General features: G+C 33.8%; 53 protein-coding genes (1 of these 53 running past the window's edge). 4 read left to right on the top strand and 49 right to left on the bottom strand.

All coding sequences use genetic code 11. The annotated features are described in order from the left end of the window. Positions 1–321, bottom strand: the 5' end (the start) of a protein-coding gene (alsR, locus tag Q9306_RS13970; protein WP_306199397.1) for an acetoin biosynthesis transcriptional regulator AlsR. Its footprint begins 576 nt before the window's first position; only the first 321 of its 897 coding nucleotides appear in the window; its start codon is at positions 319–321; the stop codon falls past the left edge of the window. Positions 322–662: 341 nt separating this feature from the next. Then, positions 663–1,064: an NUDIX hydrolase gene (locus Q9306_RS13965; protein ID WP_306199395.1), complete on the bottom strand. Its 402-nt coding sequence runs from the start codon at positions 1,062–1,064 to the stop codon at positions 663–665. Positions 1,065–1,202: 138 nt separating this feature from the next. On the opposite strand from Q9306_RS13965, the gene Q9306_RS13960 reads away from it, so the two are divergent. Continuing rightward, entirely contained in the window at positions 1,203–1,409 is a 207-nt protein-coding gene (locus Q9306_RS13960) for a DUF3903 domain-containing protein (RefSeq protein WP_306199393.1), read from the top strand. A 576-nt stretch (positions 1,410–1,985) separates the two neighbouring features. On the opposite strand, the gene Q9306_RS13955 is transcribed toward Q9306_RS13960, so the two are convergent. From Q9306_RS13955 to Q9306_RS13925, 7 genes are all read right to left on the bottom strand, one after another. Next, positions 1,986–3,749 carry an ABC transporter ATP-binding protein gene (locus tag Q9306_RS13955; RefSeq protein WP_306199391.1) on the bottom strand — a complete coding sequence of 588 codons (1,764 nt, stop codon included), beginning with the start codon at positions 3,747–3,749 and terminating at the stop codon, positions 1,986–1,988. Then, positions 3,749–5,500 carry an ABC transporter transmembrane domain-containing protein gene (locus Q9306_RS13950; protein ID WP_306199389.1) on the bottom strand — a complete coding sequence of 584 codons (1,752 nt, stop codon included), beginning with the start codon at positions 5,498–5,500 and terminating at the stop codon, positions 3,749–3,751. Before Q9306_RS13950 ends, Q9306_RS13955 begins: the two co-directional genes overlap by 1 nt. 126 nt (positions 5,501–5,626) lie before the next feature. After that, the gene (locus Q9306_RS13945; RefSeq protein ID WP_098309636.1) at positions 5,627–5,848 is read right to left on the bottom strand and encodes a YneF family protein; all 222 of its coding nucleotides are present in this window, start codon (positions 5,846–5,848) and stop codon (positions 5,627–5,629) included. 78 nt (positions 5,849–5,926) lie between these two features. Beyond that, the gene (sirA, locus tag Q9306_RS13940) at positions 5,927–6,367 is read right to left on the bottom strand and encodes a sporulation inhibitor of replication protein SirA (protein ID WP_306199386.1); all 441 of its coding nucleotides are present in this window, start codon (positions 6,365–6,367) and stop codon (positions 5,927–5,929) included. A 209-nt stretch (positions 6,368–6,576) separates the two neighbouring features. Further along, entirely contained in the window at positions 6,577–8,577 is a 2,001-nt protein-coding gene (gene tkt / locus Q9306_RS13935; RefSeq protein WP_306199384.1) for a transketolase, read from the bottom strand. A 284-nt stretch (positions 8,578–8,861) separates the two neighbouring features. Continuing rightward, positions 8,862–9,347, bottom strand: coding sequence for a coproporphyrinogen III oxidase (locus Q9306_RS13930; protein WP_306199382.1), 486 nt, complete (start codon positions 9,345–9,347; stop codon positions 8,862–8,864). A gap of 181 nt (positions 9,348–9,528) precedes the next feature. After that, positions 9,529–10,263, bottom strand: coding sequence for a MerR family transcriptional regulator (locus tag Q9306_RS13925; RefSeq protein WP_306199380.1), 735 nt, complete (start codon positions 10,261–10,263; stop codon positions 9,529–9,531). Positions 10,264–10,413: 150 nt separating this feature from the next. On the opposite strand from Q9306_RS13925, the gene Q9306_RS13920 reads away from it, so the two are divergent. Further along, entirely contained in the window at positions 10,414–12,027 is a 1,614-nt protein-coding gene (locus tag Q9306_RS13920; RefSeq protein ID WP_306199446.1) for a bifunctional metallophosphatase/5'-nucleotidase, read from the top strand. Between the two features lie 45 nt (positions 12,028–12,072). On the opposite strand, the gene Q9306_RS13915 is transcribed toward Q9306_RS13920, so the two are convergent. Both Q9306_RS13915 and Q9306_RS13910 read right to left on the bottom strand, forming a co-directional pair. Beyond that, positions 12,073–12,312 carry a DUF896 domain-containing protein gene (locus tag Q9306_RS13915; protein ID WP_306199378.1) on the bottom strand — a complete coding sequence of 80 codons (240 nt, stop codon included), beginning with the start codon at positions 12,310–12,312 and terminating at the stop codon, positions 12,073–12,075. A gap of 45 nt (positions 12,313–12,357) precedes the next feature. After that, on the bottom strand, positions 12,358–13,014 hold the full coding sequence (locus Q9306_RS13910) for a YneB family resolvase-like protein (RefSeq protein WP_306199376.1): 657 nt from the start codon (positions 13,012–13,014) through the stop codon (positions 12,358–12,360). Between the two features lie 142 nt (positions 13,015–13,156). Here Q9306_RS13910 and lexA point away from each other — a divergent pair, with 142 nt between their 5' ends. Beyond that, positions 13,157–13,777 carry a transcriptional repressor LexA gene (lexA, locus tag Q9306_RS13905; RefSeq protein ID WP_306199374.1) on the top strand — a complete coding sequence of 207 codons (621 nt, stop codon included), beginning with the start codon at positions 13,157–13,159 and terminating at the stop codon, positions 13,775–13,777. A 28-nt stretch (positions 13,778–13,805) separates the two neighbouring features. On the opposite strand, the gene Q9306_RS13900 is transcribed toward lexA, so the two are convergent. The 3 genes from Q9306_RS13900 to Q9306_RS13890 are packed head-to-tail and all read right to left on the bottom strand — an operon-like array spanning position 13,806 to position 15,490. Next, complete coding sequence (locus tag Q9306_RS13900) at positions 13,806–14,624, bottom strand: DUF4097 family beta strand repeat-containing protein (RefSeq protein WP_306199373.1); 819 nt, start codon at positions 14,622–14,624, stop codon at positions 13,806–13,808. A gap of 5 nt (positions 14,625–14,629) precedes the next feature. Next, positions 14,630–15,175, bottom strand: coding sequence for an HAAS signaling domain-containing protein (locus Q9306_RS13895; protein WP_306199371.1), 546 nt, complete (start codon positions 15,173–15,175; stop codon positions 14,630–14,632). A 3-nt stretch (positions 15,176–15,178) separates the two neighbouring features. Beyond that, positions 15,179–15,490: a PadR family transcriptional regulator gene (locus Q9306_RS13890; protein ID WP_306199369.1), complete on the bottom strand. Its 312-nt coding sequence runs from the start codon at positions 15,488–15,490 to the stop codon at positions 15,179–15,181. 223 nt (positions 15,491–15,713) lie between these two features. Between Q9306_RS13890 and Q9306_RS13885 the strand changes: the two genes are divergently transcribed. After that, positions 15,714–16,541 carry a peptidoglycan-N-acetylglucosamine deacetylase gene (locus Q9306_RS13885; RefSeq protein ID WP_306199443.1) on the top strand — a complete coding sequence of 276 codons (828 nt, stop codon included), beginning with the start codon at positions 15,714–15,716 and terminating at the stop codon, positions 16,539–16,541. Between the two features lie 77 nt (positions 16,542–16,618). Here the strand turns inward: Q9306_RS13885 and Q9306_RS13880 are convergent, their stop codons facing one another. The 35 genes from Q9306_RS13880 to Q9306_RS13715 all read right to left on the bottom strand — a co-directional run. Next, positions 16,619–18,421, bottom strand: a complete 1,803-nt coding sequence (locus tag Q9306_RS13880) for an ABC transporter ATP-binding protein (protein WP_306199367.1) — start codon at positions 18,419–18,421, stop codon at positions 16,619–16,621. A 13-nt stretch (positions 18,422–18,434) separates the two neighbouring features. Next, positions 18,435–19,622 (bottom strand): nucleotidyltransferase domain-containing protein, encoded by a 1,188-nt coding sequence (locus Q9306_RS13875; protein WP_306199365.1) that lies wholly within the window; start codon positions 19,620–19,622, stop codon positions 18,435–18,437. Positions 19,623–19,643: 21 nt separating this feature from the next. Then, a complete protein-coding gene (locus Q9306_RS13870) occupies positions 19,644–20,096 on the bottom strand; it encodes a lasso peptide biosynthesis B2 protein (RefSeq protein WP_306199363.1) in 453 nt (150 codons plus the stop codon). A 39-nt stretch (positions 20,097–20,135) separates the two neighbouring features. Further along, a complete protein-coding gene (locus Q9306_RS13865) occupies positions 20,136–20,441 on the bottom strand; it encodes a lasso peptide biosynthesis PqqD family chaperone (RefSeq protein WP_306199360.1) in 306 nt (101 codons plus the stop codon). Positions 20,442–20,444: 3 nt separating this feature from the next. Then, entirely contained in the window at positions 20,445–21,371 is a 927-nt protein-coding gene (locus Q9306_RS13860) for an HPr kinase/phosphorylase (protein ID WP_306199358.1), read from the bottom strand. 158 nt (positions 21,372–21,529) lie between these two features. Beyond that, positions 21,530–21,685: a paeninodin family lasso peptide gene (locus Q9306_RS13855; RefSeq protein WP_306199356.1), complete on the bottom strand. Its 156-nt coding sequence runs from the start codon at positions 21,683–21,685 to the stop codon at positions 21,530–21,532. A gap of 14 nt (positions 21,686–21,699) precedes the next feature. After that, positions 21,700–23,640, bottom strand: a complete 1,941-nt coding sequence (locus Q9306_RS13850; RefSeq protein ID WP_306199354.1) for a lasso peptide isopeptide bond-forming cyclase — start codon at positions 23,638–23,640, stop codon at positions 21,700–21,702. Positions 23,641–24,758: 1,118 nt separating this feature from the next. Beyond that, positions 24,759–25,100 (bottom strand): helix-turn-helix domain-containing protein, encoded by a 342-nt coding sequence (locus tag Q9306_RS13845; protein WP_306199352.1) that lies wholly within the window; start codon positions 25,098–25,100, stop codon positions 24,759–24,761. Between the two features lie 629 nt (positions 25,101–25,729). After that, entirely contained in the window at positions 25,730–26,881 is a 1,152-nt protein-coding gene (locus tag Q9306_RS13840) for a DegT/DnrJ/EryC1/StrS family aminotransferase (RefSeq protein WP_306199350.1), read from the bottom strand. 14 nt (positions 26,882–26,895) lie between these two features. Beyond that, complete coding sequence (locus Q9306_RS13835) at positions 26,896–27,528, bottom strand: acetyltransferase (protein WP_306199348.1); 633 nt, start codon at positions 27,526–27,528, stop codon at positions 26,896–26,898. A gap of 20 nt (positions 27,529–27,548) precedes the next feature. Continuing rightward, positions 27,549–28,139: a sugar transferase gene (locus tag Q9306_RS13830; protein ID WP_306199346.1), complete on the bottom strand. Its 591-nt coding sequence runs from the start codon at positions 28,137–28,139 to the stop codon at positions 27,549–27,551. 307 nt (positions 28,140–28,446) lie between these two features. Beyond that, complete coding sequence (locus Q9306_RS24800) at positions 28,447–28,602, bottom strand: YwzD family small protein (RefSeq protein ID WP_489670931.1); 156 nt, start codon at positions 28,600–28,602, stop codon at positions 28,447–28,449. Between the two features lie 113 nt (positions 28,603–28,715). Further along, the gene (gene galE / locus Q9306_RS13825; RefSeq protein WP_306199343.1) at positions 28,716–29,744 is read right to left on the bottom strand and encodes a UDP-glucose 4-epimerase GalE; all 1,029 of its coding nucleotides are present in this window, start codon (positions 29,742–29,744) and stop codon (positions 28,716–28,718) included. A gap of 129 nt (positions 29,745–29,873) precedes the next feature. Further along, on the bottom strand, positions 29,874–33,443 hold the full coding sequence (locus tag Q9306_RS13820) for a chitobiase/beta-hexosaminidase C-terminal domain-containing protein (protein ID WP_306199341.1): 3,570 nt from the start codon (positions 33,441–33,443) through the stop codon (positions 29,874–29,876). A gap of 92 nt (positions 33,444–33,535) precedes the next feature. Next, positions 33,536–35,083 (bottom strand): lipopolysaccharide biosynthesis protein, encoded by a 1,548-nt coding sequence (locus tag Q9306_RS13815; RefSeq protein WP_306199339.1) that lies wholly within the window; start codon positions 35,081–35,083, stop codon positions 33,536–33,538. A 217-nt stretch (positions 35,084–35,300) separates the two neighbouring features. Beyond that, on the bottom strand, positions 35,301–36,308 hold the full coding sequence (locus Q9306_RS13810) for a glycosyltransferase (RefSeq protein WP_306199441.1): 1,008 nt from the start codon (positions 36,306–36,308) through the stop codon (positions 35,301–35,303). 44 nt (positions 36,309–36,352) lie between these two features. Next, on the bottom strand, positions 36,353–37,279 hold the full coding sequence (locus tag Q9306_RS13805) for an SP_1767 family glycosyltransferase (RefSeq protein ID WP_306199337.1): 927 nt from the start codon (positions 37,277–37,279) through the stop codon (positions 36,353–36,355). Positions 37,280–37,676: 397 nt separating this feature from the next. Beyond that, positions 37,677–38,237 carry an acyltransferase gene (locus Q9306_RS13800; protein ID WP_306199335.1) on the bottom strand — a complete coding sequence of 187 codons (561 nt, stop codon included), beginning with the start codon at positions 38,235–38,237 and terminating at the stop codon, positions 37,677–37,679. A gap of 6 nt (positions 38,238–38,243) precedes the next feature. Beyond that, positions 38,244–39,431, bottom strand: a complete 1,188-nt coding sequence (locus Q9306_RS13795) for a glycoside hydrolase family 88 protein (RefSeq protein ID WP_306199331.1) — start codon at positions 39,429–39,431, stop codon at positions 38,244–38,246. A gap of 20 nt (positions 39,432–39,451) precedes the next feature. After that, complete coding sequence (locus tag Q9306_RS13790; RefSeq protein ID WP_306199328.1) at positions 39,452–40,633, bottom strand: glycosyltransferase; 1,182 nt, start codon at positions 40,631–40,633, stop codon at positions 39,452–39,454. 12 nt (positions 40,634–40,645) lie between these two features. Beyond that, positions 40,646–41,836 carry a glycosyltransferase gene (locus Q9306_RS13785; protein WP_306199326.1) on the bottom strand — a complete coding sequence of 397 codons (1,191 nt, stop codon included), beginning with the start codon at positions 41,834–41,836 and terminating at the stop codon, positions 40,646–40,648. A 13-nt stretch (positions 41,837–41,849) separates the two neighbouring features. Then, entirely contained in the window at positions 41,850–43,010 is a 1,161-nt protein-coding gene (locus tag Q9306_RS13780; protein WP_306199324.1) for a polysaccharide pyruvyl transferase family protein, read from the bottom strand. Between the two features lie 17 nt (positions 43,011–43,027). Next, positions 43,028–44,059 (bottom strand): glycosyltransferase, encoded by a 1,032-nt coding sequence (locus Q9306_RS13775; RefSeq protein WP_306199322.1) that lies wholly within the window; start codon positions 44,057–44,059, stop codon positions 43,028–43,030. 70 nt (positions 44,060–44,129) lie between these two features. Continuing rightward, positions 44,130–45,332, bottom strand: a complete 1,203-nt coding sequence (locus Q9306_RS13770) for a glycosyltransferase (protein ID WP_306199320.1) — start codon at positions 45,330–45,332, stop codon at positions 44,130–44,132. A 91-nt stretch (positions 45,333–45,423) separates the two neighbouring features. Continuing rightward, positions 45,424–46,032, bottom strand: coding sequence for an acyltransferase (locus tag Q9306_RS13765; protein WP_306199317.1), 609 nt, complete (start codon positions 46,030–46,032; stop codon positions 45,424–45,426). Beyond that, complete coding sequence (locus Q9306_RS13760; protein WP_306199315.1) at positions 46,025–46,792, bottom strand: glycosyltransferase family 32 protein; 768 nt, start codon at positions 46,790–46,792, stop codon at positions 46,025–46,027. Before Q9306_RS13760 ends, Q9306_RS13765 begins: the two co-directional genes overlap by 8 nt. Positions 46,793–46,865: 73 nt before the next feature. After that, a complete protein-coding gene (locus Q9306_RS13755; protein WP_306199314.1) occupies positions 46,866–47,936 on the bottom strand; it encodes an EpsG family protein in 1,071 nt (356 codons plus the stop codon). A 72-nt stretch (positions 47,937–48,008) separates the two neighbouring features. Continuing rightward, the gene (locus tag Q9306_RS13750; protein ID WP_306199312.1) at positions 48,009–48,911 is read right to left on the bottom strand and encodes a glycosyltransferase family 2 protein; all 903 of its coding nucleotides are present in this window, start codon (positions 48,909–48,911) and stop codon (positions 48,009–48,011) included. Between the two features lie 36 nt (positions 48,912–48,947). Next, the gene (locus tag Q9306_RS13745; protein ID WP_306199309.1) at positions 48,948–50,051 is read right to left on the bottom strand and encodes a glycosyltransferase family 1 protein; all 1,104 of its coding nucleotides are present in this window, start codon (positions 50,049–50,051) and stop codon (positions 48,948–48,950) included. Positions 50,052–50,062: 11 nt separating this feature from the next. Then, a complete protein-coding gene (locus Q9306_RS13740) occupies positions 50,063–51,130 on the bottom strand; it encodes a glycosyltransferase family 2 protein (protein WP_306199307.1) in 1,068 nt (355 codons plus the stop codon). Continuing rightward, positions 51,093–52,259, bottom strand: a complete 1,167-nt coding sequence (locus Q9306_RS13735; protein ID WP_306199305.1) for a glycosyltransferase family 4 protein — start codon at positions 52,257–52,259, stop codon at positions 51,093–51,095. Before Q9306_RS13735 ends, Q9306_RS13740 begins: the two co-directional genes overlap by 38 nt. Positions 52,260–52,316: 57 nt before the next feature. Then, a complete protein-coding gene (locus Q9306_RS13730) occupies positions 52,317–54,143 on the bottom strand; it encodes a polysaccharide biosynthesis protein (protein ID WP_306199303.1) in 1,827 nt (608 codons plus the stop codon). Positions 54,144–54,788: 645 nt separating this feature from the next. Continuing rightward, entirely contained in the window at positions 54,789–55,451 is a 663-nt protein-coding gene (locus tag Q9306_RS13725; protein ID WP_306199301.1) for a CpsD/CapB family tyrosine-protein kinase, read from the bottom strand. Next, entirely contained in the window at positions 55,400–56,140 is a 741-nt protein-coding gene (locus tag Q9306_RS13720; RefSeq protein WP_306199299.1) for a YveK family protein, read from the bottom strand. The genes Q9306_RS13725 and Q9306_RS13720 overlap by 52 nt, the downstream gene beginning before the upstream one ends. A gap of 1,441 nt (positions 56,141–57,581) precedes the next feature. Next, positions 57,582–57,671 (bottom strand): IS3 family transposase (locus Q9306_RS13715; protein ID WP_306198003.1); only part of this gene is annotated, 90 nt, incomplete at its 5' end.

The raw sequence follows: 57,671 nt of genomic DNA, 5'->3' as shown, positions 1-57,671 counted from the left end.
CGGCAAAATATCATACATCGCTGAACCAACAAACCCAATAGACAGCTCTCCAATTTCTCCTCTTTGCGCTCTCTGGGCAACTTCGACTGCCTTATCAATTTGTATAAAAGCTTTTTTCGCTTCTTTTAAAAACAATTCCCCTGCTTCTGTTAATTCTACTCTTCGTTTCGTTCTTGAAAATAATGTTACTCCCATCTCTTGTTCTAATTGTTGAATTTGTTGACTTAGCGGTGGCTGTGTCATCTGTAAACGAGCGGCTGCCCTACCAAAGTGAAGTTCTTCTGCTACAACAATAAAATATTGTAAATGCCGTAATTCCATATAGAACCCCCTTTTTTTATTAATATGTATAATAAATTAATAACATAAGAATTATATATTAGACAAATGTTTTTAATGAATTCCTACGGTAATATCCCTAAATATTTTTATTGATGGTATTAACAATTACAGTGGGTCTAATTATAAGTAAAAAAACGACATAACCCCAAGGACGAGAGCAACTGGCCGCGCATAGAAACGGTCAGAGCCTTTTCCTACTACATGCCAGATTTAAAACAAAAGAAAACGCATACAAAAAGCGTTTTCTCTTATTTCATTCGCTATTCAATTCGTTTATGTACATTTTCACATTTCTCGTCTCAATCATTTCCTAGTGAACACTAAATAGTCACACATCGATGCAACAACTCATAATCTTCCGGAAATGAGAGCGGAAGGTGTTGAAGTTCATCCAGTCGTTTCCACTCAATTTTATAAATTAATCCGTCTGGATCTTGAATTTTCCGTTCTCCCCCTACTATTTTCACAACATAATAGTGTACTTGCACAGGGACATTAAACGTAACACCTATTTTTTCATGTACCTTTTCAATAATTTCAATGCGATAGCCAGTTTCTTCCCATACTTCACGGATGCAGCACTCTTCTAGGGTTTCTCCATATTCTAATCCACCTGAAGGTACAGACCAAAATTTTTCTTCTTCTGGCTTTCCTTGTAGTACCATTAATACTTCATTATTATCATTAATACAAATTGCAGCTGCTCCAATCCAACGTTTCACTACTTTCCCCTCCCATACATACTATTCTGTATTTCACTTACTTTTCCCTCGAAAAAAGAGGAAAAAACTTATAATCTATCGAATATATCCAGCAACTTCATTGACAGCGCATTCCTAAAAACAGAAAGGAAGGATTCTGTGAAAATTTCTAAGTATGTTGTGGATTGTGTATTTTGTGAGAAAAATCGAGGAATAAGACAAGCAACTGTAACTATTGCTGCTTCTTCTAACACATTGGCAATTCAAAAAATAACAGAAGAATGTCAGCGACGTTTTGGGAAAGCATTATTATTAAAGACAGAAGTTATAAAAGAAGAGTTTATAGCAGAAACAACAAAAAGCTGACCAAAATGGTCAGCTTTTTGTTTTCCGATCATACACAGGGAAAACATTTTCGTTTTCTTTCCGTACATATATCACATGAAGATTAGGGGCATCCTCTATGAGATCGGAATCTTTCCATTATGTACGTTCCATAATGGATATCGAACAATATTTTCTGTATAATCTACAACAAACCATCCAGAAAAAGGGAAGTTTAGTTCGCATTTTTAGAAAAGGGATAGGGATATTACCGGTAATACATCAAACATTCGAACATTACATCTATTATAATATACTAATCTTCTTCATATCGGAAATATGTATTACATATATAATTAATATGTAATACATATTAATCTCTTATTCCTAAGATTAAAAACCCTCTCCTTTTAGCGGAAGACGAGAGCATCTGACCATGCATAGAAGTGGTCAGAGCCTTTTCCTGCCATGTGCTAGGTTTAAACCAAAGGGAGCGAGCAAGTGCAGGCCCTGTTTTATTCTGCATAGCAGCCATTTATATGTCTAGAGATAAAAATGGATTTACATATAACCATGTTATTTATACTTTTTTAAGAAAAAGCCTTCCAAACTTTGTTCTCACAAGGCTTGTTGAAGGCTTCCTTTATTCTGCAACAAATACATATTGTAATATAGCCCTTGTTGAGTCAGTAATTCTTGATGTGTTCCCCTTTCAACAATTTGTCCGTCATGCATTACAAAGATTTGATCCGCATCTTGAATTGTAGATAAGCGGTGTGCAATTGCGATAGTTGTTCTTCCTTTTCGCATATGCTGCAGTGCTGTTTGAATTGCTTCTTCTGTTTCTGTATCGATATTTGCCGTTGCTTCATCTAACACTAATACTTTCGGATTTGTTGCAATCGTTCTTGCAAACGCTACAAGCTGTCTTTGACCACTTGAAAACGCCGCTCCTCTCTCAACTACTTCTGTATCGTATTGATTTGGTAGCTGTTCAATAAATGTATTTGCCTGCACAAATTTTGCAGCCTCTTCTACTTCTTTATCTGTAATACTTTCATCATACATGCGTATGTTTTGCTTCACTGTTCCAGCAAATAAAAAAGCATCTTGTAATACAAGACCGATACGTTTTCGTATCTCCGTCTCTTGAAAGTTTTCTAACCGTGCCCCATCAATTACAATTTCCCCTTTATTGACATGGTAAAAGCGCATCAATAAGTTCATAATTGTACTTTTCCCACTACCTGTATGCCCAACGAAAGCAACGTTTTGCCCAGGTTTCACATGGAAAGACACATTTTTTAGCACATCACGTTTTCCATCATAAGAAAAGGTAACATCTTTAAACTCAATTTCCCCTTCCGTCATTATTGGGGCTGCATTACCTTGTTGCACTGGTGCTAAATCCTTTTCATCCATTAAATGAAACACACGTGATGAAGATACAAGCGCTTGCTGAAAGAAAGACAATTTCATCATCATTTCATTTACTGGTTCAAAGAAACGATGAATGTAGTTCACAAATGCATATAATACCCCCACTTCAACAGGGCTATGCATTGCATCAATCCCAAACAACGTGACCACCAATACAATTGCTAAAGTATGAACCAGATCGGTTGCTGGCCGCAATAACAAAGCATCTAACTTCAAATTGCGGCGCCCCGCTCCATAATGTTTTTTATTCACTTCTTCAAATTCTTTACGCATCCGTCTCTCTTGTCGGAATACTTGAATAATGTTCATCCCTTGAATCGATTCATTCAATTTTGCGTTTAAAATACTTAATTGATTGCGAAGTTCTAAATAAAAAACCGAGCTTTTCCGGCGATAAAGAGCCATGATGGCAATCATAATTGGAATAAGGAGTAATGAAAACAGTGCAAGCTTCACATCTAATAAAAACATAGATATTAAAATACCGATTAAAAATACAATATTCTTTACAAAGGTAGATAGTACACTTACAAAGAAATCTTTAATTGCTTCTGTGTCGTTCGTTATTCGCGAAACAAGCGTTCCAATCGGTGTACGATCAAAGAAGCTAAGCGATAAACTTTGTACATGTTCGTATACTTCTATGCGCAGATCTTGCACAATTTTGAAGGCTATATTTTGGAAATACAATAAATTTAAATACGTAAATAACACCTTTAATAAATGAAACACGACATAAACAATAAATAACGTTACTAACACATTTTGTTCAAAATTTTTTGGGACTAAGTGCTCATCGATAAATACCTTAATTAAAAAAGGCCCCATCATTTCTGCAACCGTTGCACCAACTAAAAATAAAAATGCAAAAGTGAGCAGTTTTTTATAAGGCTTCAAATATGATAATAGACGCCATAAATCACTTTTCTTTTTCCCTTGCATCATACTCCTCCTTTCTCAACTAGTGCTTCTAATTGCTGACTTTCGAACATGTCCTTATACCAACCATCTTGTTGCATTAAACTTTCATGCGTACCACGCTGCACAATCTTTCCATCATCAATAACAAGAATTAAATTTGCATGTTGAATCGCACTTAAGCGATGAGCTGTGATAATAGTCGTTTTATTTTGACGTTCACGTTTTAATGATGTCAAAATCGTTTCTTCTGTCTTTGCATCTACCGCTGATAAGCAGTCATCTAAAATTAAAATTTCAGCATTTGTTAATAATGCACGTGCAATCGAAATCCGCTGCTTTTGACCACCAGATAAAGAAACGCCGCGTTCACCAACTACCGTTTCATATCCTTCTGGAAATTTAGTAATATCTTCATGGATACATGCAATAGTAGCTGCATGTGCAATATTTTTATATGTAGCACTAGGTTTTCCAAATGCGATATTTTCACCAATACTTGCAGAAAATAAGAAATGATCTTGTGGTACATATGAAATGGAGGAACGAATAGCGTGTAATGTCAAATCCCGAATATCATTTCCCCCAACTCGTATGTTCCCATCAAAATGATCATATTCTCGAATTAAACATTTTAATAATGTCGTTTTCCCTGCTCCCGTACGTCCGACAATCCCTAAAGTTTCTCCTTTCCCTAAAGAAAAATGAATGTCTTGTAGATTTACTACTTCATTTTTCTTATATGAGAATGCGTCAATATCAAACTCGATGTCACCACTTGCTACTTCTTCACTTGCCCCTTCTCTATTCACCACATCAGACACTTGCATAAATAAATTTTGAATACGATCGTAAGACGCGCGGCCACGCTCCATAATATTAAATAGCCATCCAAACGCTAACATCGGCCATACGAGCGTACCTAAATAAGTAGTAAATGTTATAAGTTCTCCTATCGTAAGCTCTCCCCGAACAACCAATACAGAGCCGTAACATACTGCAATTAAAAAAGAAAAACCTACAATTAAAGAAATTGTTGGATCAAATAACGAATCAATGCGGGCAACGAGAATATTTTTCTGTACCACTTCTTCCGATTTATTACGAAATGATTGTAAATCTTCCTTTTCTTGACCAAGTGAACGAATTACCTTCATTCCACTCATACTTTCCTGAACTTTATCATTGATTTCTGAAAAAGCCTGCTGCGCTTTATGAAAGCGACGATGTAATAAAGTCCCATAATAATTTGTCGAGATTGCTACGATTGGCATTGGAATTAAACTGATCAGCGTTAATTTCCAACTAATTGTAAATCCCATTGCCAAAAGAACACATCCGCCAACTGTTAACGAATCAACAAGCGTTAATACTCCAGAACCAGCTGTTTGCTGTACCGCTTGAATATCATTCGTTGCGTGAGCCATTAAATCACCAGTCCGATGTTTTTGATAAAATGATGGACTCATATTCGTAAAGTGTTCATACAGTCTTCTGCGTAATTGACGAGCTAACTTTAAAGAAGATCCAAAAATCATCATTCGCCATGCATAACGCAAAATATACACGAATACTCCGGCACCAACTAAAATTGCTACCCATTGTAATAACTTCTGAGTCGTTAAAGAATGATTACTAATTTCATCAACAATGATCCCAATTATTTTAGGTGGGACGAGTTCAAGAAGAGCAACGCCTAACAATAAAAAACTCCCCATTATGTATGCTCGCTTCTCTTGTTTAAAAAACCATGCTAAGTCTAAAAAAACTTTCATTTTATACCTCCTATCCCAAATGAGCGATGTTTTCAGTTTATCAAAATTACTGAATTTTTTAAAGTTTAAAACATTTAAAGGAAGCAAAATGAAAGGGCACTCGTATAGGAGTGCCCTTTCTAGCGCTTATTTCAGTTGTTGTTTATTCATTGCGCTCATCATTTGATTGATTTTCTTTTGGGATGGTTTCTGTCCCATTTGCATCATCATCATTTTTAACATTTGTTCGTTAATTGGTGGATTTTTTTGTAAATAGTTCATCATATATTTGCGTGCGATAAAAAATCCTAATGCCACGCCTGCTACTAGTGCTAATACGCCCACTAGAACAACTACCCAAATTGACATATATTTTCCTCCTTCATGTTGTCTACCTTACAGTGTACTAAAACATTTTCAAGAAGACAAGATTGTATTCGACATTTTTTATATATAAGTACGCACTTGTTTGAGAGGATTTAACCATCCATACTGCTTACTCTCATAATCCATCGCAAGAAATGTCAATTCACATCTTCTAAGCACTTCAAAAATAGCTGTTTCTAGTTCAACATTTTCAGAAGTATGCATCCGGATATACTGTGATTTCATACGCACTTCTCCGTACGCATTTTCATTAGACACCATGTGCATATACCCATTTCTTTCGTATTTCCCATATGTCCGCAGCGCTTGTTCCATTTTATGATGTAATTTCATTACTTGTAAGGGCAACGTGATATACTTCATTTGTTTATACAACACTTTCTTTTCTGAAAGGGAACGAGACTGTGCAAAACGAGCAAACAAATCAAACAATAAAAACTCACGACCGAAATACGCCTTCGTAATATCTTCTCGAATTAAGTATAGTTCATACGTTCTCATATTTTCCCTCCCGCATTGGACAACTTTATTCCTTTCATTATATAGAAATAAATACGCAATGATTGTCTGACTGCGGAGAAAGAAAAAACTTTTTCTGTCGAATAAAGTGAAACTTCCATCATCAGTAAGATTTTACTATCTCAAACTAACGGGATCATTTCATTTACATAGAAAAATCCCTCCATGCTGGAGAGATTTTTCTAAAATCATTATAGCATTTCTTTTACTTTGCGAACAACGTTTTCTACAGTGAATCCGTATTCTTCCATAATCTTTTCACCAGGAGCAGAAGCACCGAATGTATCGATACCTAATACATCTCCTTCAAGACCAACGTAACGATGCCATCCGAAAGAAGCACCCATTTCAATCGCGAAACGTTTCGTTACTGCTTTTGGTAATACAGATTCTTTATATTCAGCTGATTGCGCTTCATAGCGATCCATAGACGGCATACTTACAACAGATGCATCAATACCATCTTTAGCTAATGCTGTTTGCGCTTCAATTGCTAAGCTTACTTCAGATCCAGCTGCAAGTAAGATTACATCAGAAGTAGTTTTCTTACTTGGAGAAATTACATATGCACCTTTAGCAACTTTTTCATACGTATCGTCTTTTGCACCTTCTAATGTTGGAAGATCTTGACGAGTTAAGATTAATGCAGTTGGTGTTTTTGTAGATTCTAACGCTAACTTCCAAGCTGCAACAGATTCGTTACCGTCAGCAGGACGAATAACATCTACATTTGGCATTGCACGAAGAGCTGCAAGCTGTTCGATTGGCTCATGCGTTGGTCCATCTTCTCCAACTGCGATACTATCATGCGTGAATACATATGTTACTGGCAGTTGCATTAACGCAGCAAGACGAATTGCTGGACGTAAGTAGTCAGAGAATACGAAGAACGTACCACCGTAAGTTTTTAAACCGCCATGAAGTGCGATACCGTTCATTGCTGCACCCATTGCGAACTCACGTACACCGTACCAAATATTTTTACCGCTATAGTCTTCTCTTGTGAAGTCTTTTTCTTTGTTCATATATGTTTTGTTAGAACCAGCAAGGTCTGCAGACCCACCAAAGAATGACGGTACAGATTCAGCAATTGCATTAATAATTTGTCCAGAAGATGAACGAGTTGCTGTTTTTGAACCGATTTCGTATGTTGGTAAGCTCTTATCCCAACCTTCTGGAAGAAGACCTTTCATTGCTGCTTGCAGTTCAGCCGCTAATTCTGGATACGCTTTCGCATACGCATCAAGCATGTTGTTCCACTCTGCTTGTGCTGATTCACCAGCATCTTGTACTGTTTTACGGAAGTTTTCATACACTTCTTCTGGTACATGGAAGTCTTGCTCAAATGCCCAAGCATATGTTTCTTTTGTTAACTTCGTTTCTTCTACGCCAAGCGGAGAACCATGTGAAGCTGATTTTCCAGATTTGTTTGGTGAACCAAATCCGATTGTTGTTCTTACTTCGATTAATGTTGGACGTTTTTCGTCAGCTTTTGCTTCTTCAAGCGCTTTCGCGATTGCCTCGATATCGTTTCCATCTTCAACACGGATTACTTGCCAGCCATATGCTTTATAACGATCTTCTACACTTTCAGAGAAAGAACGATTTAAATCGCCATCTAATGAAATATCATTAGAATCATAAAGCACAACTAGACGACCTAATCCTAAATGAGCTGCTAATGAAGATGCTTCAGCAGAAACGCCTTCCATTAAGTCTCCGTCACCGCAAATTGCGTATGTATTGTGATCAATAAGATTATACTCATCACGATTGTATTTCGCTGCTAAGTGTCTTTCAGCCATCGCCATACCTACAGCTGTTGCAATACCTTGTCCAAGTGGACCTGTTGTTGCGTCTACACCTGGTGTATGACCGAACTCAGGGTGACCTGGTGTTTTACTTCCCCATTGACGGAAGTTCTTTAAATCATCCATTGTTACATCATAACCAGCTAAATGCAGTAAGCTATATAGTAACATTGAACCATGACCTGCAGATAATACGAAACGATCACGGTTAAACCACGTTGGGTTCTTTGGATTATGTTTCATAAATTTCGTCCATAATGTATACGCCATTGGTGCTGCGCCCATCGGCATTCCTGGATGACCAGAGTTTGATTTTTCAATCGCATCAATGGATAATGTGCGAATCGTGTTGATAGAAAGTTGTTCGATTGAATGTGTCATGCTATTCTTCCCTTCGCTTATATTAAAGTAAACGTTTTACACCTTTATATGATAGCTTTCCTTGCAAGATTATACAACATGTATCGACAAATATGTTGATGTTTTTTCGTATTTGTTCAAAAAAACGTACTATTTTCCACAATGTATAGGGTTTCAATCCGCTATACTTTTTTCATTTTTTACATTCCAAAGTTTATCTTATACCTTTCTTTATTACTTGCCATTGATAATTCCTCATTAGCTTTAAACATTCTGTCTGAAATGATACAAATATTTTAGATAATTTAAATTCCGAAATGTAAAATATATCCTTTTTCACTTCTCACTTTATAAAATAACGTGACTAAAGATTGTAATTGCGCGCAAAGAATATCTCGATTGAAAGAGAGTTTTTCATATTCACCATTCGGATCATCTGTACTATAAGTCCATTGAAATGCCCCTGTAAGTTCAATCGTTTCAGGTGCTAATGAAAACAAATTAATTAGTGAACGAAATAAATTTACTGCTATATTTGCTCCTTCTTTCTCAATTTTAGTGATGCCATGATAATGAAGACCAAATCCATTCTCTCTTCTAGAAGGGTTATAAGTTGGAATCCAACGCAAGAAATCTAGTATATATAAAATAAACTCATCACTTAAAATGACGTATTCTTCAACAGCTGTACCGTCTTTATAAGAAAACTCCATGTCATTCCAAGAAAAATCTTTAGAACTTAACTCTCCTTTTTCATGTGAAACAAATACAAATTCATGTTGTAACGCCATAATAACCCCCCTTTCTCTTCTTATTTTATTATACTCTCTTTCTTCGCTCATGGTTTAGAACACAATATTTGTGTAATAATTAACAGCCTCACAACTACACACTCCACCTTTTTCGTGAAATACGAAAAAGGCCCTATTCTCCAAATGAAGAATAGAGCCTTTTAAATTACAAGCGTTCATTTTACTTCTTATTACGATCAGCATACACAGCCATTGTAACCTGCATAAACTTCGCTAATCCTTCACCGAATTGATCAATATTTTTTGTAAATCGCTCATCATCGACATACATTTGTCCTAGACCTTTGAACGCATCTAATGAGTAATGACCAAAGTTCTGTAAATAGCGATACCATTCTTGAATTGCTTCTTGAGCCTGTTCTGATTCAGGAGAATCATGACGAAGTGTTGCAAGTTTTCTATAAATCGCATTATATTCTTCTTGTTTTTCTTTCGTCATGTTTGCTGCTGTTTTATTAGCCTTATCGACCGCTTCATTTCCCCATCTTTCACGCGCTTCTTGCTCATACGGATTTTTACTAAAATCAAAACCCTCAAATTTTTCTTTGTTTGTCATTTGAATTTCCCCTTTCGAGTATTGAATCGTCTTATCAATTGTCGCAATCACTTTATCTAATCTAGAACGCTTCTCAAGCAACATTTTACGATGTAAAACAAGCGCCTCTTTTCGATCAAATGACGGTTTATTGATAATTTCTTTAATTTTCTTTAAAGGGAAGCCAAGTTCTTTAAAAAATAGAATTTGTTGCAAAGTCTCCAGATTATCATCAGAATAAAGGCGATAACCAGATTCGGTTGTCTCCTCTGGGGTTAATAACCCAATTTCATCATAATGATGCAGCGTACGCACACTAATACCGACTAAATCTGCTACTTCTTTCACTTTCATTGTCATTGTTTCGCCCTCCCTTAGTTCATACAATAAAGTATAACGTAACGTGAGAGTCAACATGAAAAGAAAAAAATTTCTAAAGCAGCAGTTGCATATATGTTTAATTCAAATGTAGATAATACATATGTAAACAAACTGTGCTATGACTTACGAATGGATTATATAAAAAGAAGGTTGATAACATTGAATCAAAATAACATTGTAAATGTAAATATTTTATTAACGAGTGATATTCATGGTGCGGTTTATCCGATACATTATCAAAATAACGAAAAGGCAGAACTAGGACTAGCAAAGGTTGCAACGCAAATTGCACAGGAACGTGCCAATAATGACCATGTACTCGTAATTGATAACGGTGACTTCATACAAGGAACCCCGTTTACTTATTACTACGCCAAATATATGCGAAATGAAGAAAATCCAATGTCGATTATCGCCAATCATATCGGTTATGATGCAGCGATTATTGGAAATCACGAATTTAACTACGGAATGGACGTATTAAACAAAGCTGTAGCTTATGCAAATATGCCTTATCTAGCTGCTAATATTATGAATAAACAAACTAAGAAACCTTACTTTGGGAAGCCATATATAATTAAACATATACATCCAGATATAAAAATTGCTGTTTTAGGAGTAACAACGCACTACATTCCGAATTGGGAACAGCCGCATCATATTAAAGATTTACTATTTGAAAATGCATTAGAAGCGACAAGGCAATGGGTAACCTATATTCATGAACAGGAACAACCACATGTTTTAATCGTAGCCTACCACGGCGGTTTTGAATGCGATTTACAAACTGGAGAACCAACAGAGATTTTAACAGGGGAAAATCAAGGATATGCAATGTGTCAAGAAATTGAAGGAATTGATATATTATTAACTGGGCATCAACATCGCTATATTGCTCATGAAAAGGTAAATAGTGTAACAGTTTTACAAACTGGATCCAACGGCCGTTCATTAGGGAAAGTTCATGTTACTTTAATAAAGAAACAAAATCAATGGATGATAAAAGAATGTTATTCTGAACTACTGCCTATCGAAGGCATTCCAGCAGATAGGGCAGTACTTTCACTCGTATCAGCATATGAACAACAAACGCAAGAATGGTTAGATAAACCAATCGGCACCATTGCCGGTGATATGCTGATTCACGATGCGATGGAGACTCGCTTGCGAGATTGCGCCTTTATTGAATTTATAAACAAAGTACAGACGGATGTAACTGGAGCCAACATTTCTTGTACAAGTTTGTTTCATAATGAATCTTCCGGCTTTCCAAATGAAATTACAATGAGGGATATTGTTTCAAATTATATTTATCCAAATACATTAAAAGTTGTTCGTGTTACAGGAAAAGATATAAAAGAGGCACTTGAGTTAACTGCTGAATATTTCTCGTTAGATCCAGATGGAAATATCATTGTAAACCCTGCATATATCGAACCAAAACCGCAACATTATCATTACGATATGTGGGAAGGAATTTCATACATATTAAACATTTCAAAACCAGTTGGGGAAAGAGTTGTTTCCTTGCAATACGAAGAAGCTCCTCTTCACTTGGATCAAGAGTACGACGTTGTCATGAACAATTATCGGGCAAGTGGCGGTGGAAATTATGTTATGTTTCAAAATAAGCCCATAATAAAAGATATACAAATTGATATATCTGAGCTCATTGCAAATTACATATTAGAACGAAAAACGATCAAAGCGACGACTAATTATAATTGGAAAGTTGTTAAATAACGCATTTTCCTAACAAACTAGAAAAAGATGGGCTGCGCCCATCTTTTAATTTAACTTTGCTTGCTCTTGCTTTTTTAATTCTTTTAACTTCTTCGGCGTAACGTCCTTACCTTCTTCGTTAACGACTTTGATTGATTTCAATTCGTTTAACATATTTTGACGAAAACCTTTTAAATATTGTTCACGGAGCGATTGACGCTCACGTTGCTCTTCTTCTGTTAAACCTTCTGTTTTTGCTTTTTTCGCTAAGAAATTAATGCGTTCTATGAGTTCGTGACTTAGCATCTCGAATCCCCTTTCTACTAAAAACTGATTATTATCATACAATAGTTACTCTTGTTTATCAAGCGATTGCTTCGTATATTCCACATATCGGCGATGTACCGTCGCTTTTGAGACATTATGCCCAAAACCACGGAGCGTTGCTGCAATTTCTTCAAATGTTAACTCATTACGGCGCAGACGAGCAATCTCTTCAATAGGTACTTCCTTTTTCTCACGACCTGTGCTTAAATGTCGATTCTTTAAGTTTTTTTCAGGACGAAAGCCATTTTCTACAGCTCGCTTCATTCCTCGTTTAATCTTTAAATTATGAATCTTTCTCTGGTATTCTTCTACTATACCAATAATATCAAGCACCATTGAATCGGAATCAGAAAGCTGTAATTCGCCATTATGTGCATGTGTATATACTTTTACACCTTCTTTATTCAAACAATGCATTAAAGCGATTTTTGCATTCCCTCTCCCAAGACGCGTTTCATCTTGAATAAGGAGCACATCAACATGTTCATCACGAATGACATCTAGCACTTCTAAAATCCCATCACGTTCGATACTATATCCGCTCGCCTTCTCCTCTACTACTCTTACAACATTCATTTCATACTGCTTAGCTAAATGCAATAACTCATCCTTTTGACGTGTTAACGATGTTTCCTGCGCTTCTTTTGTTGTACTCACACGTGCATAAATAATCGCATTCATTCCATACCCTCTTCTCTATCTCACTTTTTACATCTTAGTGTAACATAATTCCAGCTTTTGTTCGAACTTACGTTTGTAGAATAGATTCTTGCATGTTATAATAAAAACAAGAAATTTTGTAGAAAACGAGGTGTGAAAAAATATGGAGAAGTTAACGAAACGACAACAAGACATTCTCGACTTCATTAAACAAAAAGTACAAGAAAAAGGTTATCCACCTTCCGTACGTGAAATCGGTCAAGCAGTCGGCCTTGCTTCTAGCTCTACTGTGCACGGACATTTATCTCGCTTAGAGGAAAAAGGATACATTCGCCGCGATCCTACAAAACCGAGAGCAATTGAAATTTTAGGAGACGACAGTATCCAAGGTGATACGCAACCAGTCGTTCACGTACCGATTGTCGGAAAAGTTACAGCGGGCTTACCAATTACAGCAGTTGAAAGTGTAGAAGAACATTTTCCACTTCCAGCGAATCTCGTTTCAGGTTCAGATCAAGTATTTATGTTACGCATTTCTGGAGACAGTATGATTGAAGCAGGTATTTTTGACGGGGACTTAGTTGTTGTTCGCCAGCAGCAATCTGCATACAATGGTGAAATCGTTGTTGCTTTAACAGAAGATAATGAAGCTACGGTAAAACGTTTTTACAAAGAAAAAGATCATTTCCGCTTACAGCCAGAAAACTCTTCTTTAGAACCTATTATTTTGGATAACGTTTCTGTTATTGGAAAAGTAATTGGTGTATATCGCCATTTACATTAAAAAAACAGACCAAATTTGGTCTGTTTTTTTAATTCGCCTCGATTTTTACAGAGCCTGCTGCTGTTTCCCCGCTAATCTGCACCTTTCCGTTACCTATCGTAATTTCTTTATTTTCTTTTCCAAAAATCTTTACCTCTCCTGCATGAGAAGATCCTTTCACAACAGCATCTTTCGGCATTTCCTGCAACTGAATACTAACATCGCCTGCTGCCGAATCCGCCTCAATACTATACTCTGGATTATGCTGCGTTACCTCTACACTTCCTGCCGCCACCTCTGCATGCACTTTCCCTTCTACTTTATAAAGAACAATATTTCCCGCACTAGATGACACTTTTACATTCTGCGCTTTCATTTCCTTCATTTCAACATCGCCCGCTGCTGAATGCGCAAGTATATCTCCACTTTGAATATTTTGCACGTGAATCGTTCCTGCTGCCGTCTCTGCTTCAATTTTATTGTATACACGTTCAGGCACAACAACTGTTAAGCTCTCATCTTTCAAGTCAAATGGTGAAAAAGAAAAGTCAAATATATGTTTCTTTTTTGATTTCACTTCCACTTGTAGCATTTCACCGTTCTCATTTATATCTAACTTTCGCTTTTCCTGATTGCCGCTATACCGAACTTCAAATAAATCAGTCTTACCTTTTTCAATCACAACATCTCCAACATCTGTGTCAACATGAATGTTTTTAATTTGCTCATTTTTAAATTGTTTCTGTTCCAATTTCTTTGTTTCTGCTGATCCATTTGCAGTTTTCATAAAAAAGACTGAACTTGTAAAAAATAAACCGATTCCTCCAATTGCAATACAAATAATTGCTAGCAACACCATTTTTCTCATCTTCTCTACTCCCCTTTAATTACTTTTAAATTCCAAATGGCGTACTTAACAAAAAGCGTTTTAAACCAAATCGTACAATAATACGCGGCAATCCCTAAAAGTAAACCAATACCAAAGAGTATAATAGCGACAAATACATCGGATAAAATAAAAATTTGGGCAAAAACAATTTTTGTTAACAGAAGGATTGGTGAGAAAACACATACAGCACTTACTATCCAAAGTGATAAAATAAGACTCGCAATTGCTATGAGCGGTCCTAGCACAACAACTAAGTTAAAAAAACTAAGTCCAATAATTGCTACAATTGCTCTTGCTATGTTAGAAGGAGTTGGATTATGCTTCACCAGCTCTAAGTGATGAGACGCTAACGTTTCCTTAGCTATTGCTTTCGGAGAACCGAGCGCTTTTATAATTTCTTCCTCCGTTTTTCCCTCTTCTATTCCGAATTGAAAATGTTCCTCGTAATCATATAAAATGTCGTTTCGTTCTTCTTCTGGTAGTTTCCTAAGGTGTTCTGATAATTCTTGAAAAAATTTCTCTTTAGTCATTCTCTACACCTCTTCAATAATTTCTTGTACGCCTCTTGCAAAATCACGCCACTCTGTCACAAGTGTATAGAGCTGTTCCGCGCCTTGATTTGTTAACTGATAATATTTACGCGGAGGCCCTTCCGAAGATTCTTTTAAATACGTCTGGAAGTACCCTTCTTTCGTTAAACGGCGTAACAAAGGATATACTGAACCCTCAGATATTAAAAATTTATTTGAAATTTGCTGAACTAATTCATAGCCATAGCAATCTCGTTTCTTTACAAGCGCAAGAACACAAAGCTCCAATACCCCTTTTTTAAATTGAACATTCAAAGGCAATCCTCCTCTCTATCCAGTACTATTCAATACAAGGTACCTTATTAATTATAATATATCATTCAGTATTGAATATTACAAGGTACTGTTCCAATTTTTACAAATTAAAACAAAATTTTTCTCATTGAGGACTTCTTCATTCTCTCCTAACCAAACTACAATTACTAACATATAAAAGTTTTAAAGAGAGTGTTATCTTTTCTAAGGGGGTATTTTAATGATATACGATTTTTACCCAACCCAAATAGTAGTTCCTTTTCAATATGTTCCTTATTATAATATTCCACGCGATATTTCCTCTTTTAAGACTCCTTATCCGCTTGTTCATAATACATTTTATCCTGCACATTACGCGGAGACCTTTCCTATCTTACAAACGAGTCCGGCATTTAGAGGCTCATGGACTCCTTTTTCATGGGTAGAAAAATACGCATATGCGTTTGCAGGACCTTATAATAAGGCCGAAGTCGCTCTCACATTCGATGATGGTCCAGATCCCGTTTACACCCCTCAAGTATTAAATAAATTGAAAAAACATGGTGTAAAGGCGACTTTTTTTCTATTAGGAGAAAATGCTGAAAGATATCCTGAAGTTGTAAAACGGATTGTTAGCGAAGGACATATCGTAGGAAATCATACTTATAATCATCCTAATTTAAATAAAATAGATGATAAGCAATATCATGAGCAGATGTTAAAAACAGAAAAAATATTACAAAAACTAACCGGATACTCCCCTAAATTCTTCCGTCCTCCTTATGGGATTATAAATGAAAATCAAATGAAATGGGCTGCTGAACAGAACTTTATGATTATTCAATGGAGTGTAGATACATTAGATTGGAAAGGCTTAAATGCCCAGGAAATTACTAACAAAGTATTAGGGAATGCTTTTCCTGGAAGTATCCTCTTACAACACACTGCACCAGGAGGGAAATTACAAGGTTCCGTAGACGCTCTTGACCGATTTATTCCTGATCTTACATCTAATGGAGCACGGTTCGTAACTCTTCCGAAAATGTTTAATACTACAAAGCAAAGACAATAAAGTGAAGATTTTCATCAGCAGAGAACATTCTCTACTGATGAAAATCCCGCCAGCAGGTTTCCAAATCACTACTATCTCTATACGCTAACTTCTACCTGATTTCCTAACAGCTTACTAAACATACCTCTTTTTTCTTTTGCCAACTGGACAAAGGCTCCTTTTTGAACGATTTCTCCCTTATCTAATACAATTACTTGATCAGCATTACGTATCGTTGATAAACGATGGGCAATCACGATAATGGTCATCTTTCCTTTTAATCTTTCTAGAGCAGTTTGAATTTTCGCTTCATTTTCCGTATCTAACGCACTTGTCGCTTCATCTAGCACTAGAATCGAAGGTTTTCTTAAAATAGCTCGTGCTAGTACAAGCCGTTGTCGCTCTCCTCCAGAAAGCCTAACTCCGCGATCTCCAATGAATGTATCAAGTCCTTGCGGAAGTCTTCGTACAAATTCAGCAGCTGCCGAAAATTCCAATGCCTCCCAAATTTGTTCTTCACTTGCATTTGGTTCAATCATCAACAAATTTTCTCTTATGCTTGCATTAAATAAAAATGGATCTTGTGGAACATAGCTAATAGATTTTCTTAATGACAATAAATTATCACTTGTGAGCGGAGTACCATCTATTAATACATGTCCTTTTTCTGGTTGCATAAGTCCCATTAAAATATCAATTAAGGTACTTTTTCCAGCTCCCGAACGACCGACAATAGCTGTCATACAGTTGGAAGGTATCTGGAAATTGATATTTTGAAGAGCATATAAGGATTCCTTCGAATTGTATCGAAAATAAATATTTCGACATTCAATCCCCTTTTCTATAGACATTGGCTTTACATTTTTATATTGTCGTTCTATATCCTGCAGTTCCGCGGCTTTGTGACAGTCTTCCTGCAATTCGATTAAAGACTTAAAAGCAGGAACACTTGCAGCAAGTTGTTCCAGGTTAGACTGAATACTTGTAAATCGCGGCCATAACCTAGAAAAAATTAGGATAATTAATATTAATTGTCCCGGCTGGGCTTGGAATAGTTTTACAGATGTAAAAATAAGAAATGCAATTAGAATAGACGATGTAACTTTATAAAAAAGTTGTGAGCCATTTTTCAATTTTATAAATGCCAATTGCTCTCGCTCTATCTTTTGGCACCAATTGTGCAACCATGTATATCTAGATTCTTCCAACATATTACTTTTAATATCTTTAACTCCATTAAAATGGTCTGTTATACCCCCTAGATAACTTTTAGCTATCTCAGATGTTTGATTTCCTAGCGCTCTTGACTTTTTTATAAAATGTCTAGAAAAATAGGCAAGTACTAAACCAGCGAATAGTACAAAAATTGTTATTTTTACAGATAGCCATAAGGCGATTCCAAGCTGTATTAGTGTAAAAATAAGGGCAGTTAACATCTGAAAAAATAAGTTTGTTCCATTTATAACGCGTCCTAATTCTTCAGTCATCGCATTGATAAGATCAGACTTCCTCTTTTTCACAAAAAAAGCCCAATTCGCCTGTAATAAAGCACGATAAATTTCCAATCTTATATGGTTTGTAAAATTCATAAGAATTTTTGTATTGCGAAGGGTAAGATTTTGCTGTAAGAGGGACTGAGCTATTACCAAAAAGATATAAATGCCTAAGATAAGCAACAAACTTATTGTTTCAGGAATATTGTGCAGAAATTTTAACATCTCTGGAACTGGGGTTGAACCATTATCTACCTTTACAACTCCACTGATACTTATCGTAGGAATTAATAAAAGAATTCCTATTCCCTCCAAAAGACTGACTAAGGCCATCCCTAATAGATTTATATACAATATTTTCCCAGAAAAAGAATGTAACTTCTTTGCAAAATATAAGAGATGTTCCACTATTTTGTCCTCCTCATGATAATTCGTGCTTTCTTACTTTTCTCCAGATGCATAAAATAGGACGTAAAGGAAAGTACAACATATGAAGTTGCTTAGGTAACGGCAATGTTTCAGCATCAATTGGATAAGGATAAAGACAGCTTACAAGATATAAAAACTTTTGCTGATAAGACATTAATGAAAATAAGTGACGACTATGGTACATCGCTACGTCATCTGGAACAGGATCTGTATGTAAGTTCACCATTTTTTCTAAATAAAATACTGCTTCTTGTGCTAACATCTTCGGACGGTTTCCAGATAACAATGGTTCCACTTCTTCAATTAATGGAGTTTTTAGTAACTGCGAAGTTAAAAACAATGCTTGACTACCTATTTGAAGGTAATGATATTTCTTCAATAACTTAATAATTTTTTCCCAATCAAGTTGTTGCTTTACAATTTGATTAATGTCTACTAACCAACGCAGCCTTGACCAACCATGACGTGCACCATGAGAAACAAGAAATAAAAATAGATCTTCCCTACCTAAAATGTAAACAGGGTTACTAGTAAGTGAACTTATTCTCTTTCGTTTCCATAGTTCTTCAAAGTTTGGTTCCTTTCCTGGACCAGGATTTAGTCTCCAATGAATTTCGATCTTAATGTTCTTCTGAGGATGAATATATGTTATATGATGATGTCTCCATTTCCAATCATTTAAAACGCTAACAATATAATCATCTTTAACATAGCCAAGGTTCAATAAAAGTTCTTCCGCTCTATCGAGATTATGTAAGGGAATGAGAACATCCAAATCACTCGAAGTACGTAGAGAAATATCACCATAAAGATCATCAGCAAGTACAGGACCTTTTAATACAAGGAGACGAATTTCGTTTTCAGCAAACAATTTACTCACATGTTCCATTTCTGCACTTAAATGCAGCATTTGAAATGTATTCATCTTAAAATATTGATGTAAAGTTTGCATGACATGTACAGGAACCAAATTCCCATCCAACACTTTCATCTTTGGATAAATAAACGAATACACACGGTGATGAATTGTTAGTTCGAGAAACTTATCCCAATCAATGTTTTCAAACCAAGCCTTATCGATTTCTTGTAGCTCCGCAGCAGTCTCTCTTTTCATGATTTCAAGCTGCAATTTGAGCTCCTTAGGCACACATCTTAAATCAAGCCCAAAACTATTATGCATGATATTCTCCTTCAAGATTTTTTAACCAATTTTTCTAGCAAATTTACTAACTACAGTGAACCTCTTCATTTCTTCTGCTCCAGTAATATAAAAAGGGCCGCTACGCAACCATGCATGAGCAATCATATTTCCGTTCTCATCCTTCGCAGTTCCTAAATATAGTGTACTCTCCATTTGTCGTCTCTCTAGCATTTTCATTCCAGCTATTGCCCTTACAAGACACTTACTTTCCCAAAAGGTATGACGGCTCATAATATGTATTGCTTCGGAAATATCTCTCAATACAAATTTATTAGACTCATTATAACTTAAAGATGTTTCATTCATTGGAACACCTAATGTAGGAGCAACCTTAGAGAATGGCCTACCTTTAAGAATACGAGCCCATCCCAAATAAATATAAGCCTCTATTAATAAAAACATTGTTTTCATATCTAATGAAAGAAACGTTCGTATCTTTTTTAGTATATTCATACACACTTCCCTACTTCTTATCTAGAATAAAATACTAGATTACTCGGCTGCCTCTTCTACGATTTCAATCAAAGCTTCATCTAACAAAAGCTCCAAAAAAGAAATAACTTGCTTTTCACATGTAGACTGATCAATGTCATATTCTTGCATTAGTTCAGTAACTACTTTGGTAACCGATATTGGTTTCTCTATAAGCGCCCAAATAATTCCACCTACTGCACCTAGATTGTAGTATTTCCCATTAGAAATACTTAACATTACTTTTTCTCCATCCATATCACTTACGATATTTCCTGGGACTTGTGCAATAAATTGATTTAATGAAATATCCTGCTTTTTCGACATCACTTATTCTCCTTTATTTATAGTGTTTATTACTAGGTCTACTAGTTGCGGAGCACTAAATCCAGACAACGGTCGACATAATCGATAAACAGCAAGGTTGTTTATCATATTTGTAGAAATGTGAAAGTGCCAGTCCATTAATCCTAAGCGTGGAATGAGAAAATTACGATAAGTTTGACGGAAGAGGGTATGTAAACGCTCAAGTTTTTCAACTTGTTGTAATTCAATCATTTCATTCTCTGTCTTTACTAGTTCAAATACACCCGCAAGTGGTACTGGCTTAGAAAAATAATGAGAAGAAACTGGCACACTGTATTTATTTTCTCTACCATATATTGATTTATATTGGCTTTTATCCATACCAAAATTCTCAAGACTCTCTTGCCATAACTTTTGCTGCGGATATGATGGTGTTACAATAGGAACATTATCGTTAGAAAGTGATACAGCTATTACATCATCACTTACAAGTTTATATCCTCTCTTCAAAAACGCTGAAGCTAACGTCGACTTTCCAGCACCTGAATCACCTACAAAAGCATATGCTTTCCCATCAATTACTACAGCACTACCATGCAAAGGAAGTATTTTTTTTTGCATCAATACTACACCCATACATGTTCCAAGAATATATAGCCTGACCAAACTATCATCTGCACCATCGAGTGGGCAAACTGCTATCCTTTTTCCCGCTTGAGCGGAAAAAAAGCCCACATCAGGAACATAAAACATCACTTGATCATCTTTAACAACATGTTTAAATGGTGTATCTACTAATTCAGAGGAAAAACTTAACATATTATCAATTTCAATTTCAATGTCTATCGAAACCTCTTGCTCATTTATTCGATTTAATTCCGGCAAAGGAATTTCACTTGAAATTTTGAAATCAAAGGCTTTATACATAACCTTTTTTTCAGTTTCTAGCATTATTTTCACTCCAATATATCCATGATTAAATGAAAGACCTTTATACAATAAAAAAGTATAAAGGTCTTTTTAGCATATACAAACTTAAAAATAAGAACATCTTACATAGCTTCATAGATATACATTCAGCAAGAAAAATTGTATATGCTACTTCGCAATCAGCTAGTAAAACGGTCCCAAGTATTTGGATTATTTGGATCAACAGGTGTACCAGGATTATATGCTTCGTCAGTATATGGACCATAAACTGTTGAAGCCATTGTCATGTTAACATCAAGTACTTCTAATACAGGTTGTTGCCATTCCTTTTTCATGTTCTCACCTCCTTTCAATTAAATTGTTGAATAAATCGATAAACAATTAAGCTACGCATTAAAATCTTATAATCAGGATCGATTGCACGTTCTGAAAGAGGCCCCTCTTTCGCTTTTAGAAGAGCTCGCTTTATTACTTCACCATCTAAAAACTCTAAAGCTCTTTGGTCTATACTCATTTGCTCTAACTCTTCTATAAACATATTCCAGTGTGGACTCATTCGATGAACCCAATCCGCTCCTTGTACACCTTGAATATGTTGATTTAATCGTACTTTATCAGGCAAATACTTTTCGGTAGATCTACGAATCAACGCACGATCCACACCTTTTTGTACATATTGCTCTTCTGGTACAGATAAACAATAACGAATCACACGTATGTCATTACTTGGATCGCGTTTCCACAATGAGTAGTGCAATGATAATTTTGTTGCCACTGTATTACTTGCATTCCAGTGAAACAACTCTTCAAAGTGACTTTTTCTTTGTTCATATATGTTCGCTGCAGAAAACCATCCCGTTTCATCAATTCCATATTCCCTAAGTTTATTAAACACATCCATCTTTTTTGCAAAATCCGGATTAATTACCATCGGAAATATATACGGCGTACCTGATGAGAACGCTCGATCAATAGACGGAAATGCCAACCTCGCAATGAATGGTAACCTCCGCAACCTGGCTCCACCTACATTTTTACTATATTGATGCAATTCTTGGGCTAGGCGAATCCACTTTAGCCTTTTTAAAAGAAGAGCATAATAATCCAGAGCTGATCCCCATGATATAGATAGATTTCCTCTTCCACCATTTAAAAGGACTCCAACGTCTTCCTTGTACCCTTCCTCAAACATTCCTTTCATCCAAAAAGAATTTTCAAAGAATTTATATGGTATTTCCATAATTTCGAGGAAATCCGTTATTTCAGAAAAGGAATCCCTTCCCTTAAAATCTAAATAATTGTCTTCTATACCTCCTACATGTCGTACCGTTTCTTTAATAAGCGGTCGCTCATTCGGCATTAAATGTTTAGGTGTAAAATCCTCGAAATCATTTGTTGGTATGTAGCTAAATGTATGTAATGGTTTGTTTTCTTCACGTAAAACTTTGGCAGCAAAGCTCACAATAGAACCCGAATCCAATCCTCCACTTAGCTGTGCTCCAACTTGTCGGTAAGTTCGTACTCGAGATGTAACAGCCTCTTGAAAAACCTCTTGAAATGCTTCTACATATTCTTCATTTGACTTTAAGCGAAGCTTTCTTTCTGGAACTAACGTACAATATCTAGAAAGCGTTACTTTATTCCCAACTACCCTAATGCTATGAGATGGTGGTACTTGTTCTATATTTTTATAAGGCGTTATAGTGGTATCGGCTACATCAACCATTCCACATATCGCTAAGTATTCAGCAAGCCACTGTTCATTTAATTGCTTTCGAACATAAGGTAATGACAGCAATGGTTGTATTGTCGTACAAAAAGCTAATTGCTGTTGATTACAACAATAATATAGAGTTCGACTCCCAGAAAAGTCCCTTGCTCCAAATAATTTTTGGTTTTTTTCATCCCAAATCATAAAGGTAAAATCGCCTACCAAATATTTAGGGCTTTCTTCACCCCATTTTTGATAGGAGAGCAAAATTAACTGACTATCTGTTATCCTTTTCCTATCAGCATAATCGACTTGCAACCTCTCAAATAACTCTTCACGATTATCGATAATAGCATCTGCTGTAATCGCCAATTTTCTTTCGTTATCATAAAAAGGTAATTGTTCACCAACAGACTCAGGTGTGACCCATTGCGCGTGACAGCCGAGGAAAACGTTCTCTTTGTGCCATATTTGAATATCATTAGCAGGATATTTTTGCAAATCATTCATTAATCTAATACCGTATTCAATCGGTATTGACTCATTGTTAAAATGTAAAATTCCAGTTATAGCACTCATTTTTCCCTCCCGTTTTGCAGCAAATAAGTCATATCCAATCAGATAAAGTGACACGATTATCAAAGAGGTTTTCTTCACCTATTTTCTCTTAATTCCTCAGAATCTGAAAGTAAGGGTTACTAATCGTTAATACAGGATAAATAACCGCTAATATGTAATAAACTCTCTATACTATTCATTCTATCCATTCTCTTTAAAGAACGAATCTGTATTGTTTGACAAAAATAACAGATAAAATCTACGAATCATTGTATACATATAATTTCTTATATCACTATTTTGTTCTATAAATAGAACAAACGCAAAATATAAATTAGCATCCTTATTTTATTATGTCAATATAATATCGCGTATTTTCAACTTTAAAAGTTTTCCCCTTGAAGTTCTTTATAGAGAATTTTAATGGAAAAAGTATATTTTATCCATTTCCAAACCTAATGAATCTACATTGAATTAAGATTATACATTTCACTATTCAAATAAACATATTCCCTTAAAGTAAACATTTAAGTTTATTAACGTTCTGTATAACGAACTTGCTTTCATTTTATATAATGATATTCAGTTTGTAAATGTTTTTTTATATAATTTGAAATATTTATGGATAGAGATATATTCTTCCTCTTTGTAATTTGAATGTTGAGAATCTTTACTTTCTATATATAATTTTTAGAATTTTATCTTTAGTTCCTTCATTTTTTATTATAGATTCAATACCATAAATAAATTCCCTATTTTACAGTATTGAGTGATAAATATGCACTGAAGCTTTTTTCAACAGGATCTTAATGATATCTATATAAAAATGTACCAGAAGTTTATCTCTTGCATAACTTTTTATTTTTTGTCGAACTTCAAGATGTAGGGTATTACTGTTACGTTTTGTAAAAACGCTTACAATTCTAGATGAAATGAAATAAAATATATTATAGTTAATCTGAATGATGGAGGTGAAAAGATAATTAAAATGTACGCTAACAACAAATTTGTGTGATCATGGTGGTAGTCTTGATTTCTCTATAAAGTGAGCACATTAGAAAATGAAGAGGAATCAATCTTTTTATGTACAATTTCTAAACAAGGATAAACTACTTAACACATTTCATACTTTCTCTTACTTATCTCGTCCTAGAGTTCTGCCACCTAATAAAATCAATTAATATTTTGTAATCCCCAAGCTTTTCTGTATGTATACCTGCCTTTTTTAATTCATAAACAAAATCAATCCACTCTTTTTCGATCTGCTGTTTTGTTCCTGTATTTGTTTTCGCTTCGAGTAACGTATTGAGATCTGATTCTAATACGGATGCTATCTTTTCTAGCACTTGGATAGACGGATTCTGATTTATACTTCTTTCAATATTACTTAAATAGGATTTTGAAATTCCGGCTCTCTCTGCTAATTCAGATAAAGTAAACCCCTTTTTCTTTCGAATTTGATAAATATTTCTCCCAATCACCCGTTTATGGCCCTCCCTTTATAAATGTTCCTTAGTTCTATTTTCTATATCATATATTTCTCTATACAGGGATAGAAATTCGTTTTGATTTTTTAACATGCAGATTATGTAGAAAAATGAGCAATCTACACTCACGTGCTCTTCTTAGTTTTAGCTACGCACGTGACAGAAACAGGCTCTCATTCTATACATAGTCAGATACTTTCTCCCCCTTAATGAAAGTTTCATGTCAATTTATCAACTTGTATTTATATATTCCTCATAATATCGTATAATCATAATAGTTAAAATTCCAAAGTCTCAGTCATGCAAAATAAATAATGCGTTACATATCATTATACACTTCTTTGTACCTACACAATTTAATTAGGGGGTCGGTTTGGCATTATGTTTTTACTTTTAACACGTGCATATAAAAAGTCAAAGAATAATTTCTACAAAACTATATATACATATAATTATATTCTCTATAGGGATTGCCTTGATATTCAATTAAAAGAAAAATTCTACAAAAAAATGGAAATATTGCGAAATAAAATGGATTCATCTACTTTTTCTTGTATTTAAGCTCCTTACAAATAAAAAGAACCTTCTGAATTTACATGTCTCATTCAGAAGGCTCTTTAATTTTAAAAAGCATTTTTAATACATTGAATAACCTTTTGCTGATCCGTCTCTGTCATATTTGAACTAGAGGGAAGACATATACCTGTTTTAAATAATTGTTCAGACACATTGTGATTTTCACTATGAGAATAATATTCTACTCCATCAAAAACCGGTTGCATATGAAGCGGCTTCCACACAGGACGAGATTCAATATTTTCTTCAGCTAGAGCCTTCAATAACGATTGAATAGATATGCCTGTTTCTTTTTCATCAATTGTTAAAGTTGTGAGCCAACGATTTGAATGAGTATTTTCTAATTCAGGCATAAAATAAAACCCTGGTATACTAGATAATTCTTGATAATACCGTTCAAATATTAATCTTCTAGCCTTCACTCTACCTTCTAACACTTCTAATTGGGCTCTTCCAATACCAGCTAATATATTACTCATTCGATAATTATATCCCGTCTCGCTATGCTGATAATGAGGTGCTACATCCCTTGCTTGGGTTGCAAAAAAACGTGCTTTCTCTAATGCCTCAACGTCATCAGAAATAAGCATTCCTCCACCCGAAGTTGTAATAATTTTGTTTCCATTAAATGAATAAATACCAAATTTACCAAATGTACCACTAGCTTTTCCTTTATATGTAGAACCTAAAGATTCTGCTGCATCCTCAATAATAGGAACATTATATTGATTAGATAAAGAGCAGATCTCATCCATTTTTGCGCTCTGTCCATATAAGTTAACAGTGATAATAGCTTTTGGCAATTTATCTTTTTTATGAGCATTAATTAACGCACGTTCTAAAGCCTGCGGCGACATGTTCCATGTTTCTGGCTCTGAATCGATAAATACTGGTTCAGCCCCTAGGTAAACAATTGGATTAGCACTTGCTATAAAAGTAAGACTTGAACAAAACACTTTATCCCCTTTTTGAACCCCTAATAACCGAAGAGCTAAGTGAATAGCTGCAGTACCAGAACTAACTGCTGCAGCATCTCTAGCTCCAACAAATGATGCGAGTTCTTTTTCAAAAGCGTCTACATTTGGACCAAGAGGAGCAATCCAGTTTGTATCAAATGCATCTTGTATATATTTTTGCTCATTGCCACTCATATGCGGAGTAGAGAGATAGATTCGTTTTTTCTGTTGTGTTATTACCATGTTTATCACTCCTATTAGTTCAATTTATTAATTACTTTGGCAGGAATTCCAACGGCTGTACACTTAGGGGGAATGTCCTTTATCACAACCGCTCCCGCTCCAATAACAGACCATTCTCCAATTTTAACACTTGGAATCAGAGTAGCCGCTGCCCCTATATGCGCCCCTTTTTCAATGATGATAGAACCTGTAAGTGTGGCATGTGGAGAAATATGGACAAAATCACCTAGTACATTGTCATGTTCAACAACAGAACCTGTATTGATAATAGAATGATTGCCAATTTGAGTATCAGCATTAATCACTGCACGGGGCATAACAACTGTACCGTTCCCTATCTTAGCATTCGGACTTATAACGGCTGTTTTATGTATTAGCGTGACATAACAATTGTCAGGCAGATTCAATTTCTCGGCGATTTTTTTTCTAACTTTATTATTTCCTATGGCAATAACAAATTTTGCTTGCTTAAAATCTTTAATCATTTCATCTACACTTGAAATCGGGCCGAAATAAGTATTATCTACTATAGTTATATCTTCATATTGATCATCTAAATATCCAACAATTTCATATGTCTTGTTTGACAAAATAATATCCTTTATAACTTTACTGTGACCACCTTGTCCAATCATTATAATTTTCATTTGTTACCTTCCCTCACAGTCTATCTTATCCCCCTAAAACGTTCCATTGTTACATGACCATCCTGATTTATTCCTTCTGATTTAAACACTTTTATTAGTGTAAGAAATAATATTTTCATATCAATTAAGAAAGATTGATTATTTACATACCATACATCTAATTCAAATTTTTCTTCCCAGGTAATTGCGTTCCTCCCATTCACTTGTGCCCAGCCAGTAATTCCAGGTTTTACATGATGTCTTTTAGCTTGTTCACTAGTATATAAAGGTAAGTATTCCATTAACAATGGTCTCGGTCCTACTAAACTTATATCACCTTTCACAACATTTATTAGTTGTGGCAATTCATCTAAACTATATTTCCTAAGAAACTTACCAAATGTAGTTAATCTTACTTGATCAGACAAAGGATTACCCTTATTATCTTTTTCATCAGTCATTGTGCGAAATTTGTAAAGATAAAATGGTTTGCCATATAGTCCTGGACGTTGTTGTTTAAATATGATAGGTGATCCTAACTTCAATCTAACCAAAATGGCTACTACAAAGATGACAAAAGATAAACACAATAACAAAAACAAAGAAATCAATAAATCAAAAGTTCTTTTCATTAATAATCATACTCCTATCCAAGATTTTTGTGAGTACCTTTTCACAGAACGATAGTATGAAAGGCTTTCGTTATATATAAATCTTTTTGATTTTTCAACATATAAGTTGCCGTTATGCAGAAAAAAAGAACCTATACTTGTTTTCTCTCTTTTGTTTCACTTTGAACGTGTCAGAAAAAGTACTGATCATATCTACACATGAACAGGTGCTAGTTCATTATAAAGAACGGTTTTATGTCGATTTTCAATTCGTATTTATATAAATATCATTTCACAATAAATCTTAGAATCAATTTTTTATCTCTATTTATTTTTTAGATGTATACATAATCGAAATGAGGTATTGTTTAATTTCCTCTATTAAATGGTTTACTTCCACATTTTTTGATTCATGACCTCTCCTGTGTATATATAGGAGTATCTCTTTAAATTGCTGCTGAGTTATTCTTTCAGAAATGTTCATGTTTAAACCCTCTTTTAGGAAATCTGTTTCCATATACAAATTCTAGCTATTTTAAGTAAAATTTGTATTATTTTCTACTCTATTACCAACAATTTTTTACTCACTTACATCTCTTATAATATATAATTTTTTTCCTCATAACCATTTGGATTATTGAACTGCCATCTCCATGAATCTTCACACATCTCTTTCATTCCTCTTTTAGCAACCCATCCTAACTCTAATTTAGCTTTTGTTGCATTCGCATAACAAATAGCTACATCACCCGGACGACGATTTACAATTTTATAAGGAATTTTCCTACCGGATGCTTTTTCAAAAGCGGCTGCCATTTCCAATACGCTATAACCACATCCTGTCCCTAAATTATACGCTTCTACCCCTTGAGATCTCGATATCTTTTCAAGTGCTTTTAAATGTCCCATCGCAAGATCTGTAACATGTATATAATCTCTCATAGCTGTACCATCTTGTGTTGGATAGTCATTCCCAAAAACGCTTAATTCACTTAGCTTTCCAACAGCTACTTGCGTAATGTACGGAATAAGATTATTTGGAATGCCTTTTGGATCCTCTCCAATTCGCCCGCTTTTATGTGCTCCAATTGGATTAAAATAACGTAAAAGAGAAATGCTCCACTCATGGTCAGACATATACAAATCACGTAATATTTCTTCAATTATTTGTTTTGTGCGTCCATAAGGATTCGTTGCCCCAAGTGCAAAACTCTCGGAAATCGGTACTTGTTCCGCCATTCCATATACTGTCGCTGAAGAACTAAAGACCATTTTCTTTACACCATGCTTTTTCATGACTTCGCATAATACAAGTGTACCTGTAATGTTATTATGATAATACCAAAGTGGTAACGCAACCGACTCGCCCACCGCCTTTAGTCCTGCAAAATGAATAACAGCATCAATCTGATTTTCATTAAAAATGCTATCTAACATCTCTTTATCTAATATATCTGCCTGATAAAATGTAAAATCTTTCCCTGTGATTTCACGAACACGTTTTAAAGCTTCTGGTTTACTATTTGAAAAATTATCAACGACAATTATCTCATATCCGGCATTTAATAATTCTACACACGTATGAGTTCCAATATACCCTGCTCCGCCTGTCACTAAAATTTTCATGTGTTTTTTCCTCCTTGTTATCATATGTCTTTTTACACAAAACATAAAAAAAAGCACACCAGTTCGTTGTTCTAACATAACAAATTGAGATGCTTTTTCTATTCCCTTATTCCATTTAACGATTGGTTCCTATTTTAAAGCATTATAATTTTGCGTTAATTCAGCAGTTGTTAACGCTCGGATATAATAAGCAATATTCTTAAATACTATTGTTTTTGCACTTGTACCTAAAAGCATTGGCAGTGTGGATTCGTTAATCACCTTATCACTTCCCATCATATACCTAGCTGCTTCTACATTATTAACATACATAATAAGATTTGCGCTATTTCGCAAGACAACCACCTGATAATAGGCTGTTTCATCAGTATAAACACTTGAACTAACTGAAGGATAATCATTACTGCCCGTATTTATATTTTTAGCCCAAAACTGTGCTGCAAATTGGTTATTCGTATTTCGTTCAATTTTAAACTTATTATCTGAACCGCCAAATCTTCTTAATAAAGAAGATGATATAGGACATTGAACTGTGAGAGAAATTGTAAATGGCTTATTTGTTATAAAATAACTGTCCGGATTTAAAATAGTTGAATTGTTCACAGGATTTTCTTGGTATAAAAGAAGTCCGTCTGTTACATAATTTGCTGCTGTTGTCTGTGTTATTACCTTTACATTTACACCGCTTGAAAGGTTACCATTTAGATCTTTTGTTTTAACAGTGAACGAATATTCCGTAGCAGCTTTCAATCCTGGTACAATATAGTAAGGCGTCGTAACAGAATTGATTAAAGTAGCTCCTTGATACACCTCGTATGACTGAACATTAGAGGATACGCTCTTTGTCCAAGTTAAACCAACTGTATTAACTGAAATGCTGCTTGCAACTAGATTTGTTATATCACTTGGCGGAGTATTGTCATTAGTAGTAGTAGCTGTTACTGATACACCGCTTGAAGCAACCCCGAACTTATCTACCGCTTTTACAGTAAATGTATACAGAGTTGCTGGAGCAAGCCCTGTAGCAGTATATGTTGTTCCTGTAACACTTCCTAACAAAGTTGCCCCTTTATAAACATCGTATATCACAACATCCTTAGACGTACTTTTCGTCCATGATAAATCAATACTAGAATTCCTTACAGCAGAAACAATTAAATTTGTGACATCAGCCGGAGCAGCCGTTTTAATTATATATCTAAATGCTTTTACCTTACTTTGATTTCCTGCGTTATCAACTGCAAGAACTTTTAATGTAGTGGATTGTGAAATTGTCAATCCTCCCGTATATAAAGCACTGGATGTGGTAGGTGTTGTTCCATCAAGGGTATAATACATGTTAGCTGGTTCATTCGTAGTTAGTGTTACTTTTTGAGAAGCGCTAAATACACCTCCACCTGGAGTAGCTGTAACAACAGGCGCTTTCAAGTCAGCTAAAGAGTTAGTTATATCTAAGTTATCTATCATAATCGTATTTGGACTAACGTCCGTAGTTACATTATTAAATAGACATTTTGCTATGAGCACTCCCTTTTGTAAACTCAGCCAGTGAAGAAATATTTTACTATTTTCTAAATAACTATTAGTTAACATTGCCTGTAGAACATTATCGCTTTTATAAACTGTACAATTATTAATAAACTTACTATTACTTAAGACGGCGTTAATAAGATTTACACCCATGTTTTCAAATAAACAACTCTCTGCATAGACACCTACATAAGGATTTTGCGTAGAACCTAGCGTAATATCTCGATACGTTCCTGTTATAAATTTACTATCGCTTATATTGCAGGAACTTATATTACCGCCTGCTCCCACTATAGTTAAACCGTCTATTATATTCGGTCTTCCCACATAATTATCAAATGGCTTAATATCTACATTGTAATTCTTAACTACGACATTCTTCATAACCCCCCCTGTCAGAATAGGGGAAAACCCTGGTGAACTGTCATTATTCCAATCTCTTTCCACTACAACATCTGAGATATAGCATCTCCCGTAATTATATCTACTTACATTAAATCCCCATTCTCCTGAATCATAAATCGCTACAGGTTCACCATTTATCTTTTCAGAAACCCGGAAGCTATAGTCCGTTCGATTTACTACATAATATACTTTATCTACACTAATTCCAGCAGGAACTTTGCCTACCCATTCTTCAAAACATATTTGAGCAGAATTCCCCATACCATGAGCCGTTTTAAAAGAAAATGTGCTGTTTTCAACATCTACAGCAGGTGTTCCCAAGTATCCATAACTACCATTGCCATAAAATATCCCGTCTTTTAAGCGAACATTTTGTATTGTGGCTCCTCTTATGTCGGCTAGTTTTACGTTTGCATTGTTTCCAATTACCCCGTTAACAAAATTATCTCCCTCAACCCAAAGCTCGCATCTAATAAAAATATTATTAAGATATTTTACATACATATTTGTCGGATACGAACTAATGCCTCCAACATTGCGACTCTCAAAAGTATTATCTTCTATTGTTATATTGTTACCGTCTGCGTTTACAAAATGTCCTCTTTCGTTATTATAAATATAGTTTTTGTAAATATAGATTCTAAAATTTAATTCTAATCCATCTTTTCCGTAGTAAGGAGATTTATATGGTATATTGCTTTCACTGACCAGAGACTCAATATCTATCCCGAACATTGGAGCAGTCCCATTACGAAAATCCGATGAAACATTATCACTCGCTTTTCCGATATGATGTATTTTATTATTATAAATATAAATATCATTTGAGCCACCAAGGGTAATTCCTTGTCTTCTGCAATGATGAAGATCACAATCGTTAATATAGATATGTGACCCCATTTCTTCTTGCGTATACTCATCCGGGTTAACTCTATATTGCAGCCATCCCGTAGAAATAGCATCCCCAGTACATTCGCATACCTCTACATTATTTATCTCAATATTATTTGAACCAGTTATTTCTATGCCTTGTCCCCACTCATGGGTATAGTTTTCACTAGTAACTGTAGCAGTAAGTTGAGCAATTTGAGTATCACTTAACGGCGTTGAGGTAATGTCAATCACAAAAACCATCTTATTAGCATTGGCTATTGGTGCAAACCACCCTCTTCCTGTTGACTCCGTCGGGGCAAATTGTACATTTGTTCTAAAACCGGCCAGCGTACTAGCAGAAACCGTATCTTTATACTGATAAAAACTATATACTTTGGCAGCCAAACCCGAAATAGACCATAGTCTAAAAGATTTCAACAATCCTGGATCTTTATATCTATCTATTATTTCACTGCGAATAAAGTTTGATTGATTATTCAATGAACCGTCAGCATTGACGCCTCCTCTTACAAATTTTACTCCTAATTCATATATGTGTATGTTTTTATCTCCAGCTATTTTCCCACCGCTAATCTTTGTATTTTTAATTCCTTTGACTTCAAATATCCTATACCAAGGCGATGAATTCGCTTCTAACTGCAATATACATCCATCCGCCATTTCAAAATGCATATTACTTTGCATAACAATACATGAAAAAGTTGTACTGTCGATTTTTAACTTATATGTGCCGCCTGGTAATATAATATGATTATAGCCTTCAGATTTAGCCCACACTAACGCATCATTTATTCCCTTTGTAGTAGCAAAGGAATTTGTCCCATTGTTTTTAATATTCCACCTATCTAACTCTATTACATATGTCTCCATCCAATCACACCTTTTCATTTTTCTATATATTATGCTATATAAAGGCAAGGGATTGGATATGTTAACGATATTGTAAAATTATATTATCTAGGTTAAAAGGTGATTTTCTTGTTTATTCCTAATTTACCAATAAGCATTCCTATTATTTTTTTTACAATTCCAAATAAATATTTAAACTCATCTGTTTTATAAAAAATAAGTGTATACAGTATATTTGGAATAATTAAACAAACAACCACTCTTACGATTAATTGTAAAAAACCCCCATATGAAATGAGACTACATACAAAACTTGTTATCAGACAGGTTCCAATTCCTATTGCTGCATAATACGCATATTTTAAAAAGTAATTCCTTACTGGTTGATGAAATACCTTTTTATATACTAAATAAGGTGCAATCCAAAATGGAACTGCCAAGGTGCTTATAAGCGTTCCGATGAAAACACCTGTTATGCCCATATATTGAACTAAAATAATAGAAATACCAAGATTCACAGTAGCCTCTAAAAAGGGAGCGTATCGGTCTTCATGAAAAATTCCGGATGTTGTTTTCACCATAGATATAGAACGTCTCATTCCTGACACATAAAAATTAATTATCAATATTATCAATACACTTGTATCCATTATAAATTTTGAACCAATCCACAAGGTAATGAATGGTTCCATTAGAACATACAAAGATATCGTAAAGAATGAGTAGATCCAAAAGTTACAAAACATAGTAACCTTAAATACGCTATAAATTTTATCATCGCTTTCTTTTGCTACTAAGTTTCCTACACTATGATTCATATTATCAAAAACTTGATTTATAAACGTCCTGCAAATATTGATTAACATATAATAATTAGAATACAAACCGACAGCTTTCACACTGACAAAAAAAGCAATCAACATGTTATCAGTACCAAAAACAGCGTATCCACCTATATTATGTAATATTAAGGCTTTTACATTTTTTACAATATTACTTTTTGTTTCATCATCTAATTTACTTGCTGTTTTGTTTTTTAAGAATGGGTACATTTTATCTACCATCACTGCCAAACCTGCAGCGGTAGTAATTGTTATCACAATATCTATTATGAGATATAAAATATAACTGTGTGTAAAATATAAAATTCCCAGCTTAATACAAGTAGACACAATGGATGAAATAGAGTAAACTCCTGTAACAATATATCCCTTTTGACAAACATTTAAAAATGAGCTTTTATAAGAAAATAAATACGACGAAGCCGTATTCAGTAAAAAAATGATGTAAATCACATGAATATTTTCAACTTTTGCATCTTTAGCAATATATCCAAGAAAAGGAAGAAGCGCTAATCCCAACAGTAAGACGATTAAGGCGATTACCATATATGCCTTTTTATAAAATTTCATTAGCACATTGATTCTTTCTTCATCATTATCTGCTACTGGTTTATAAAGATTATATATAATAGCAGATCCTATTCCTGCCTCAGCTAAAGATAACATTCCTAATACATTTGTAAATAGTCCATTTACCCCTAAGTACTCAACTCCTAAGTAAGTAATGAACATTGTTCTTGAGACAAAACTTAATATTGTAATAATAACTTGACTACCTATGCCGGCTGATATATTGATAATTGAATTTCTAACTCTCATTTTTCCCCCTGCTTCCAAAAATATAGAACCACTTTTCATTGAAAGATACTATCTCTATAAAGCTATTTTAATTTTCCGACATACAAGTCGCTGCTGCTATGTAGAATAAATAACGACCTGCACCCGCTCTCTCCTTTTGGATTACAGTTGAATGCCTCTATACACAGCTATCTAGGCTTTTCTTCCAAAATCTTTATATCATGTTTTTAATTGCGATTTATATCATTTCTCTTTTATATGCTTGAATAATTAATGGGTACACCTTAAATTTTAAAGCTAAATAATAAAGATACTCTTTAAAATTATTACATTGATATGAAAAGCCGATTTCCTTGAAACTATCAGAGAACATCTCATAATTTACAATCCTACGAAACGCACTATTCACATTCGCATAAGGATCGCTTTTTAAATTATTAATTAATAGCCTATATATGTTGTTTATATAGTAATTTGCCATATCTTTTCTAAAATGTTTCTCTTGTAATAAACTAAATTCTTTGGAAAGCTGTTTTCTTATTTTATATTGTAAAACTAAACTTCCCTCTAAATTTGGTTTAAACGGAGCTCTCATTAAACTATTTACATTATTTACATTATAAAAATATAGAATTTCTGATAGCGCACATACTCTTTGTGACTTCAGTAGAAACTCCAAATTAAAAATAACATCTTCTCCAATAAACACTTGTTCATTGAATCTGATGTTTTTGTCTTTTATAGTGCTTAAATTATACATATATCTCCATGAGAAACACAGATCATTACTAGAATGAATATTTGAAGAACTTAATACAAAGTCCCTCCCATTCATAACAGTATTTAACTTAAAATTAGGAGTGATTATACTATGGTTAGGAATTGTTTCGTATCCGCATATTACCGCATCACAGTTATAATTTTCCGCAGTGCTATATAATTTAGTAAAATAGCTTTTACTTATCTCATCGTCAGGATCAATAAACACTATATACTTTCCTGTGGCAACTTCAATCCCTGCATTTCTTGCGCTGCTCACCCCTTTGTTTTCTTTATGTATTACTTTAATTCTATTATCTTTTTTTGCATATTCCTCGCATATTTTACCACATTTATCTGACGAACCATCATTAACAAGAATTAATTCAATATTGGTAAACGGCTGATTTAAAATGCCTTCAATACATCGAGGTAGCCATTTTTCCACATTGTATATGGGAACAATCACACTTATTAATTCGCACAATCTTTTCACCTCTACATTACTCCCATCTGCTACATCCTTTATGCTTATCTTATTACAGCTTTAATTTCACTCAAATATTTTTCATCTTGAATATCTCCTACACCTTGTCCGGCCCCTGCTTCGCATACGTATTTATTTTCAATTTTAATTTTTGTTTTTGCTTGTCTTAAAAACCATTCGTATTCAATATCTACATGTCCTATATCGACGGCTTGATATCCCGCCTTATATAAATCGTATGCCAATACAGTGGCGGTAGGTCCAACTGCTAATAGAATTAATTTAGATGGATCAGTTTGTTTAGCTGCTGTTAAGATTTTATTATAATGTGAAAATGCATGTTCCTCTGGTACTAAAATTCTTTCAAGCGATTTAACATTATCAAACAAGTTATTTCCAACACCTAATCTACTCTTATTTCCTTCTATTACAACTACATCTCTGTCCTTCCATATTAATTTTAATAACATAAACCAATCTTTACATTTTGATTTATCACGGAAAGGATAATAAATTCTCGATATAAAAGAATTGTAATATATTTTTCCTTTTTTAAAATTTTTGTACCACTTTAATCTAAATTTCGCGATATGGAGACTCCAATAATCCCTTGGTTCATCTGCATATTTTGTTAGGTCTTGAAAGACATCTGGCAAACAAACTAAGAAATGATGATCTTCGCTTAACAATATTTCTCTTAACCTTTTGGACAACAAATGATCAGCTTGTTGAAATGTTATATCTCGATTCTGAATTAATTTAAACTCACCATCACCGTACCTAGCTATAGAAGCCTTATTATAAATTATTTTGGCTAGAGTGTCGTCTATAGACTGAATGATAGGCGGTCTAAACAATTTTTTCATAAACCAATCTTTCATAATAAGCGCTCTATTCAAGCCTTGAATTTTTATATCAACCAATGTGTTCCAAACAAAAACCAACGTGCTTTTTACCTTTATTTGTCCCATACCGAACCCCCTTCTAAGTATTTCCTTCAATTGGATAGTCCATAAAATAATTTTTCTCCTGCTATCCTTAGGTTAGGTAGTTCTCTTCATTATTTTCTATTCTTCAACTGACCTTTTTTCTCCATGGAATAACAATTCTATTATTTGCTGCAGCAATGCCCCTAAGAGAGTCTAGCTCTTTATAACGTTTTATCATGATTTCTCCCTCTCTAAAAAAATACTTTCCACTAAATCAGATCTATTTTGTAAATTCATATTCTTAATACATTCCGCTTGCACCTGCTCTACCATGTATATTAAAATAGGACGAAAAAAAGAGTAGCTCTGCTATACACATAGTAAGCTACACGTTTCCATCCCAAAATTCCTTATAAAAATAACCTTTTGCGAAAGGTCCTTATTCGATAAAGCCTATGCCATTCACTAGTTCTTCATACATTTTTTCCTTATCAGAATGGGATATATTCCCTTGAATAGTGAAGCTGCTATCATAAATTTTAGCAACACTACTTAATGTTCTATTCTTTTCTATGTAGCTCTCTACCGTAGATATGACTTTTGCCGGATTGCCAGCTACTATACTTCCTTCTGGTACGGATTTTGTTACTATACTTCCAGCTGCAACTATTGAGTTCTTACCTACAGTAACCCCTGGCATAATTAAAGCTCTTGCACCAATAAACACATTATCTTCTATAGTAATACTAGCGACTTTCGTATAACCATTTAATCTTTTTGTACTAGCATCATGGGCTAATAAATACGCTTGTGGTGCTATAGTAACATTGTTACCTATCCTTATTAACCAGCAATGAGAGTAGTCAAATATTACTCCTGGTTGGATAGAACAATTATTTCCTATCTTCATTCCCAGCTTTATATAATCTTCTAACCATATTTCATCTAGTACAAACTTTTTCAATCTAGCCTTTAAAAAATTGACCAGTCTTTTTATCATACTCAATCACACAACCTTAGAATTGTTAGATGAATTTATCATTCTAATACAGAACCCTTGCGTAAAGGGAAGTATATCAAACCGCATAGAATATACACCTATGTCCTTTGTGTCGCCTTGTGAAAAATCTACTGCTCCATTCCTTCTCGTCACTTTCATTAAATAATGAATAGCCTTTTCTCCACTTTTTAAGCATTCTTCTGAAATCTCTTCTATTTTTGCTGCCTGAAGCATAAACCAGCATAATGTTGCTGTTGTAGAAGAATCTGGTGTACATTCTGCCCTCGTTACCATCCAGTTCCAGTTTCCGTTATTTTGCTGAAAACCCTGGGCAGCTTTGGCAAATCGTTTGACGCTTTCTTCTAGCTCGTATTTGTACTCACTATTTTCTGGAAGTTCATTCCAAGCATCGATAAGACCTATAGCAAACCAACCAAGCCCTCTTCCCCACCCATATAATCCAAGAGGCGTTTTACTCTTCAGATCATAAGCATGACACGGTATATTATATTGCTTCAACATACCGTACTGTTCATACTCCTTAATCTGCTTTACTGCTAAGTTTATACATTCAGCTTTTTTATATCGGACACCATAAGAAACTAAAAACGGGCATATGAAACCGATAGTATCTACATATCTATAATGCTTCATGAACTTTCTATATTGTACAGTGCCGTCTTCTCCTATATGGCCTTGGATCATTTCCCAAACAGTATCTAATGCTTGTTTGTATGTATCTATGTCTACAAAATTCAGTTTCATAACAGCATAGGCAAGTATTGCACCATCTACATATTGAGGCTTATTTATCCATTGCCCATTACGATCGAATTTCGAATCTAAAAATTTCGTAATTTCATGCTTCACTTCTTTATCGTCGTTACACTTCAAATATTCTGCCAATCCCAGTAGTAAAGCTGCTTCTTGCCAGTGCTGTATAGCACGTTCTGTATAGTTCCCTTTCAGCATATCAATGGCTATTAATCTCGTATTATCCGTTACTTTAATTTTTGGCGTTTTATTTAGCCATTTCACACCTATATTAGTAATTGATTGATTCCATACATTTTGATTCGTATATCTTCCTATTTTTATTCTGCTTATCCAAGCTTTACATATAGGAACTAAATCAATCAATATGATAATTGCTATTACAACAAGTAATGTAAAAGCTACTGCTTGTATAATCATATGATTATGCCCTTTCTATACTACTTCAATAATGTGTATAATTTTTCTATCTCCGACTCGGTTCCCAGCTCTTCATTTGATAAATTCTGTATTAACTTATTCCTTAACTTTTCATCATGTATCAATTTTTGAATTCCTTCTGCAATTGCATTACCGTTCATCTCTACTATAATCCCGTTTTCTTCATGTTTTATTTGATCTTTAGCTGTACTGAAGTTTGTTACCACTATTGGTTTATGTAGTATTTTTGCTTCGTCTATTGCAATCGATTTCCCTTCAAATCTAGATGATTGAACATATATATCGGCTTCTTTTATATATGGATATGGATTTTCTTTCATTCCTAACAGAAAAAAATGCTCTTGGAGATGGTTCTCTTCTATCATTCTTGCTAGCTTATTCCGTTCCTCGCCTTCGCCAATGATATACCACTTTATTTCATATCCATTTTGAACAAGATTCTTACATGCCTTTACAGCAAAATCGAATCCTTTTTCATTGCTTAACCTCCCTACAGAAACAAGTTTTATCCCCTTATGCTTTATAGCTGCTTTTTCTTGCGACATTTTATAAATCATACTTGGAGATACTATGTTATGAATAACACCAATCTTATCCTTGTATATAGGAAATCTTTGTTTTAAAACATTCGCGCATTCTTCTGACACTGTTACGATATGATCTAATGAACGAAAATACTGCATGTCAAGGTTAGAATCCATTCCGAACTTATCATAGTCGGTATGGATAAAGCCAATTTTTTTGTTTGCCTTTACCTTATCTACACAAAAGTAAACGGGGTTCTTTTCTAAGTACCCAATTGCTACATCATATGTTTTATGAAGAGTTTGCAAAGATTGGGATAAATAACGCCAGACCCTTTGTTCGCAACGAGCACTGTTTTTCTCACTTTTAAATATGTAGCCTGCACAAACCCTCGATAAGGCGATATTGATTTTCCCTTGCCGCAAGCATTGCATAGTAGCTGCTTTTATGGACATATCAAACAACCGATACTCAGAAGGTTCTTCTAATATATTTACTTGGGTAGGTATTTTATTAAAGAATAAACCTTCGTGCTTAAATAGAAATAAATCTACATTATAACGAGAGTAATCAATCGTATTCAATAGAGAAATTAACGACTTCTCAGCTCCACCGCAGTTCAAATTATTAATAACAAATAATATGTCTTTTTTCATGCTAATCACCTTTTATAGAATTCCGTAGAGCTTGTTTATTTCTGTTTCGGTCCCTAATGTTTCTGTAGATAAATAGTTTATGAGTCTTTCTCGCAATTCTATGTTTTTAATGAGATTTTCAATTTCAGTTGCTATCCCTTCCTCGGACATATGAGCAATGATTCCATTAATTCCATGATGAATTTGATCTTTTGCAGTTTCAAATTTAGTTACTACTATTGGTTTATGCAGTATTTTTGCTTCATCGATTGCAATAGACTTCCCTTCATATCTAGATGGTTGTACATATATATCTGCTTTTCTTATATAAGGATATGGATTTTCTTTAACTCCTAATAGCTTAAAATGATTTGATAAATGATAGTCTTCTATCAACCTTTCTAATATATCCCGGTCATCCCCGTCTCCTAGCACATACCATTTAATCCTGTACCCTTTATCAAGAAGTAGCTTACAAGATTTCACTGCTAAATCTATGCCTTTTTCGCGGCTTAATCTGGCAACAGTTATTATGCTTGTATAATTGTTATCAAATAAGCCATCATCTTTTGTAGCCCTTTTAGATAAATTGTGTATCATCTGGGGTGCTACTATATTGTGTATAACCGCAATTTTATTTGTCAGATGTGGAAAATTGTCTTGTAATGATTTTGCACACTCATCTGAAACTGTTATGATATGATCAAGTCGTTCAAAATAGGCAGTATCAAATTTATAATCCATTCCTGAATCTGAATAGTTTGTATGAATCCATCCGATTTTCTTTTTGGCCCGCACTTTATCAATCACAAAATATATGGAGGATTTTTCAAGATATCCTATTGCTGCATCATACTCTTTTTCTAAAGTTCCAAATGATTTGCTTTGATATTTCCACGTATACTGTTCTGAAATGGCAGCTTCCTTTATTAATCTATTCTTAATAGCGAACATCAATCTTGCATACGCCAAGTTAACTTTTCCATTCTTTAAGAAGTTCCCTATTGAATGTTGGAATCCACGTGCAAATATCTGATAATCACTTGGCAGATCTAATATAGTTACTTCCTTCGGTAGTGAATTTATAAATATCCCTGTTTTACTGAATAGAAATAAATCCACATTATACAAACTGTAGTCTATTTGAGATAGCAAATTTACTAAGCTTTTTTCCCCACCACCAGCAGATAAACTAGGCATAACAAACAGTAGATTTTTTTTCATAATGTACCTCAAATTACTTATCCAATTCTTTTAAATATTCTACTGCTTTATAAGACATCTGTTTTATATTTGGGATAGATTGTTGTAATGTATGTCTTAATTCCTTTTCTTCTCTAACCATTTCATCAAATTTCGCTTTTAATTTATTGCTATCAGATATTTCTTTTATACCTAAAACCAATTTCTCTTCTCCAAATAAATCTTTAGCTATTCCTTTCGATTTTACACTATACCCTAATACCATAGTCGGAACGAAGTTAGAGTAAGCTGCTATCGTTGCATGCGTTCTAGCTCCTATGAAGAAACGCATTCTAGCTATATATCCCTTATATTGGATCGCGTTTAAGTTATCCGGTAACAGAATAACTCTGCCGGTATCCTTAAATTCTTCATAATATTTGGAAAGAACTTCGTAATCATTGTTCCCAGCTTCAATAACATGAGGGGTGAGGGCAATTGTCATATCTGTGGTATTTAAGATGTGATTCATTAACTCTCTTACAGCAACTTGGGAATCTTTATTTCTATTCCAGATAAGCGGACTAAAGTTGAGACCTATTGTGTTCCCTTCTTGCCATCCATGAGGTAATTCTAATTCCTCTTTTTCCATTGTAAAGGCAGGATCTGCACATAATTTAACATTATTCAAGCCCTTATTTTTCAACATATGATATGTAAGACTTTCACGTGCCAGTATTAAATCGAACAGTTTTAAATCTTCCAACTTTCGTTCAGACATATCCTCTTCACCTATAGAACATCCCCATAATACAAGCTTCTTCCCCTGCGTTTTTATTCTTTTATCAATCTCATACATTCCCGGTTGTTCCCCATAACAATAGTTATCCCCGCCTATAGACAAACATACATCTGTATCCTCTATATGCTTTATAATGCTATGATGGATTTTTCCTAATGCATAAGACTCATCATTGAAAAACTTTACTTTCAATGATGATACCAACCAATCATATGAATACTTTTTCAAGCTGCGGCTAGAGCCATCATATATACTATCTAGTTTATTTATTATCTTGTCTGTTTCAGGTCTATCTGATGCTAAATACACTTTCACCCCATCTATTTTTTCTTTTATAATATTCGTAGAAGATCGAACAATCGCTTCACATCCTCTATTTAGGCTGCCACCATGAGCAAACATCATAATCTTCACACTAAATTCCTCCAATTTTATCTATTTCTAAATCTACTATAAAAAGTTACAACGTATAATCCTATAATAAATTTTCTTTTAATCATACGTATTAAAAATTTCTCATATCTTCCGAGAGTATCATAAACTGCCTCACAGTATAGTGGTAATGCTTCTCTAACATATTTATTTCGTATCATACTTTTTACGTATTTATATCTCTTGCTAAAACTCATATCTTTAGATGGTTCAAAATAAATATAGATGTAGGAAAGTACACTGTTTATAAACTTTATTGATTTCAGTTGACGTACCTTTAACTTGTCAATTTTATCAATATACACCCTCGGCAATTCCATAGTATACACTTCTAGAGCTCTCTTAAAATAATCTTTTTCTACTATGTTTCTAGTAGCACTGCCTGTTACCTCTCTATAATGGTATCCAGCATAATTTATATATTTCATACTAGTTGCATTACTAAAGAATTCAATGTTAAACATTCCGTCTTCTCCTAATGTAACTTTCTCCGGAAATTTCACATCATTTTCATTTATTATTTTATTTTTATAAATTTTATTCACAGCAGTATTTAAATGATCTGTCTTAAGAAAATAAGGCAATAGCTCTTGATCTATATATTCATTTTTAAGAACAGTATCTACCGGAAATGGATATTTTATTGCTACCTTATGTCCTTCCATTTCGCCGTTAATATTTGAAATAACTACATCACAATCATCTTGCTTTGCAGAGTTATACAATATTTCATACATCTCTCTCTCTATGTAATCATCAGCATCAACAAATCCAACATATTCCCCAGTTGCTACACTCAACCCTTTATTCCTTGCAATACTTACACCCTGATTTTCTTGATTTATAAGTATTATTCTATGATCTAGTTCTTTATAACTCTCAATAACTTCTCTACTATTGTCCTTCGAACCATCATTAATAAATATAAATTCACACTGTTGAAGTGTTTGATTTAAAAGTGATTCTACACATTGTGTAATATATTTTCCTGCATTATAAACCGGTATTATTACACTTACTTTTATGCTCATGCCTAAATCCCGCCTCTATCAGGAAACCCTGCATTATAATAACAAATTATTATCTCCTAAATAATTTGTTTTAGGTTTCTATAACTTTATATAACTTATTTAACTCATAACTATTACTATAATCCCTACTTTTTAAATGATGAATCAATGTATTTCTGAGTTTATCATCTTTATATAGAGTTTCAATTCCTTTAACTAACCCTTCAATACTTGAATCACATATTACACCTTCAACCCCATCTTCTAACTGACTAGCTGCAGTAGGATAATTCGTAATCAATATAGGTCTCTCAAGTATTTTAGCCTCTGTAACTGTAACTGCTTTTCCCTCATATCTAGACGGTTGTACGTATAAATCGCATGCCTTCATATACGGATATGGATTGGTTTGCTTGCCTAATAATATAAAGCTATCTTCTAAATTGTTCTTTTCTATTAGTTCTTTAAGAGTAGCTTCATCTGAGCCATATCCTATCACATACCACTTTATATTATTAAATCCCTTATCATGTAACATTCTAAGTGCTTTTATAGCACGATCAAACCCTTTGGCATACGATAATCTTCCAACCGATACGATATTAAAAGTACAATTATCTTCCTTATTAAAATCTACAACATTAGTAGCCATTTTCCGAATAAACTCTGGTGAAGTAATATTTTCTATAATCAAGATTTTCTCTTTCAATGATGGATATACAGTCAAGAACGCTTTTGTGCATTCATCTGATATAGATGCAATATAATCAAACTTACTCCACATAGTAAGATCTATTTCATTATCAATTTCTAACGTACTGTAATCTGTATGGATCCAAGCTATCTTTTTATCAGCATTTACATTATCAGCTAAAATATCGTGTGGCCATGCATAACTAATTGCAAAGTCATACTTTTTTTTCTGTTTAGGCAAGAAGTATGATACATATTTTGAAACAAGCTGCATCTGAATGTATCCGGATCCTTCTTTTAATTGCCTTTGTTTTGATTTTCTACCTGCGATATACTTGCTTACTATTCTTATAATTGATGCTAAAAAATAACCTTCTTGTATACATTGCCTAATGGATTTTCTAAATACGGTGTATTTACCTATTTGCGGTAACACATTAACTTTATCAGGGATTAAATGAATGAAATCTCCTGTGTGATTTAATATTAGTAAATCTACGTTATATGTGTTGTAGTCAAAGGTTTCTAGCATATTAATTAAGCTTCTTTCCGCACCGCCAATTTCCATATCATAAATAGAAATTAAAATATTTTTCTTCATGTAATTCCCCGCGTTCATATTTTGTTCTTTATATGAGTGAAATCATTATACATTATGAAATTTTATAGACGACACTTTCACATGAACCGCTTCAACTAGTGCGATTGATACATACGTTTTCTCGTTTATTTACAAACAGTGTATTTGAAGGAATCTGTCCTTTTACAACACTTCCAGCGGCTATCACAGTATTATCACCTATAAACGTATCTCTCAATATAACTACATTAGAACCAATCCACACATTCTCTCCAATCTTTACTTCACCTTTTATTAAGTGACTATCTTCAATGTTCTTATAATTATGATCATGGTCATTAATACTTACATTTGGAGCTATCTTTGTATTTCTTCCAATTGATATTTTATTTATACAATTAATGTTACAGTTATCATTAATGAATACTTTCTCACCTATATCTAGTACCCCATTAAAATCAATACGAATACTCGTATTTCTTCGAACAAACACAAATTTTCCAATATTAATTTTTGAATGCTTATTAAAAATCTCTATCCTACTTTTGGTTTGGAGTGCAAAGATTGAGCAATTTATATTACGGAAGTATATTAACTTATAGAAAGCGCCTCTTAATACACCGATTAAGTGTGAAATATTCATTAACACCGCAAAGTATAACCCTCTGTTACGACTTTCTGTAACTAGCGTCTGGAATATTTTTTTAAGTATATTAATCATGCATTTTCTCCTTAAAAACTTCTTTTTGCCCCACATGTTTTCTTAACTTAGCAATATTATCCCCACCTATGATTTTTGCTAAAATTAATTTTATTTTACTCTTCATCCGCGCTTTAGGTGGTAACCAGCTCTTATAAAAATGATGCATAGCATATGTATTTTCCGTTATAAATTTTCTGCAATTAATATAGTCATATGGTGAGAAATATGTTTGTGGGTAGAAAGTTCCCATCCCTTCTATTTCTTGATACTCTCCGTTTGTTTCTAATCCTAGATTTTTTAATATCTTTGTCACAATAGCTACATTCGTCAAATCATCATAGCTACCATCCTCTTTAATAAAGTCCTTCTCTTCATATGAATCTAGAAATGTTTTTATAAGCTTATTTTCTTTAGCCGCTCCTATTGTGCTTGTAGCTATGTAATTTTCTTGTTCAAATCCCCAAAATGAATCAAGATATAATAGATCATTAAAAGATTTAAATACCTCCACATCAGTATCCAAATAAATACCGCCATAAGAATATAAAGCATGCACTCTAACATAATCACTTACAAATGCAAATTTGCCAGCTTTGTATGCCTCTTTTACATATAAATTACAGTTTATATCAAAATTATCTTCATTCCATTCTATTATTTCATATTCTGGTAGATTCTTTTTCCAACTCTTTATACATCTTTTGACAATATCAGGTTTGTCTTTTCCTCCAAACCAGCAATAATGTATAGTCCTTGGTATTTTTTTAAGTTTTTTCACTTTAAAGCCTCCTCTTTAAAGTAGGAAGTCCCCTTTTTTATGCTCCATTTGTTATACTTATTCGAATATAATTCTAAAGTTTTATGAAATTACTTCCATATCCAACGCCTGTAAGGCTTACTACACATTCATAGTAGAAATACATAAGATAGAATAATAAAATAGCATAATAAATAAGCTTTTGATCTTTTTTCGTAAATAATTTTACAACCCAAGAAATCAATATTAATTGATACAATCCAAAATAAATAGAAAATCTAGCAAATATCCAGTTTTGTGTTGAGATAATCATAAAGACAAGCCCTAATATAGACATATTTACAACAGCATCACTTTCGGGAAACAACTCTCTTAATCTTTCTTTCCCTAAGTAAGCGAGAAGAATTGGTGCAGCATAAACAATAACCCTGACTATATTGGCACCGCCCTCAGAAAAGTTTTTATACTCACTATATTGACTATTTTCTATAACCGTAAATAAAGCATCCATAAATTGATTAAATCCTATTACGATAAGTACCGCACAAACGAGAAGAATATACGTTTGCTTTGACCAGGCTTCTTTCCTAACTATAAAATAAATAGGAATGAGGATAAGTGCAGTCTGGTGTACAGTTGATGCAAGTAGGATAATTAAAATATACTTTTTCCAATTACCTTCAAATATATATTTTGTTGCAGCAAATACAATTGCAGCTGCCAAAAATTGCCTTATCCCATTCATTGAAGTTAAATACATACCACCTGTTACATAGACATATAAACTTAACTCAAACATTCTTGCATATTTATATAAAACAAGCACGATTAATACATTTGTAATTAATGCTGTTACAAAAATCAGAAGTTGCGGATCATGGGAAAAATTTTGTAAAAACATTTGATAAATATTAAATCCAATGTCCTTTTCCGACTTAATAGTTTCCCAGCTAAAATTCAAAGTAGCATATGAATGCATATAGGCAAAAGTATCTCCAATATTATTACGAAGACCAGATACTAATATTAAAATTGTCGTAGCGCAAAATGCTAAAAATTTATTCGGTTGGACAAAAGATTCTACCGTAACAGCCGGTCTAGAAAAATACCTTGCAAAAAAAGAGAAAAAATAAACTAAAGCAAGATTCACCCATAACACTTTCATTTACCAATCACTTCCACATCTTAAGCATATATTACTACATTCCTATTCTTTTTATTTATACTTCTCTTTGTTTTATTTACTCTTCAAAACAGTAGCTCTATCTGTGTTCAGAATATAACAATAAAGTAAAAAACCAAATGGCGTTGCTAGAAAAGTAGTCCATTTACACGGTGACTCTTTTAAAAACCTATAGTTTTTTATTATCAAATTACTAGACACATAATGCATACACTCTCGAAACCTGTCTTTAAATGAAGGTGCATATCGCATAGCAATTTTTCTAAAAAAAGAAAAACCACGTGGATTTTTCTTATACTGCTTAATAATGTTCATACTTGATCCATCATCTAAATATTCTACAAAGCACAACACTTCATTCATAATAAGTAAAGGACATTCTTGATCAATAACAATATACTTATAACTAAGTGGACAATACTTTTCCCCTGGAAATATTGGATAAGGCGGGGAGTTACGTGTAAGTTCGGATCGATATACAAGTTTTTTATCACCTTTTACTTTATGTTTCACATATAAATCTGAAAGTTTAGATGTTCTTAAATCAGACGGCATCTTTGTTCCAATAATATTTCCATTCTGATTTGCATCCAATCCAACTATACCAGCATAACGATCACTTCCGTTTTGTTCCCAAAACGAAAGAATTTTCTCCACAGCATCATCAGCCATATAATCATCAGAGTCTATACAAACATTTAGTTCTGTGTTAATTAATTCATAAGCTGTATTGTGAGCCCCGTGCATTCCTTGATTTTCTTGATAGTGATAACGAATTGGAACTAAGTCCTCTGAAATCCACTTTTCCACAAGTTCTTTTGTGTTATCTGTAGATCCATCATCAATGATTAACCAAATAAAGTCTTTAGAAGTCTGTCTTTTCAAACTGTCATAACATAGATGTAGTGTATATGCACGATTAAACGTAGGTGTAAAGACCGTTAAAGTAGGACCCATCAAAAAAACCTCCAGAAATCTAAGTTTGTTTTACATTTAACTATGAATTAAATAATAATCCGTTAGCCATTTCGCCATCGTAGCGGTATCATATCCGTTTTTACTTAATAAATCAGATGTATCTTCATGTTCATATGATGAAGTAAGAATTTTTTTTGCCCACACTTCTGGCGTTTCCTTTAAACTTACAAATTCTATTCGACCTGACACATCTGTTTCATCTGTTATCGAATCGGATGCAACACATTTTAAGCCGGCAGCCTGCGCTTCAACCAATACAACAGGTAACCCTTCAAAAAGCGAAGGAAACAGAAATAAATCGAACCCTTGCATAAGGTACGATATATCTCCTCTAACCCCTAAGAACCTCACATGAGACGATAAACCTAAGGCAGCCACCTTCTTTTCTATCAATGGTCGTAATTGACCATCCCCTACCATAACAAGCAGGGAATTAGGATTCTTATCGTGCACAGCTTTAAACACATCAATTAGGAAATCATGATTTTTTTGCTTATTAAATCTTCCGATATGTCCTAATACTAATTTATCTTCTGCACCTATTTCTTGCCTTATTTGCTCCCTAATTTCTTCATCATATTTAAACTCCTCTACATTAACTGCATTGTTCAGAACGGTTACTTCCTCAGATTCACATACCTTTCGTCCAAATAACCATTGTCCTGCATTTTTTGAACATGCAAAATACTTGGTAGGATTATCCTTCATAGAAAATCTCGCATACAAACGAAAAGGTAGCTTTATATCTATACCCAAATCACTTAAATGACTATGCGCAATACGGCAAGGAACACCCGCACGTTTGGCTGCTCCAAGTACAAAACTACTATTTTCGTTAATGTGAGAATGTACTACTTTATATTCAGGATGAGCAAGAAAGAATTTATCGAGTAATTTGAAATATAAACGATAATTACCAGGCCTTATTTGCGGCATTCGATAAATTCTTCCACCAAGACTCAATATCTCATCATCATAATGCCCTTTTTCTTCTCTATGTACCATGAAATCAAACTGTATCTTATTGCGATCAAGCTTTCGATAATAATTCATTAACATCGTTTCAAGCCCGCCACGATTCATGATTGTTACTACTTGCAATATACGATTAGGTTCCAATATTCTCCCCCTTATCTAACTATTTTTCTAAGTTTATCAATTACTACTAAAATAAAATAAAATCCTAGCGTGAATCGGAATTTTGCACAAAAATAAAATACCCTCCAAGCAATTGAAAAATATTTAATTTCAAATTGCCTAAAGGATTGTTTGATGCGTTTATCCTTTAATATTGAATGTAACCTACTGATTTTCATCAAAGTAGATCCCTTATTTTCTTTGCTTATTGTGTTTAAGCCAAGCCCTAATGTACTAAGACATATGCGATTATTTAAGGCTATATAAAAATCTTTTTCCATTTCTTTATTATCTAAGAAGCTTTCAATTATACCGTAAAGATTAAACCACTGATTCATTAAATTAGGCTTATAAGACGATGTAACTGATGTAGTGTTTACCCTCCAATAATGATAATAAGGTTTATTTATAAAAACAAAAGTGTTTGCATAATAAAAAGCGTATATATTAAAGAGAGAATCCTCATTAGTCCCTATTTTGCTAAGATCTACAAATTCAAGATTATTTTCTTTAAGAATATCTAAGCGATATAGCTTTGACCACACTGTTCCCCATGCATCGAGAAGTTCTGGATTTGCTATTTCTTCATTTAAAGGACCAATCAAACGTCTCATAACTTTTAATTGAACTTCTTTATTGTGATAACACACCTTTTCAGGAAGGTTGAACTCTTTTATCTTTGAATGACTACCAAACTCTCGAACATATGTACACATAACAATATCAGCTTTTTCATCAACAGCGCTTTTATACATTGACTCATACATATCTTTATCTACCCAATCATCTGGATCAACAAAACCAATATATTCCCCGTTTGCCGCGCGTATCCCCTCATTCCTAGCTGAAGAAACTCCTCCATTTTTCTTGTCTATCGTCACAATACGACTATCTTTTTTTGCATAATCATAAAGTATTTTTGCACTTCCGTCTGTTGAACCATCATTTACAGCTATAATTTCTATATCATTAAAATTTTGTGATAATAAACTATCCAAACATCTACTTAAGTATTGTTCAACATTATATATAGGAACTATCACACTTATTTTTGGTTTCATCTACATCCCTCAACATATATTGTGTATAAATATTATTCAATTCATTACTTACTTGGTCGATCGAGTATTTTTTTACTCCATTTACATTTTCAATCCCAATCTTTTCACGCAGTGCCCTTGAATGAATACACTCTAGTATTCGTGAGGCAAAAAGCTCTACCTCTGTAGGTGATACAAGATAACCATTTATTGTATCCATTATAAGCTCCCTATGCCCTCTATTATAAGTAGCTATAACTGGAAGACCGCAAGCCATAGCTTCCATAATGTTAACAGGCAAACCTTCTCGAAGACTAGATGCAACAGCAACATCACATATTGGTAATAATTTAGCAATATCTGTTCGATATCCAAGAAAATGAACCATCTCAGCAATTCCAAGCTCAATAGCCAAGTTCTTACAATCTTCCATTAATGGACCATTTCCCGCAAGTAAGAGCTTTGCATTAGGTGCCTCATCCTTTAGTAGGGCTAACGAATGAAGTAAAAATTGCTGATTTTTATTTGTGTTAAATTCAGCAGCATAAAACATTAGGAAATCATTTGGTTTGTAACCAAATTTCATCTTTAAATCTTGTTTATATTCTTCTTGTACCAATTTAAATTGTTTTGTATCTACACCTATTCCATGAACATGTTCAATGCAATTTGCTTTAAATCGATGTTTCACTGCAAGATTGTAATCTTCCGTATTGATTGTTATGAGACAATCTGTATAAGAAGCTAATCCTCTTTCAATTGGATAATATGCAAGCCAATTTATAAGGGGAGCGCCCTTACAAAAATGAAATCCATGAGCTGTGTAAATCACCTTTGTTCCTTGTCTTCTTGCTTTTCTTGCAGCTAAGCGGGCAAGAACTCCTCCCATAGGTGTATGACAATGAATAATGCTGTACTTATTTTTATTGATAATTGATGAAAGCTTCTTATATGCCTCGAAATTTTGCAGTTTAAAAGGTGATCTCTGAATAGGAATATCATATTTTTTATGTACGTATGGAAGGTGCATGTTACCACTTGCAGCAACATGTACCTCCCATCCCTGCTCTGCAAACCATTTCATATATGGTAAATGAAATGCTTTAAAATGGTAATCTACTGTTGCACAAAACAACACTTTCTTAGGCAATTCAATCACACACCCATTTAACTATATTTTTGATTCAAGTACAGCTTCTTCAAATCGTTAATTCAATGTTGGCACTAATACTTTCGAAGCGTTATGTCTATTAGCCAGATCTAATAATATGTTTCGTAATTCTTCTTTATCCAAATTAGAGTGTGTAGAGATAATCTTTTCGATTTCTTCTATATAAATATTAGTTTCTTTTCCTACATAAATTCTCGGATAAATTTGTTGTTCAATCATTTCATCATCTTTTAATAGCTCTTCAAAAAGCTTTTCTCCCGGTCTCATTCCGGTAAATTCTATTCCAACTTCTTCAACAGAATTTCCTGATAACTTAATTAAATTTTTTGCCAAATCGACAATTTTTACTGGTTCTCCCATATCTAATACGAAAATTTCTCCGCCCTTAGCTAATGCTCCCGCCTGCATAACTAGTCTTGATGCTTCTGGAATGGTCATAAAGTAACGAACCATATCAGGATGCGTAACTGTAACTGGTCCGCCATTTTGAATTTGCTTCTTGAATAATGGGATTACACTACCTCTACTTCCTAATACATTTCCAAAGCGAACGGCAACAAACTTTGTTTGACTTATTTTATTTGTATATTGAACAATCATTTCAGCCAATCTTTTCGTTGCTCCCATGACATTTGTTGGATTTACTGCTTTATCAGAAGAAATCATAACAAACGTCTCAATATCGTGCCAACTTGCTGCTTTTGCAACATTCATCGTTCCCATCAAGTTATTTTTTACAGCTTCTTCTGGATTATATTCCATTAATGGGACATGTTTATGTGCAGCAGCGTGATAGACAACATGTGGACGATATTTATTCATCACTGACATCATTTTCTTACTATCTTGTATATCCGCAATTTCCGGAATAAATGTAATCTCCGTATTGCCATATAGCTCTCTCAGCTCCATTTCAATGGAGTAAATGCTATTTTCACCATGGCCTAATAAAATCAACTGCTTTGGATTAAATTTCGCCACTTGTCTACAAATCTCTGAACCAATTGAACCACCAGCACCAGTCACTAAAATCACTTTGTCAGTAATGTATTCAGAAATGCTATTCATATCCAGTTCAACCAGACTACGTCCTAACAAGTCTTCCACTTGAACATCTCGGAATTCATTAACTGAAACTTTCCCTGTTACTAAATCTTCTAGCATAGGAAGGATTTGCGTCTTTGCTTTTGTTTTTGAGCACTCTTTAAAAATGGCGTTCAATCCTTTTTTTCTAAGCGAAGGGATCGCAATTATAATACTCTCAATATTAAGTTCTTGAACAACGCGCTCAATTTGATTTACTCCCCCAACGACTGGAATTCCTAGAATATCAAGGTTATGCTTCTTCACATTATCATCAATAAATGCAACAGGTAATAATTCTGTATCATTGTTCTGTAGCAATTGTCTTACAACCATTGTCCCAGCAGAACCAGCTCCAATAATTAAGGTTCTCTTTTTCATATCACCATTTTTAAAATACGCATCCCGAAACATCCGCCAAATAAAACGGGACCCGCCAATTAACAAAATATGTATCATCCAAGTTATAGCAAGTAATCGAAAATAGACTTCGTGTATCACTACTTTTTGTACCAAAGCTGTAGTAACTACAGAAAATGTAATAGCTTTAAAAATAATTAATAATTCCCCTATACTTGCATATTCCCATGCCTTTTTATACAACTTATAAATAAAAGCAAAAAAATGATGGCTAAAGAGTAAAGTTATTGAACTAATTACAGATGTTAATGTAATAACTCGAAAACTACCATTTACAAAAAAATAACTAAAAAATATCGCACTCAACACTATAAGTGAATCCATCAAAAGCAATAACGGCAGCCTTTGCCGGTACGTCATATAATTCCCACCTTTTTAATCATTACTTAAAAAAATTAAAACTTTTAACTATGAGATCTTTTCAAAAACCCCATAGTTAAAACCTTTAATAAAATTTGGGCATTTAACCCACCCTCACACCACACTCTTGACGACTAGCATCTAAGGTTTATTTCAACCCACAGTATAGCCGAGTACCTCCATTGATATTGGTAAGGAGACATCACCATATTTAACCTTTCAAAAGAACCATCTTGTACTTTATAAAGAACAAGATGATGTGAAATCTTTTTATCTCGTTAAACAAATAATCTTTATATTTACAGGATACTCTTATATATTAGTTAACATTCATTTTTACACTTCTCAATTGAGCAACTAATTATCATTCGAATTTCCTTTATAAGATACTGTATTTTATAGAATTTGCCGATGAGTGACTTGTAAAAGACATTTCATTCAACTTATATAATCTCATTTTGATTTTTCAATATACAAGTCTCTACTATGCAGAAAAAGTGACCTGCACTTGCTTTTCTCTCTAATTTCCACTATGTTGTAGTAGAAAAAAGCTCCAACTGCTACGATGCATAGCCAGTGCTCTCCCCTGCCTAAAAAAGAATGGTTTTTTGTCTTTTTAATTCATATATCTATATACAAAAAAATTTATCTCTTATTGTTTAATATAGCTCCTACTAATTTTCCTTTTGTAAAACTTAGTAATCTTTTAGCTTCAATCGCATCCTCATTCATAGTACGGTTATAGTTTACTACTAATAGTGCCCCGTCACATCGATCAGCTAAAATACTTGTATCTGCTACCTCTAAAATCGGAGGAGAGTCAATTAATATGATGTCATACTGATCCATTACTTTTTGAATTAAATTCTCCATTACCACCGAACCAAGCAACTCAGCGGGATTAAGTGGAACTGGACCACTTGTTAATACATGTAGTCTTCCAATTCCCGTTTTCTTTACAGCCCCCTCCATTACTTTTTTTCCACCCAAAACACTTGTTAACCCAATTGTATTTTCAAGCTGGAATATTTCATGAATTGTTGGCTTTCGTAAATCAGCATCAATTACTAATACCTTTTCACCTTGTTGAGCTATGGAAACAGCCAAATTCGCTGCAATAGTTGATTTTCCTTCCCCAAATCTTGGAGAGGTAATAACTATGGTTTTATCTTTACCATTGATAGATGAAAACTGAAGATTGGTACGAATTGTACGATATTCTTCAGCAATTTTGGAATTTGGCACAGTATTAGTAACTAGGCTTTCTTTCTTTCTTTCGTCTCTTTTTCTTCTGTATTTGAAAACCATTTGCCTAACCTCCCTAGTGATATAAATTTCTTTTCACTGTATTTATCTATCATACTTCTCTCATTTATTTTAGAAATGCTTCCTAAAGTAGGGATATCTAATAATTTTTCAATAGCTCGTTCTGACTTAATCGTATCATCCAAGGAATCTAGTAAAAAAACAAAACCAACACTTAATAACAAACCAACAATGAAGGCAGTCATTATCGTTTTAATATGATTTATGTTTATTGGTACAGAGTATTTATGTTCTGTTGCTTCTGTTAAAATGCTAACACTATTAAAATTTAATATACTTGCAGCCTCTTTTTTATAAACAGCCGCTGTAACATTTGCAATTTTAGCAGCCATTACTGGATCCTTATCAACCACATTGATCTTCACAACTTGCGAACCTTGTACATTTTCAGTGCTTATTTGTCCACTTAACGCACTTGCTGGTCTATTAATATTTAATTCTGCAGCGACTTTCTCCATCACAACAGGTTCATTTACTAATACTTTTAGTGTATTCATAGATTCATTATTTGCTTGAATAAGTATTCTAGTCGAAGATGTGTATACTGGAGTTTTTAAGAAGATACTATAAATCGCTCCCACTAACATAATCGTTAGTGTAACTACAATAATTACCCATTTTCGTCTTCTTATCACAGCAAATAAATTTTTAAGATTTATTTCCTTTTCCATGGTTTCCCCCTACATTTTTTATAAATGAATTTGACCTTTTAATCCAAATTCACTCATAAATCATTTTTATGCACAGTTTATTATGCATAAAACCATCGCTTAATAAAACACAAGTGTTCTATTTAAAATAAATTTTAGTTCTTTATACAGAACAAGTCAACATAAATATTCTATATAGACTTCTCCCTCTTATACAGATTCTTATTCTTTTCCATTACTATTCAATATTGTTGTTCTGAAATTAATAAAACCTCTTTTCATACTAATAATTCTTCTACGAAAGCTCCAAATAACAATCTATATAAATCCATTTTGATTTTTCGACATATAGATTACTACTATGCAGAAAAAAGGAATCTGCATTGCCTTTTCCTTCCCCCATTCAAGACCTAATTCTCTTTACATCATTAGAATAGCCGTCAACCACACCAAATAGCGGTACACGATCCCTTCCTATTAAATTAGGAAACGTTCTTTCAAGTCCTGCTCCTTTATCTCGTTAACTTTCTCATTATTAAATCATAATTTCTCTAAACAAATTATTTTATATATTCCAAAAGTCACTATTTATAAAACCCCTTTATTTACCTATATTTAGACACATTTACCAATATTATTTTTCGGAAATTTATGTTAATTTTACTTAGTCAAGTGTGCCATTACTTGACTAAGTACCCTAAGAAGCCCCGATACCTGTAGTATCAAGGATTCCCCCCTTAATAAAGAGTCATATATTGATCGCATTCTGAATATAACCTAACCTTTTAGACACTCTCACACCATGCTGTAAAACTGGGAAAATAATATCAAAATATCAATATGCAAAATTGCATATTATCTACCTTTAATATTATGTTATCTTTATATCGTAATATATATCTACTTTTGTATTTGTAATGTCATAACCTAAAGAATTAAAATGTTTGATTAAGAAACTGTCATCTTGTCAAACAACAACAAAAAGTCCTGATGCCCTACTTCATCAGGGCTTTTTGTTGGTTATCTAAGCCAACTTACATATTCCTCATCAAAACACACTTACCTGTCACATAAATTCAGTTCCCATAACAATAATAAAACATCATAAGTAGAACGTTTTGTAATTATATTGATAATAACACCACTAGTTGACTTTCCTAAATAACATTCAAATTGTACAAAACTTAAGCCCCCTTTATCCACTTACATTTGGACACATTTACCAATATTATTTTTCAAAAGTTTATGTTAAATTTACTTAGTCAAGTGTGCCATTACTTGACTAAGTACCCTAAGAAGTCCCGTATACCCCGGGGCTTCTTTTTTTATGTATTACTAACTTAATCTACAAAACATTATATTCCCTTCAAAAGGCATTGCATTTAAAAAGTATTTTATCCATAAAAAAAGCCCCGATACCAGTATAAAGTGTACCCTTTGTAAAGGACATTTAAAAAAAAGCCTAGGCAGTTTTAAGAAGATGATTCCTGAATTGAATAGGGCTCATCTTTTTTAAATTCCATTGGCATCTGTCGTGATTGTAATATTTCAT

The organism is Bacillus multifaciens, from assembly GCF_030756675.1.
GTDB lineage: Bacteria > Bacillota > Bacilli > Bacillales > Bacillaceae_G > Bacillus_A > Bacillus_A multifaciens.
This window is presented reverse-complemented; position numbering and strand designations above follow the sequence as displayed.

Excerpts from the sequence above, each read along its gene's own strand:
- Q9306_RS13770 (WP_306199320.1), bottom strand. The coding sequence starts at position 45,332 with ATGAAGAAAAATATTTTAATTTCTATTTATGATATGGAAATTGGCGGT.
- galE (WP_306199343.1), bottom strand. The coding sequence starts at position 29,744 with ATGAAAATTTTAGTGACAGGCGGAGCAGGGTATATTGGAACTCATACG.
- Q9306_RS13805 (WP_306199337.1), bottom strand. The coding sequence starts at position 37,279 with ATGGGACAAATAAAGGTAAAAAGCACGTTGGTTTTTGTTTGGAACACA.
- lexA (WP_306199374.1), top strand. The coding sequence starts at position 13,157 with ATGGAGAAGTTAACGAAACGACAACAAGACATTCTCGACTTCATTAAA.
- Q9306_RS13920 (WP_306199446.1), top strand. The coding sequence starts at position 10,414 with ATGGATTATATAAAAAGAAGGTTGATAACATTGAATCAAAATAACATT.
- Q9306_RS13955 (WP_306199391.1), bottom strand. The coding sequence starts at position 3,749 with ATGCAAGGGAAAAAGAAAAGTGATTTATGGCGTCTATTATCATATTTG.
- Q9306_RS13750 (WP_306199312.1), bottom strand. The coding sequence starts at position 48,911 with ATGGGTCCTACTTTAACGGTCTTTACACCTACGTTTAATCGTGCATAT.
- Q9306_RS13790 (WP_306199328.1), bottom strand. The coding sequence starts at position 40,633 with ATGAAAAAAGACATATTATTTGTTATTAATAATTTGAACTGCGGTGGA.
- Q9306_RS13795 (WP_306199331.1), bottom strand. The coding sequence starts at position 39,431 with ATGATTATACAAGCAGTAGCTTTTACATTACTTGTTGTAATAGCAATT.
- Q9306_RS13740 (WP_306199307.1), bottom strand. The coding sequence starts at position 51,130 with ATGAAACCAAAAATAAGTGTGATAGTTCCTATATATAATGTTGAACAA.
- Q9306_RS13765 (WP_306199317.1), bottom strand. The coding sequence starts at position 46,032 with ATGATTAATATACTTAAAAAAATATTCCAGACGCTAGTTACAGAAAGT.
- Q9306_RS13875 (WP_306199365.1), bottom strand. The coding sequence starts at position 19,622 with ATGCATAATAGTTTTGGGCTTGATTTAAGATGTGTGCCTAAGGAGCTC.
- Q9306_RS24800 (WP_489670931.1), bottom strand. The coding sequence starts at position 28,602 with ATGAACATTTCTGAAAGAATAACTCAGCAGCAATTTAAAGAGATACTC.
- Q9306_RS13775 (WP_306199322.1), bottom strand. The coding sequence starts at position 44,059 with ATGAGCATAAAAGTAAGTGTAATAATACCGGTTTATAATGCAGGAAAA.
- Q9306_RS13910 (WP_306199376.1), bottom strand. The coding sequence starts at position 13,014 with ATGAATGCGATTATTTATGCACGTGTGAGTACAACAAAAGAAGCGCAG.
- Q9306_RS13835 (WP_306199348.1), bottom strand. The coding sequence starts at position 27,528 with ATGAAAATTATAATGATTGGACAAGGTGGTCACAGTAAAGTTATAAAG.
- Q9306_RS13720 (WP_306199299.1), bottom strand. The coding sequence starts at position 56,140 with ATGGAAAAGGAAATAAATCTTAAAAATTTATTTGCTGTGATAAGAAGA.
- Q9306_RS13855 (WP_306199356.1), bottom strand. The coding sequence starts at position 21,685 with ATGAAAAAGGAATGGCAACAACCTGTATTAGAAGTACTTGATGTTAAC.
- Q9306_RS13815 (WP_306199339.1), bottom strand. The coding sequence starts at position 35,083 with ATGAGAGTTAGAAATTCAATTATCAATATATCAGCCGGCATAGGTAGT.
- Q9306_RS13860 (WP_306199358.1), bottom strand. The coding sequence starts at position 21,371 with ATGCTAGAAACTGAAAAAAAGGTTATGTATAAAGCCTTTGATTTCAAA.
- Q9306_RS13725 (WP_306199301.1), bottom strand. The coding sequence starts at position 55,451 with ATGGTTTTCAAATACAGAAGAAAAAGAGACGAAAGAAAGAAAGAAAGC.
- Q9306_RS13830 (WP_306199346.1), bottom strand. The coding sequence starts at position 28,139 with ATGAAAAGAACTTTTGATTTATTGATTTCTTTGTTTTTGTTATTGTGT.
- Q9306_RS13820 (WP_306199341.1), bottom strand. The coding sequence starts at position 33,443 with ATGGAGACATATGTAATAGAGTTAGATAGGTGGAATATTAAAAACAAT.
- Q9306_RS13850 (WP_306199354.1), bottom strand. The coding sequence starts at position 23,640 with ATGAGTGCTATAACTGGAATTTTACATTTTAACAATGAGTCAATACCG.
- Q9306_RS13900 (WP_306199373.1), bottom strand. The coding sequence starts at position 14,624 with ATGAGAAAAATGGTGTTGCTAGCAATTATTTGTATTGCAATTGGAGGA.
- Q9306_RS13785 (WP_306199326.1), bottom strand. The coding sequence starts at position 41,836 with ATGAAAAAAAATCTACTGTTTGTTATGCCTAGTTTATCTGCTGGTGGT.
- Q9306_RS13925 (WP_306199380.1), bottom strand. The coding sequence starts at position 10,263 with ATGACAATGAAAGTGAAAGAAGTAGCAGATTTAGTCGGTATTAGTGTG.
- sirA (WP_306199386.1), bottom strand. The coding sequence starts at position 6,367 with ATGAGAACGTATGAACTATACTTAATTCGAGAAGATATTACGAAGGCG.
- Q9306_RS13950 (WP_306199389.1), bottom strand. The coding sequence starts at position 5,500 with ATGAAAGTTTTTTTAGACTTAGCATGGTTTTTTAAACAAGAGAAGCGA.
- Q9306_RS13755 (WP_306199314.1), bottom strand. The coding sequence starts at position 47,936 with ATGAAAGTGTTATGGGTGAATCTTGCTTTAGTTTATTTTTTCTCTTTT.
- Q9306_RS13930 (WP_306199382.1), bottom strand. The coding sequence starts at position 9,347 with ATGGCGTTACAACATGAATTTGTATTTGTTTCACATGAAAAAGGAGAG.
- Q9306_RS13915 (WP_306199378.1), bottom strand. The coding sequence starts at position 12,312 with ATGCTAAGTCACGAACTCATAGAACGCATTAATTTCTTAGCGAAAAAA.
- Q9306_RS13945 (WP_098309636.1), bottom strand. The coding sequence starts at position 5,848 with ATGTCAATTTGGGTAGTTGTTCTAGTGGGCGTATTAGCACTAGTAGCA.
- Q9306_RS13865 (WP_306199360.1), bottom strand. The coding sequence starts at position 20,441 with ATGTCGAAAAAGCAGGATATTTCATTAAATCAATTTATTGCACAAGTC.
- Q9306_RS13730 (WP_306199303.1), bottom strand. The coding sequence starts at position 54,143 with ATGACGTACCGGCAAAGGCTGCCGTTATTGCTTTTGATGGATTCACTT.
- Q9306_RS13840 (WP_306199350.1), bottom strand. The coding sequence starts at position 26,881 with ATGGTAATAACACAACAGAAAAAACGAATCTATCTCTCTACTCCGCAT.
- Q9306_RS13895 (WP_306199371.1), bottom strand. The coding sequence starts at position 15,175 with ATGACTAAAGAGAAATTTTTTCAAGAATTATCAGAACACCTTAGGAAA.
- tkt (WP_306199384.1), bottom strand. The coding sequence starts at position 8,577 with ATGACACATTCAATCGAACAACTTTCTATCAACACGATTCGCACATTA.
- Q9306_RS13800 (WP_306199335.1), bottom strand. The coding sequence starts at position 38,237 with ATGATAAAAAGACTGGTCAATTTTTTAAAGGCTAGATTGAAAAAGTTT.
- Q9306_RS13870 (WP_306199363.1), bottom strand. The coding sequence starts at position 20,096 with ATGAATATACTAAAAAAGATACGAACGTTTCTTTCATTAGATATGAAA.